The sequence below is a fragment of the Pseudomonas mosselii genome (assembly GCF_019823065.1).
Lineage (GTDB): Bacteria > Pseudomonadota > Gammaproteobacteria > Pseudomonadales > Pseudomonadaceae > Aquipseudomonas > Aquipseudomonas mosselii.
On sequence record NZ_CP081966.1, the window covers coordinates 2,190,842 to 2,247,442 of the forward strand.

General features: G+C 61.7%; 53 protein-coding genes and 1 tRNA gene (2 of these 54 only partly in view). 23 read left to right on the top strand and 31 right to left on the bottom strand.

Annotated features, from left to right (window positions below; translation table 11 throughout):
- Positions 1 to 232, bottom strand: the 5' end (the start) of a protein-coding gene (locus K5H97_RS10100) for a TetR/AcrR family transcriptional regulator (RefSeq protein ID WP_028692414.1). Its footprint begins 389 nt before the window's first position; 232 of the gene's 621 nt are visible here — the first part of the coding sequence; the start codon lies at positions 230 to 232; the stop codon falls past the left edge of the window.
- Between the two features lie 163 nt (positions 233 to 395).
- Here K5H97_RS10100 and K5H97_RS10105 point away from each other — a divergent pair, with 163 nt between their 5' ends.
- Positions 396 to 527, top strand: a complete 132-nt coding sequence (locus K5H97_RS10105) for an alpha/beta hydrolase (protein WP_139121070.1) — start codon at positions 396 to 398, stop codon at positions 525 to 527.
- On the opposite strand, the gene K5H97_RS10110 is transcribed toward K5H97_RS10105, so the two are convergent.
- From K5H97_RS10110 to K5H97_RS10120, 3 genes are all read right to left on the bottom strand, one after another.
- A complete protein-coding gene (locus K5H97_RS10110) occupies positions 517 to 759 on the bottom strand; it encodes a hypothetical protein (RefSeq protein ID WP_028692413.1) in 243 nt (80 codons plus the stop codon). The genes K5H97_RS10105 and K5H97_RS10110 overlap by 11 nt on opposite strands.
- A gap of 154 nt (positions 760 to 913) precedes the next feature.
- Positions 914 to 1,615 carry a YoaK family protein gene (locus tag K5H97_RS10115; RefSeq protein WP_028692412.1) on the bottom strand — a complete coding sequence of 234 codons (702 nt, stop codon included), beginning with the start codon at positions 1,613 to 1,615 and terminating at the stop codon, positions 914 to 916.
- Positions 1,616 to 1,647: 32 nt separating this feature from the next.
- Complete coding sequence (locus tag K5H97_RS10120; RefSeq protein ID WP_028692411.1) at positions 1,648 to 2,121, bottom strand: GNAT family N-acetyltransferase; 474 nt, start codon at positions 2,119 to 2,121, stop codon at positions 1,648 to 1,650.
- Between the two features lie 142 nt (positions 2,122 to 2,263).
- Here K5H97_RS10120 and K5H97_RS10125 point away from each other — a divergent pair, with 142 nt between their 5' ends.
- A complete protein-coding gene (locus K5H97_RS10125; protein ID WP_028692410.1) occupies positions 2,264 to 2,998 on the top strand; it encodes an alpha/beta fold hydrolase in 735 nt (244 codons plus the stop codon).
- 6 nt (positions 2,999 to 3,004) lie between these two features.
- Here K5H97_RS10125 and K5H97_RS10130 read toward each other — a convergent pair whose 3' ends face one another.
- On the bottom strand, positions 3,005 to 3,619 hold the full coding sequence (locus K5H97_RS10130) for a dihydrofolate reductase family protein (protein ID WP_028692409.1): 615 nt from the start codon (positions 3,617 to 3,619) through the stop codon (positions 3,005 to 3,007).
- Between the two features lie 173 nt (positions 3,620 to 3,792).
- Positions 3,793 to 5,295, bottom strand: coding sequence for a sodium/proton antiporter NhaB (nhaB, locus tag K5H97_RS10135; RefSeq protein ID WP_028692408.1), 1,503 nt, complete (start codon positions 5,293 to 5,295; stop codon positions 3,793 to 3,795).
- Positions 5,296 to 5,446: 151 nt separating this feature from the next.
- On the opposite strand from nhaB, the gene K5H97_RS10140 reads away from it, so the two are divergent.
- Positions 5,447 to 6,259, top strand: coding sequence for a crotonase/enoyl-CoA hydratase family protein (locus K5H97_RS10140; RefSeq protein WP_028692407.1), 813 nt, complete (start codon positions 5,447 to 5,449; stop codon positions 6,257 to 6,259).
- Positions 6,260 to 6,295: 36 nt separating this feature from the next.
- Positions 6,296 to 7,126 carry an NAD(+) diphosphatase gene (gene nudC, locus K5H97_RS10145; protein ID WP_028692406.1) on the top strand — a complete coding sequence of 277 codons (831 nt, stop codon included), beginning with the start codon at positions 6,296 to 6,298 and terminating at the stop codon, positions 7,124 to 7,126.
- Between the two features lie 906 nt (positions 7,127 to 8,032).
- Here nudC and K5H97_RS10150 read toward each other — a convergent pair.
- From K5H97_RS10150 to K5H97_RS10170, 5 genes are all read right to left on the bottom strand, one after another.
- Positions 8,033 to 8,806: a TSUP family transporter gene (locus tag K5H97_RS10150; RefSeq protein WP_028692405.1), complete on the bottom strand. Its 774-nt coding sequence runs from the start codon at positions 8,804 to 8,806 to the stop codon at positions 8,033 to 8,035.
- Positions 8,807 to 8,939: 133 nt separating this feature from the next.
- The gene (locus K5H97_RS10155) at positions 8,940 to 10,292 is read right to left on the bottom strand and encodes a glutamine synthetase family protein (RefSeq protein ID WP_028692404.1); all 1,353 of its coding nucleotides are present in this window, start codon (positions 10,290 to 10,292) and stop codon (positions 8,940 to 8,942) included.
- Between the two features lie 10 nt (positions 10,293 to 10,302).
- Entirely contained in the window at positions 10,303 to 10,863 is a 561-nt protein-coding gene (locus K5H97_RS10160; protein WP_028692403.1) for a helix-turn-helix domain-containing protein, read from the bottom strand.
- Positions 10,856 to 12,145, bottom strand: a complete 1,290-nt coding sequence (locus K5H97_RS10165) for an NAD(P)/FAD-dependent oxidoreductase (protein ID WP_028692402.1) — start codon at positions 12,143 to 12,145, stop codon at positions 10,856 to 10,858. Before K5H97_RS10165 ends, K5H97_RS10160 begins: the two co-directional genes overlap by 8 nt.
- Before the next feature lie 137 nt (positions 12,146 to 12,282).
- On the bottom strand, positions 12,283 to 14,229 hold the full coding sequence (locus tag K5H97_RS10170) for a DNA topoisomerase III (protein ID WP_028692401.1): 1,947 nt from the start codon (positions 14,227 to 14,229) through the stop codon (positions 12,283 to 12,285).
- Between the two features lie 236 nt (positions 14,230 to 14,465).
- On the opposite strand from K5H97_RS10170, the gene K5H97_RS10175 reads away from it, so the two are divergent.
- Positions 14,466 to 16,316 carry a polyurethane esterase gene (locus K5H97_RS10175; RefSeq protein ID WP_028692400.1) on the top strand — a complete coding sequence of 617 codons (1,851 nt, stop codon included), beginning with the start codon at positions 14,466 to 14,468 and terminating at the stop codon, positions 16,314 to 16,316.
- 82 nt (positions 16,317 to 16,398) lie between these two features.
- Here the strand turns inward: K5H97_RS10175 and K5H97_RS10180 are convergent, their stop codons facing one another.
- The 7 genes from K5H97_RS10180 to K5H97_RS10210 form a co-directional block, all read right to left on the bottom strand.
- Positions 16,399 to 16,833, bottom strand: a complete 435-nt coding sequence (locus K5H97_RS10180; protein WP_028692399.1) for a GNAT family N-acetyltransferase — start codon at positions 16,831 to 16,833, stop codon at positions 16,399 to 16,401.
- A complete protein-coding gene (locus K5H97_RS10185) occupies positions 16,826 to 17,992 on the bottom strand; it encodes a ribosomal protein uL16 3-hydroxylase (protein WP_028692398.1) in 1,167 nt (388 codons plus the stop codon). Before K5H97_RS10185 ends, K5H97_RS10180 begins: the two co-directional genes overlap by 8 nt.
- 81 nt (positions 17,993 to 18,073) lie before the next feature.
- Complete coding sequence (gene purB, locus K5H97_RS10190; RefSeq protein ID WP_028692397.1) at positions 18,074 to 19,444, bottom strand: adenylosuccinate lyase; 1,371 nt, start codon at positions 19,442 to 19,444, stop codon at positions 18,074 to 18,076.
- 237 nt (positions 19,445 to 19,681) lie between these two features.
- A complete protein-coding gene (gene hflD, locus K5H97_RS10195) occupies positions 19,682 to 20,308 on the bottom strand; it encodes a high frequency lysogenization protein HflD (RefSeq protein WP_028692396.1) in 627 nt (208 codons plus the stop codon).
- Positions 20,305 to 21,429, bottom strand: a complete 1,125-nt coding sequence (mnmA, locus tag K5H97_RS10200; RefSeq protein WP_028692395.1) for a tRNA 2-thiouridine(34) synthase MnmA — start codon at positions 21,427 to 21,429, stop codon at positions 20,305 to 20,307. Before mnmA ends, hflD begins: the two co-directional genes overlap by 4 nt.
- 59 nt (positions 21,430 to 21,488) lie before the next feature.
- Positions 21,489 to 21,929 carry an NUDIX hydrolase gene (locus tag K5H97_RS10205; protein ID WP_028692394.1) on the bottom strand — a complete coding sequence of 147 codons (441 nt, stop codon included), beginning with the start codon at positions 21,927 to 21,929 and terminating at the stop codon, positions 21,489 to 21,491.
- Positions 21,930 to 22,097: 168 nt separating this feature from the next.
- Positions 22,098 to 24,323 (bottom strand): NADP-dependent isocitrate dehydrogenase, encoded by a 2,226-nt coding sequence (locus K5H97_RS10210; protein WP_028692393.1) that lies wholly within the window; start codon positions 24,321 to 24,323, stop codon positions 22,098 to 22,100.
- A 461-nt stretch (positions 24,324 to 24,784) separates the two neighbouring features.
- Between K5H97_RS10210 and icd the strand changes: the two genes are divergently transcribed.
- Positions 24,785 to 26,041, top strand: a complete 1,257-nt coding sequence (gene icd / locus K5H97_RS10215) for an NADP-dependent isocitrate dehydrogenase (RefSeq protein WP_028692392.1) — start codon at positions 24,785 to 24,787, stop codon at positions 26,039 to 26,041.
- Between the two features lie 78 nt (positions 26,042 to 26,119).
- Here the strand turns inward: icd and cspD are convergent, their stop codons facing one another.
- On the bottom strand, positions 26,120 to 26,374 hold the full coding sequence (cspD, locus tag K5H97_RS10220; protein ID WP_036986657.1) for a cold shock domain-containing protein CspD: 255 nt from the start codon (positions 26,372 to 26,374) through the stop codon (positions 26,120 to 26,122).
- Between the two features lie 231 nt (positions 26,375 to 26,605).
- Between cspD and clpS the strand changes: the two genes are divergently transcribed.
- Both clpS and clpA read left to right on the top strand, forming a co-directional pair.
- Positions 26,606 to 26,980, top strand: coding sequence for an ATP-dependent Clp protease adapter ClpS (gene clpS, locus K5H97_RS10225; RefSeq protein WP_028692390.1), 375 nt, complete (start codon positions 26,606 to 26,608; stop codon positions 26,978 to 26,980).
- A 30-nt stretch (positions 26,981 to 27,010) separates the two neighbouring features.
- Entirely contained in the window at positions 27,011 to 29,281 is a 2,271-nt protein-coding gene (clpA, locus tag K5H97_RS10230) for an ATP-dependent Clp protease ATP-binding subunit ClpA (protein ID WP_028692389.1), read from the top strand.
- A gap of 83 nt (positions 29,282 to 29,364) precedes the next feature.
- Here clpA and infA read toward each other — a convergent pair whose 3' ends face one another.
- From infA to aat, 3 genes are all read right to left on the bottom strand, one after another.
- Positions 29,365 to 29,583 (bottom strand): translation initiation factor IF-1, encoded by a 219-nt coding sequence (gene infA / locus K5H97_RS10235; protein WP_002553999.1) that lies wholly within the window; start codon positions 29,581 to 29,583, stop codon positions 29,365 to 29,367.
- A 104-nt stretch (positions 29,584 to 29,687) separates the two neighbouring features.
- Complete coding sequence (locus K5H97_RS10240) at positions 29,688 to 30,395, bottom strand: arginyltransferase (RefSeq protein WP_028692388.1); 708 nt, start codon at positions 30,393 to 30,395, stop codon at positions 29,688 to 29,690.
- Between the two features lie 57 nt (positions 30,396 to 30,452).
- Positions 30,453 to 31,133, bottom strand: coding sequence for a leucyl/phenylalanyl-tRNA--protein transferase (aat, locus tag K5H97_RS10245; RefSeq protein WP_028692387.1), 681 nt, complete (start codon positions 31,131 to 31,133; stop codon positions 30,453 to 30,455).
- 338 nt (positions 31,134 to 31,471) lie between these two features.
- On the opposite strand from aat, the gene ftsK reads away from it, so the two are divergent.
- The 6 genes from ftsK to cysG all read left to right on the top strand — a co-directional run bounded on the left by ftsK (position 31,472) and on the right by cysG (position 38,990).
- Entirely contained in the window at positions 31,472 to 33,892 is a 2,421-nt protein-coding gene (gene ftsK / locus K5H97_RS10250) for a DNA translocase FtsK (RefSeq protein ID WP_081791634.1), read from the top strand.
- Between the two features lie 62 nt (positions 33,893 to 33,954).
- Positions 33,955 to 34,578, top strand: coding sequence for an outer membrane lipoprotein chaperone LolA (lolA, locus tag K5H97_RS10255; protein WP_028692385.1), 624 nt, complete (start codon positions 33,955 to 33,957; stop codon positions 34,576 to 34,578).
- 12 nt (positions 34,579 to 34,590) lie between these two features.
- Positions 34,591 to 35,916: a replication-associated recombination protein A gene (locus tag K5H97_RS10260; RefSeq protein WP_028692384.1), complete on the top strand. Its 1,326-nt coding sequence runs from the start codon at positions 34,591 to 34,593 to the stop codon at positions 35,914 to 35,916.
- Complete coding sequence (gene crcB, locus K5H97_RS10265; protein ID WP_028692383.1) at positions 35,913 to 36,287, top strand: fluoride efflux transporter CrcB; 375 nt, start codon at positions 35,913 to 35,915, stop codon at positions 36,285 to 36,287. The genes K5H97_RS10260 and crcB overlap by 4 nt, the downstream gene beginning before the upstream one ends.
- Before the next feature lie 30 nt (positions 36,288 to 36,317).
- A complete protein-coding gene (serS, locus tag K5H97_RS10270; RefSeq protein ID WP_028692382.1) occupies positions 36,318 to 37,598 on the top strand; it encodes a serine--tRNA ligase in 1,281 nt (426 codons plus the stop codon).
- Positions 37,599 to 38,990, top strand: coding sequence for a siroheme synthase CysG (gene cysG / locus K5H97_RS10275; protein WP_028692381.1), 1,392 nt, complete (start codon positions 37,599 to 37,601; stop codon positions 38,988 to 38,990). It begins immediately after the preceding gene.
- Positions 38,991 to 39,103: 113 nt separating this feature from the next.
- Here cysG and K5H97_RS10280 read toward each other — a convergent pair whose 3' ends face one another.
- From K5H97_RS10280 to K5H97_RS10315, 8 genes are all read right to left on the bottom strand, one after another.
- Complete coding sequence (locus K5H97_RS10280) at positions 39,104 to 40,066, bottom strand: glutathione S-transferase family protein (RefSeq protein WP_028692380.1); 963 nt, start codon at positions 40,064 to 40,066, stop codon at positions 39,104 to 39,106.
- 97 nt (positions 40,067 to 40,163) lie between these two features.
- The gene (locus K5H97_RS10285; protein WP_162175274.1) at positions 40,164 to 41,147 is read right to left on the bottom strand and encodes a glycosyl transferase family protein; all 984 of its coding nucleotides are present in this window, start codon (positions 41,145 to 41,147) and stop codon (positions 40,164 to 40,166) included.
- Positions 41,148 to 41,176: 29 nt separating this feature from the next.
- Positions 41,177 to 41,512 carry a TusE/DsrC/DsvC family sulfur relay protein gene (locus K5H97_RS10290; protein ID WP_028692378.1) on the bottom strand — a complete coding sequence of 112 codons (336 nt, stop codon included), beginning with the start codon at positions 41,510 to 41,512 and terminating at the stop codon, positions 41,177 to 41,179.
- Positions 41,509 to 41,805 carry a sulfurtransferase complex subunit TusB gene (gene tusB, locus K5H97_RS10295; protein ID WP_028692377.1) on the bottom strand — a complete coding sequence of 99 codons (297 nt, stop codon included), beginning with the start codon at positions 41,803 to 41,805 and terminating at the stop codon, positions 41,509 to 41,511. The genes K5H97_RS10290 and tusB overlap by 4 nt, the downstream gene beginning before the upstream one ends.
- On the bottom strand, positions 41,805 to 42,164 hold the full coding sequence (gene tusC, locus K5H97_RS10300; RefSeq protein WP_028692376.1) for a sulfurtransferase complex subunit TusC: 360 nt from the start codon (positions 42,162 to 42,164) through the stop codon (positions 41,805 to 41,807). Before tusC ends, tusB begins: the two co-directional genes overlap by 1 nt.
- Position 42,165: 1 nt before the next feature.
- Complete coding sequence (gene tusD, locus K5H97_RS10305) at positions 42,166 to 42,558, bottom strand: sulfurtransferase complex subunit TusD (RefSeq protein WP_028692375.1); 393 nt, start codon at positions 42,556 to 42,558, stop codon at positions 42,166 to 42,168.
- 86 nt (positions 42,559 to 42,644) lie between these two features.
- Positions 42,645 to 44,024 carry a nucleobase:cation symporter-2 family protein gene (locus K5H97_RS10310; protein WP_028692374.1) on the bottom strand — a complete coding sequence of 460 codons (1,380 nt, stop codon included), beginning with the start codon at positions 44,022 to 44,024 and terminating at the stop codon, positions 42,645 to 42,647.
- 213 nt (positions 44,025 to 44,237) lie between these two features.
- Positions 44,238 to 44,909, bottom strand: coding sequence for a Bax inhibitor-1/YccA family protein (locus K5H97_RS10315; RefSeq protein ID WP_028692373.1), 672 nt, complete (start codon positions 44,907 to 44,909; stop codon positions 44,238 to 44,240).
- Between the two features lie 269 nt (positions 44,910 to 45,178).
- Here K5H97_RS10315 and K5H97_RS10320 point away from each other — a divergent pair.
- The 6 genes from K5H97_RS10320 (at position 45,179) to K5H97_RS10345 (ending at position 54,611) form a co-directional block, all read left to right on the top strand.
- Positions 45,179 to 45,266: transfer RNA gene (locus K5H97_RS10320), tRNA-Ser, on the top strand.
- 1,071 nt (positions 45,267 to 46,337) lie between these two features.
- Positions 46,338 to 47,753, top strand: coding sequence for a tyrosine-type recombinase/integrase (locus K5H97_RS10325; RefSeq protein WP_028692372.1), 1,416 nt, complete (start codon positions 46,338 to 46,340; stop codon positions 47,751 to 47,753).
- Entirely contained in the window at positions 47,753 to 51,160 is a 3,408-nt protein-coding gene (locus tag K5H97_RS10330) for a hypothetical protein (RefSeq protein ID WP_155952723.1), read from the top strand. The genes K5H97_RS10325 and K5H97_RS10330 overlap by 1 nt, the downstream gene beginning before the upstream one ends.
- A gap of 150 nt (positions 51,161 to 51,310) precedes the next feature.
- Positions 51,311 to 51,976 carry a hypothetical protein gene (locus K5H97_RS10335; protein WP_028692370.1) on the top strand — a complete coding sequence of 222 codons (666 nt, stop codon included), beginning with the start codon at positions 51,311 to 51,313 and terminating at the stop codon, positions 51,974 to 51,976.
- Positions 51,977 to 52,899: 923 nt separating this feature from the next.
- Positions 52,900 to 54,021, top strand: a complete 1,122-nt coding sequence (locus tag K5H97_RS10340; RefSeq protein WP_155741798.1) for a hypothetical protein — start codon at positions 52,900 to 52,902, stop codon at positions 54,019 to 54,021.
- Positions 54,022 to 54,044: 23 nt separating this feature from the next.
- Positions 54,045 to 54,611: a hypothetical protein gene (locus K5H97_RS10345; RefSeq protein ID WP_028692367.1), complete on the top strand. Its 567-nt coding sequence runs from the start codon at positions 54,045 to 54,047 to the stop codon at positions 54,609 to 54,611.
- A gap of 136 nt (positions 54,612 to 54,747) precedes the next feature.
- Here the strand turns inward: K5H97_RS10345 and K5H97_RS10350 are convergent, their stop codons facing one another.
- A complete protein-coding gene (locus tag K5H97_RS10350) occupies positions 54,748 to 55,221 on the bottom strand; it encodes a helix-turn-helix domain-containing protein (protein ID WP_028692366.1) in 474 nt (157 codons plus the stop codon).
- Positions 55,222 to 55,387: 166 nt separating this feature from the next.
- Here K5H97_RS10350 and K5H97_RS10355 point away from each other — a divergent pair, with 166 nt between their 5' ends.
- The 3 genes in view from K5H97_RS10355 to K5H97_RS29575 are tightly spaced (at most 49 nt apart) and all read left to right on the top strand, a layout consistent with a single transcriptional unit that may run on beyond the window.
- Positions 55,388 to 55,780, top strand: a complete 393-nt coding sequence (locus K5H97_RS10355) for a DUF6957 family protein (RefSeq protein ID WP_036986723.1) — start codon at positions 55,388 to 55,390, stop codon at positions 55,778 to 55,780.
- A gap of 39 nt (positions 55,781 to 55,819) precedes the next feature.
- A complete protein-coding gene (locus K5H97_RS10360; RefSeq protein ID WP_028692364.1) occupies positions 55,820 to 56,254 on the top strand; it encodes a hypothetical protein in 435 nt (144 codons plus the stop codon).
- A 49-nt stretch (positions 56,255 to 56,303) separates the two neighbouring features.
- Positions 56,304 to 56,601, top strand: partial view of a hypothetical protein gene (locus tag K5H97_RS29575; RefSeq protein ID WP_081273217.1) — the 5' portion only. It continues 95 nt past the right edge of the window; the window shows 298 of its 393 coding nt (coding positions 1-298); it begins with the start codon at positions 56,304 to 56,306; the stop codon falls past the right edge of the window.

Sequence of the window (56,601 nt, forward strand, 5' to 3'; positions counted from 1 at the left end):
CGAAGCACAGGGCGTCCTGCTTCCACACATCCAGCAGGTCCTGCAGCACGGCGCGGTACAGCTCGTCCTTGGTGCTGAAGTAGTAGTGCAGGTTGGAGCGCGGCAGTTGCGCCAGCTCGGCGATATCGCCCATGGAGGTGGCGCCGTAGCCCTTGTCGGCGAACACCTGCTCGGCGGCTTGCAGGATCTTCTCGACGTTGCGCCGGCGGATCTCGATCTTGTGGTTGGCCATGGGCTGTCCGTGGTGACCTGAACAGGGCAAGGCTAACAGCTTTGCCAGGGCCAAGGTTAACGGCCTCGCGCTCCTGCAGAGAAACGTGTAAACCCTGGCTGCTCGGCAGCAGGGTCAATGCCTGGCGCAGGCGCTCGACGATCGACTCGGTGCGCTGCTGACGATGCGGGGGCACGCCGACGCGTTGCAGGGCGTAATCCTGCCGGGTTGCGGGCATTTCGTGGTGGAGGAAGGGCCGGTGTCGTTCAACGAGCACCTGCTGGCGCTCCTGGAGGAGGTCGAGGTCAACCGCTGATCGCGGTCCTGGCCCTGGCGGCGTCGGTCACCACCTGCGGGCGGCCGGCGCGCGACACCGCCAGTTTGCGCTGCTCGTACTCTTCCAGACTCAGGCCCTGACGTTGCAGCGCTTCGAGTTGCAACTGGCGAGTTTCCTCGGCGGTATAGGGGCGCTGCTCGGGATGACTGGCACAGCCGCTCAGCACGGCGATGGCCAGGGCAGCGAGGAGGTGGCGGGCGGTGGTGTTCATCGGGGCGGTTCCGTGAGCCTGGGGTTCGAGGGTGTCGAATCGATGAGCTCAGGTTATTGGCCACGGTGACGCTTTGGAAATTGCTGCGCTCGATAGTGACTATTGAAGGATAAGCATATCCTGCCGCTACGGGCTTGCGCTGTCTGGTCCGTCCTCAGCGCGGCATGTAGCCCAGTTGCCAGGCCCGTGGAATGAACACCGTCACCAGCGCCAGCAGGCAGGCCAGGGCGCAACTGGCCGCCAACGCCTGCAAGCCAAGCCGCTGTTGCAGCCAGGCGCCGAGCGCGGCGCCCAGCAGCATGCCGCTCCAGGGTACCAGTTGCACTCGCCAGCCATCGCGCCGCTCACCCAGCAGCCAACGTCCCAGGCCACGGCCGAAGCGCGACAACGCGCCGGTGACGTAGGTCAGGCCGATCGGCAGGCCGTTCACCTGTTCGACCACGGCATTGAGCATGCCCATGGCCAGGGTGGCTGCGATCAGCGCGGGGAAGGTGATCGACGCCGGCCAGGCCGCGGCGAAGGCCAACAGGGTGGCGACGATCAGCAGCAAGGGCGCGGCGCGCCGGTTTAGGCGCCGGGCCAGCAGGACACCCAGGGTATTGCCCAGCACGAAACCGAGGATCGCCAAGGCCAGACGCAGGATCAGCGCCAGGTCCGCCTGGCTGATGGCCACCGCCAGGCGCGTGGTGTTGCCGCTCATGAACGAGACGAAGTCGCCCAACGCCAGCAGGCCGATGGCATCGGTCATGCCGGCCAGCACCGAAAGCCCGGCCACCAGCCCCAGGCCGACCCGCCCGCGCAAGGCCTGCAGGCGGACGCGGCGTGCACTGTGCAGGGAGGGGGCGGTGGGCAGCATGGGACGGGTCTCCGGGGCAGGGGGCTCTGATCTTATACCCGGACCATGGCCTTGCGCATGGGGATGCAGGACAGTTCGAGGCCAAAGGGCGACTGGTAGGTCGATTGTGCCTCGCCGACGTAGCCGCAGCGGCGATAGAACGCGGCGGCGTTGAGGGTGGCATCCAGATGGACCGTTTCCAGGCCCTCGGCCCGGGCGATGCCTTCGAGGTGTTCGACCATCCTGCGGGCGATGCCCTGGCCCATGAACGACGGCAGTACGAACAGTGCGCCCAGTTCGCCGCTGTGCAGGTCGAGCATGCCGGTGGCGGCGATCGTGCCGTCCACGCAGGCAAGGTGGAAATGGTCGGCGACCAGGGCTGCGTAGCCCTCGGTGAACGGTACGTCGGCCCAGGCCTGGGCCAGCGTGTCGCCGTAAGCCTCGGCGCACTGGTGCAGGATTGCCTGGCGGCGGATGGTGTAGGTTTCCAGTGCGTCGTGGCGGCTGGCACGGCGAATGTCGAGCATCGGTTCCCTCCCGGTTGAACCTGGATGATAACAAGGGCATGCGGGAAAACGCTCATTGGCGCGGCGCAATGGAATTGTGCTGTTCAATCACCGTGGCAGGTCGCATGCTGCGGGTCCCGCAAGCACAGTGTCGAGGCAGGCTATGGATACGCCCGTGGTAATGCTCAATGGCCTGATCGGCTGCTTGGATCACCCGACGTTTCAGCCCACCCTGCGACCCAGGAAGGTGTTCGCCCCGGACCTGCTCGGCTATGGCAGCTTGGACGACACGCCATCGACGCTGGTCGACATCGACGCCCAGGTCGAGCACCTGCGGCAGATCCTGCTGGCGCGCAACTTGCCCTATGTGCACCTGCTCGGCCACTCCGTGGGTGGCGTGGTGGCGATGCTGTTCGCCCGGCGCTATCCAGCCAGCGTGGCGAGCGTGATCAGTGTCGAGGGCAACTTCACCTTGAAGGATGCATTCTGGTCGGCATCGGTGGCGCGCATGGCCCCAGTCGAGGCTGAGGCATTGCTGCTAGGTTATCGTGACGATGCCTCTACCTGGCTGGCCCGCTCCGGCATCGTGGCCAATCCTGGGCGCCTGGCCCTGGCGGACCAGTGGCTGGCCCACCAGGGCGCGGGTACGCTGCAGGCCATGGCGCGCTCGGTGGTCGCGGTGACCGGCTTACCAGGTTATCTGGTGGAGCTGCGCACGTTGTTCGCCACGAAACCGGTGCACCTGGTCGCCGGCGAACACTCACGGGCTGGCTGGGATGTACCGCACTGGGCCGAGGAGCAGGCGGCCAGTTTTACCGTGCTGCCGCGTGCGGGGCACCTGATGATGCTCGAAGACCCGCAAGGCTTCGCCAACGCCATCGCCCGCCTGCTCGACTGACCGAGCTCAGAACGATCCTGTCTGTACCTCGCCGCTGCGCACGTAATGCGCCAGCAGTACCCCGTTGGGGGTGCTGCTCGATTCCACCAGCTTGAAGGCTGCAGCCTGTGCATCGTCACCGAACAGGCGCTTGCCGCGCCCCAGCAGCAGGGGATGGATCAACAGGCGCAGTTCGTCCACCAGCCCGGCCGCCAGCAGCTGGCGTACCAGTTCACCGCTGCCTTGGGTCAGCAGCGCCGGGCCGTCCTGTTGCTTGAGCGCGCGCACCGCGCCTGTCACATCGGCACCCAACGTGTGGCTGTTTTGCCACTCGATGGATGCGGGGTGGTGGGTGGCGACATGCTTGGCCACGCCATTGAACAGGTCGGCCAACGGACGATCCGGCGCCTCGGGCCCGACTTCTGGCCAGAACCCGGCGAAGATGTCGTAGGTGCGCCGCCCCAGCAGCAGTTCGAACGGTTGGCTGAACAGGGTCTGCATGGCCTGGCCGAAGGCCTCGTCGGCCAACGGCGGGATCCAGCCGCCATGGGTGAAGCCGCCGCTGGTGTCCTCCTGCGGACCGCCGGGGGCCTGCATGACGCCGTCGAGGGTGATGAAGGCGGCGACGATGAGCTTGCGCATGGGATGAATCTCCTCGGGTGGGTGTGCTGGATAGTCGAACGGGGTTGGCGAGAATCGACAGCAGTGCTGAACGATAGTCAGGGCTCGACGGATGGGGGCGCGGGAGGAGAGAAAACGGGAAAAGGCGCGGTCGCCTGCAGGAGCGGCTAAAGCCACTCCTGCAGAGGGTTCGGCTACAGCCAGTAGGTCACCGCCCACCAGCCCAGGCCACCCATGACCACGGTGTAGGGCAAGGCCATCCACACCATGCGTCCATAGGACAGTCGAACCAGCGGCGCGATCGCCGAGGTCAGCAAGAACAGGAATGCCGCCTGGCCATTGGGCGTGGCCACGCTGGGCAGGTTGGTGCCGGTGTTGATCGCCACCGCCAGGGTTTCGAAGTGCTCGCGGCTCATTGCGCCATTGACGAACGCCTGCTTGACCTCGGTGATGTAGATGGTGGCGACGAACACGTTGTCGCTGATCGCCGACAGCAGGCCGTTGGCCAGGTACAGCATGCCTGGCTGCTGCTCGCTGGGCAGGGCCAGCACCCAGGCGATCAGTGGGCTGAACAGTTGCTGCTGGTGGATCACCGCGACCACGGCGAAGAACACCACCAGCAGCGCGGTGAACGGCATGGCGTCCTGGAACGCGCGGCCCAGGCGGTGCTCGTCGGTGATGCCGGTGAAGGCGGTGATCAGCACGATGACCATCAGGCCGATCAAGCCGACCTCGGCGATGTGCAGGCCCAGGCAGACGATCAGGATCAACGCGGCCAAGCCTTGCACCACCAGGGCGATGCGCTGGGCCGGAGTGCGCGCGGCGTCGTCCTCGGCGGCGTAGGCGGCCAGTACCTGGCGCACACGCTCGGGCATCAGCGTGCCGTAGCCGAACAGGCGCAGCTTCTCCAGCAGCACGCAGGTCGCCAGGCCTGCCGCCAGTACCGGCATCGACACCGGCGCGACCTTGAGAAAGAAGTCGGCGAAGTGCCAACCCATTTCATGGCCGATCAGCAGGTTCTGCGGCTCGCCTACCAGGGTGCACACGCCACCCAGCGCCGTGCCCACCGCGCCGTGCATCAGCAGGCTGCGCAGGAAGGCGCGGAACTGGTCGAGGTCGTCGCGGTGCAGTTGTTCGACCTGGTGGTCGCTGTCCAGCGCCGACTCCTCCCGTGGGTTGGTGCCCGAGGCGACCCGGTGGTACACCGCATAGAATCCCACCGCGGCGCTGATGATCACCGCGGTCACGGTCAGGGCGTCGAGGAACGCCGAGAGAAACGCCGAGAGCACGCAGAACAGCAGGCTCAGTATCGCCTTGGAACGCACTCCCAGCAGGATCCGCGAGAACAGATACAGCAGCAGCTCCTTCATGAAGTGAATGCCGGCGACCATGAACATCAGCAGCAGGATTACCGGGAAGTTGTGCTGCAGCTCTTCGTACAGGGCCTCGGGCGTGGTCATGCGCAGCAGCAGCGCCTCGACCAGCAGCAGGCCGCCGGGCATTAGCGGGTAGCACTTGAGCGCCATCCCCAGGGTGAAGATGAACTGGATCACCAGCACCCAGCCGGTAACCACCGGGCCAAGGGTCGCCAGCAGCAACGGGTTGAGCACCAGGAACAGGCAGATGATGGCCTTGTACCAACGCGGCGACTGGCCCAGGAAACCATGGGCGAGGGTGCCGGTCAGGGAACGGGACATGAATTTGTATCCTTTTGATTCAGCAGTGGCGCAAGGTGCCGTATAGCGCCTTGGGGTGCAAGTCATCCAGTCCGGCTTTTGGCACATGTGCAGCCTTGCGGGTACGCTAAGATCCGGCGTTGTGAACCCTTTTCCCACAGGAGTGCCGCTCGTGACCGAATACACCGCGTTCAAGGTCGAACTGACTGACAACATCGCCCACGTGCAGATCAACCGCCCGGACAAGATCAACGCGATGAACGCCGCCTTCTGGGAAGAACTGGTCGAGATCTTCCAATGGATCGACGACACCGACGCGGTGCGCGTGGTGGTCATCAGCGGCGCTGGCAAGCACTTCTCCTCCGGTATCGACCTGACGATGCTGGCCACCCTGGCGCAGCAACTGGGCAAGGACGTCGGCCGCAACGCCCGGGTGATGCGCCGCACCATCCTGCGCCTGCAAGGCTCGTTCAACGCCGTGGACAACTGCCGCAAGCCGGTGCTGGCGGCGATCCAGGGCTACTGCATCGGTGGCGCCATCGATATGGTTTCGGCCTGCGACATGCGCTACTGCGCCGCTGACGCGCAGTTCTCGATCAAGGAGATCGACATGGGCATGGCCGCCGATGTCGGCACCTTGCAACGTTTGCCGCGTATCATCGGCGACGGCATCATGCGCGAGCTGGCCTACACCGGCCGCCGGGTCGACGCCCAGGAGGCGCTGCGCATCGGCCTGGTCAACCGCGTCTATGATGACCAGGCGGCGCTGCTCGACGGGGTCTTTGCCATCGCCCGCGAGATTGCCGCAAAATCGCCGATCGCCGTGGCCGGCACCAAGGAGATGATCAGCTACATGCGTGACCATCGCATCGACGATGGCCTGGAGTACATCGCCACCTGGAACGCCGCCATGCTGCAGTCCGAAGACCTGCGTGTGGCCATGGCCGCGCACATGAGCAAACAGCAACCGACGTTCGCCGACTGACTGGACAGTGGCGGGCGCCATCAAGGGACCCGAACCATGTCAGCACGCTGGACAACCGCAGTACTCGACCCGCAGATCACCGGGGGGCTGGCCGTCGCCCGCAGCCCGGAAGGGTTCCTGGTGGACGCCAACGGCGCGCTGTTCCCCCGCGACTGGCTCAAGCGCCAGGACCTGGACGTGCTGTGCGAGCATGGTATCGGCCATTTCGATGGCCAGCCGGTGTTCCTGTTGGAACTGCGCGGGGCCGGTGAGGTGCCGGGTTGCCACTGGCAGGGGCTACGCCGGTTCATGCTCGAGGGCGACTTCGATACCTACAAGGTGCTCGGTTACGCCGCGCAGATCGGTACCTGGGCTCGCGAGCACCGTTTCTGCGGCAGTTGCGGGCAGGCCATGACGCAGATTCGCTGGGAGCGGGCGATGTATTGCCAGCCCTGCGACTTGCGCAGCTATCCGCGGATTTCACCGAGCATGATCGTGCTGATTACTCGCGGGGACGAGGTGCTTCTGGCCCGTTCGCCGCGCTTCGTCACCGGGGTCTACAGCACCCTGGCGGGGTTCGCGGAGCCTGGGGAGTCGGCCGAGGACTGCCTGGTGCGCGAGGTACGCGAGGAGGTGGCGGTGGAGGTGAAAAACATCCAGTACGTTGGCAGCCAGTGCTGGCCGTTTCCGCATTCGATGATGCTGGGGTTTCATGCCGAGTATGCTGGGGGGGAGATTGTCATGCAGGCGGATGAGATCGAGGATGCGCGGTGGTTCAATGTGCATGAGTTGCCGCCTTTGCCGGCGGGGCGGTCGATTGCTCGGTATCTGATAGATCTGTATGTTGCTCGGCGGTTGGGGTTGCCTGAGCCGGTTTTGCCTGCCTGAGTTGGTTTTAGTTGGTTTTAGTTGGGTTGGATGGTTTTGTAAGTTGTAGGCGCATTCATTTGCGATGTCGACGCTTATTCACCTTTCCGCCCTTACGGCGGGTCACTTTTTGTCAAACTCCCGGAGCGCCGGCCGGACAAAAGTAACCAAAAAACGCTGCGCTCCATTCATCCGGCCCTCCGCTTCGCTCCGGGTCCCCTCACTCCGGCCTTGCTCCCGGGAGGGCCGCGCTGCAGGGCCCATCCTGGGCCCCAGCGCTTGACGGGCATCCATGCCCGTCACCTCCCTGCGCAAGACCTCCGTTCGGCCTCCTGAAGTCGCGAAGTTACGAGCGGCGCCTGGACTGGCGCAGCTGTCGCTAGTTGAAATTTAATTGATCTCTCGATTGTATCGCGGGGCAAGCCCGCTCCCACGCAATATTCGTCGTTATATATAACCCTGTAGGAGCGGGCTTGCCCCGCGAAAGGGCCGGAACAGCCAATACATAACTAATGGTCAAACAAATAACTTCGCATTTCTTGCTCTTGCTCTTGCTCTTGCTCTTGCTCTTGCTCTTGCTTCTAAGCGCGCGATAGTTCAGGCAACGCCAATTGCGACTTCAGGAGGCCGAGCGGAGTTCTTGCGTAGGGAGGTGACGGGCATGGATGCCCGTCAAGCGCTGCGCCCCAGGATGGGGCGTTCAGCGCGGTCCTCCCGGGAGCAAGAACGGAGCGAGGGAACCCCGGAGCGAAGCGCAGGGGCCGGATGAACGGAGCGGGACGGTTTTGCCTACTTTTCCCACGAGAAAAGTAGGCCGCCGTAAGGGCGGAAAGGTGACTAAATGTCGTTATCTTCTACGAATGCGCATACAAAAATCAAAACAATCGCCCCCAAGCCCAAGCCCAAGCCCAAGCCCAAGCCCAAGCCCTACCCAAACCAATGCTGCCAAGCCAACCGCACAGTCAACGCCAACACCACGGCAATAAACACCGGCCGAATAAACCTGCTCCCCCCACTGATCGCAGTACGCGCCCCGAAGAACGCCCCGATCATCACCGACACCCCCATGCACAGGCCAACGATGTAATCCACCTGTCCGGAAATGATGAACACCGTCAGCGCCGCGATGTTGCTGACGAAGTTCATGCTACGCGCCACGCCACTGGCGCGAACCAGGTCGATGGGATAGAGCAGCAACGTGCTAACGGTCCAGAAGGCACCGGTGCCGGGCCCGGCGACGCCGTCATAGAAGCCCAGGGTGAAACCTTGCGGGAACTGCCACTTCTTCCTGATCGGCGCCTCGGCGTCCAGAGGCGCCTTGGGCGTGCCGCCGAACAGCAGGTAGACGCCACAGGCAAAGACGACCACCGGCAGCATCTTGTTCAACCATTCGGCAGGCATGTAGTGGGCCACCACCGCGCCGATCAGCGCGCCTGCCAGGGTGCCGACGATCGCCAGGCGCCACTGCGCCGGGTGGAACAGCTTGCGCCGGTAGTAGGTGATGCTGGCGGTGGCAGCGCCGAAGGTCGAGCTGAGCTTGTTGGTGCCCAGCACCAGGTGCGGCGGCATGCCGGCAGTGAGCAGCGCCGGGGTCGTCAGCAGCCCGCCGCCGCCGGCAATGGCGTCGATGAAGCCGGCGACGAAGGCGACCAGGGCGAGGATCAGCAGGGTGAGCGGTTCTACGGTGAGTTCGAAGGGCATGGGGTGTGCGCAGGCTGGAAGGCGGGGTGCGGCAAAAGGCCGCGCTAGAGGTGGTGCATGGTAATCCTGGGCGGCGCGTGATTCCAGTGCCAGCCTCTTCGCGGGTAAACCCGCGAAGAGGCAGCAACAGGGCCTACAGGAACCAGCGATACTCCCGCGCACTGACCTCCTGCAGAAACGCCAGATGGTCCTGGCGCTTGTTCTCGCAATAGACCATCACGAACTCTGCGCCCAGCCCTTCGTTGACTGCCGGGTGTCCGCGCATGGCCGCCACCGCGCCGAGCATGTCCTTGGGGAAATCGATCCCGCTGCCTCGATCTTCGTTCAGCGGCGCGATCGGCTCCTGCGCGGCATCCAGCCCATGCTCCATGCCGCAGAGTATCGCCGCCAGCACCAGATATGGATTGGCATCCGCCCCGGCCAGCCGGTGTTCGATCCGCAGGTTGCGCGGATCCGATTCGGGGATACGAATGCAGGCGTCGCGGTCCTCGAAGCCCCAGCTTGCACGGCTGGCGGCGTTGACCATGGCGCCATAGCGACGAAACGCGTTGTGGTTGGCCGCGAACACCGGCATACAGTGCGGCAGCAGCGCCAGGCAGCCGGCCACGGCGTGGCGCAGCGGGCGCTGGGCGTCGGCGGCGAGCAGGTTGTTGCCGGCCGCGTCGTAGAGGCTGACATGCACATGCATGCCGCTGCCCGGCGCGTGTAGGTAGGGCTTGCTCATGAACGACGCACGCAGCCCATGCTTGAGCGCCACGCCACGGGTGCTGCGACAGAACAGCGCCGCCCAGTCGGCGGCGCGCAGACCGTCGTCGCAGTGAGCGAAATTGATCTCGAACTGGCCAGGGCCCAGCTCGGCGGTGATGACATTGGCGTCCACGCCCTGGGCATTGGCGGTCTCGACCATCTCGCGTAACACATCGGAAAACCGCGAAAGACGCTCGATATGCATGTTCGGCTGGTCGTCGGCATCGCCACTGGCCGGATCGCGGGGGAACTGCGGCAGACCGTCCTTCAGCGCCCGGTCGAACAGGTAGAACTCCAGTTCGAACGCCACCACCGGGCGGATGCCCCGGCGTTCGAGGCGCCGCAGGACGCGGGCCAGCACCTCGCGGGGCTCGAACTCGATGGGCGCCGCGGTGCCGTCCGAAGTGATCAGCATCTGTCCCAGCGGCTCGCGCTCCCAATTAACCGGCTTCAGCGTATCAGGCACCAGGCGGCGCGGGGCGTCCGGGTCACCGTCGTTGAAGCAGTAGTCGCCGATGGGGAACAGCCCGCCCTGCACGCCAAGCAGCACGCAGTTCTGCGGCAGCTTGAGCGGGCTGCCGGCGGCCACCTTTTCCAGCATGTCGATCGGGTAACGCTTGCCGTAGAAGTGCCCGGGGATGTCCAGGCTGATCAGGTCGACGTAGCGCACCTCGGGGTGTCGTGTACGGAAGGCGCGTACTTCGCTGAGCAGATCGGGGAAGCCTGTTGTACTTGTCATGGGCATGCTCTCAACGGAAGACCCAGAGAACCCGGGTCGTTCGGGTGGTCAGATTGGCGTAGCGGAACTGGCTGTGGGGCGGCAGCTGGAAGCTGTCGTTGGGGTACAGGGTGACGGCATCTTCCTGGCCTTCGAGCCACAGGGTCAGTTCGCCCTCGAGTACGAAACCACCCTGTTCCGAGCTGTCATCCAGATGCCCTTCGCCACTGCTGGCGCCGGGCGCCAGATGGCTTTCGAGCATGGCGAAGCGGCCGGTGAGGGTCGGTGATACCAGCACATCGGTGACCCCGGCGGCGTAGTACAGGGTACGTCGCTCGCCGGGACGGGTGACCCAGTCGAGCGCCCGGGGCGGCACGGCCTGGTAGAAGTAGGTGGTGGGGACCTGCAGCGCCTCGCTGATGGCGGTGAGGTCGGCCACCGTGGGGCGTGAGAGGCCGCGCTCGACCTGGGAGAGAAAGCCCAGCGAGCGCTTGACCCGGCCGGCCAGCTCGTCAAGGGTCAGCCCACGGTGCTTGCGCAGGTCGCGCACCAGTCGCGCCAGGCCTTGGTTGTCGTCGATCGGTTCAGACATGGTCGCGCATCCTGTACCAGGCTTTGGCGGCTGCTTCCAGGGGCGCGGCCAGCAGGTCGCCGCCAGGGAAGCGGCCATTGTCGATACTCTGGTAAAGCGCGAGCAGATCGTCGTCACCTAGAATCGCGTCACTGACGGCGCGTGCGCCGGCCAGGGTTGGCAGCACCCCGTGCCCGGAGAATCCTTGCAGCCAGTAGCGTTGGCCCTGACGGCCGATATCCGGGGCGCGCTGGATGCTGCAGTCGATATGGCCGCCCCAGGCATGTTCGATGGCCACCCCACGCAACTGCGGGAACACCCGTTCCAGGTAGGGCCGTGTGGCGCTGGCGACGTCCTTGGGGATGCCGCCCAGGTAGGTGCAGCCGCCCCCGAAAAGCAGGCGATGGTCGGGTGTCAGGCGGAAGTAGTCGGGAACGAACTGGTTGTCGATCACGCAGCTGTTGCGTGGCAGCAGCGAGGCGGCGAACTCGGCGTCCAGCGGCGCCGTGGCCACCTGGTAGGAGCCCACCGGCAACAGGCGCCGTGACAGGGCACGGTCGAGCCGGTCGATATAGGCGTTGCAGGCCAGCACCAGTACGCGACTGCGCACCTCGCCCTGATCGGTGCGGACGACGAAGCCATCGGCGTGTTCGTGGTAGTCGAGTACCTGGCTCTGCTCGTAGATCTGCCCGCCGTTCGCCTCGATCACACCGGCCAGGCCCTGGGCCAGTTTCAGTGGGTTGAGGTGGGCGCCATTGGGGTCGTACAGCGCGGCCTGATAACGGGTGCTGTCGATCCACTCGGGCAATTCCTCGCGGCCGATCAGGCGCAGGCAGTCGTAGTCGAACTTCTCCTGTGCTTCACGTCGGGCCTCCTCCAGCAGTTTTACCCGACGTGGCAGTACGGCGGTCCACAGGCTGCCCAGGCGATTGTCGACGTCAAAGCCATGGCGCTGGGGCAGTTCACGCAGCTCGCGGGCGGCCCAGCACATGCTGTCCCACAGGCGTCGGCTGCGTTCCAGGCCTAGGGCTCGCTCCAGCGGGGGCATGTCGCACGACCAGCCCAGCAAGGCCTGGCCACCGTTGCGGCCCGACGCGGCCCAGGCCACCCGGCTGGCTTCCAGCAGGGTCACGCGCTGGCCGGCCAGTGTCAGGCGCAGGGCCGTGTGCAGGCCGCTGAAGCCGGCACCGACGATCAGGATGTCGGTGTCGTGGGTGCCCTGCAGGGTAGGGCGCAGGGGGATGGTGGCGGGGTAGGTGCGGGCGTAATAGCTGGCGACGTGCTGGGCGGATTGCTTGAACATGCCGGGGCCTCGTGAAATTTTTTCTGATCATTTTCATGAAAAAATAGCAGAGGGTTTTCATAGCGCCAGTCTTCCTAAGATGAGGTGCCTAGCATGACGGTCGGTATTTACGCGTTTTCTGTGGGAGCTCGTCTACCTTAAGTAGATGCCTTGCGCCGCGGCTGTCGGGGCTTGCTGGCTGCTGTCTTGCCCTTGGCGGCACCCTTGCGCTTCTTCTTCCACGGCGCCGCCGCCTTGCCCGCTGCCGGCCCGCTGATGGTCAGGCGCAGGCCGCTGCACCGTTGCACCAGCTTGCCCATCCAGGCCGACTGGCGGGTGACGAACTCGTCCAGGCTCATCTCGCCGCTCTGCACCATGTCCAGCGCCTGTTCCCAGATTGCGGTGGTGCCGGGGTCGGCGATGGCCCGGGGCACGGCGTCGATCAGGCTGAAGGCGGCGGGCGTGGCCGACAGCGCCTTGCCGTTCTTGACCAGGTAGCCACGGTCGAGCAGGCCCTGGATGATGCTGGCCCGGGTGGCCTCGGTGCCGATGCCAGTGGTTTCCTTGAGCTTCTGTTTCAGCCGAGGGTCGTCGACCAGCTTGGCGACGTTCTTCATCGCCTTGATCAGGTCGCCTTCGGTAAAGGGCTTGGGCGGCTGGGTCCACAGGTCCTTCAACTGCAGGTCTCGCACTGCGCAGTCCTGGCCTTCGCGCAGCGCCGGCAGCACCTGGGCCGGTGGCGCCTCGCGACCCTTGGTTGGGGTCAGTGCCTCGGGCAGCGCCCGGCGCCAACCCGGCTCGACGATCTGCTTGCCCACCGCCCGCAGCGCATGACCGACGCAATCGAACTCGGCCTGGGTGCGGTCGTACTCGTGGTTGGGCAGGAACTGCGCCAGGTAACGGGCGCGGATCAGGGTATACACCGCCTTGTACTTGGGCGGCAGGCGCGCCGGGTCGCTGGCGGCGGCGGTGGGGATGATGCCGTGGTGGGCGCTGACCTTCTGGTCGTTCCATGCCCGTGAGCGGCGACCCGGGTCCAGGTGCGGCCGCAGCGGCGCGAGGCTGTCGTCTGCGCGCTGAAGGGCGGCGAGGATGCCGGCGGCCTCGCCGTGCTGGCTGAGAGGCAGGTAGCCGCTGTCGCTGCGCGGGTAGGTGATGAGTTTGTGGGTCTCGTACAGGGCCTGGGCGATGTCCAGGGTCTCCTGGGCGCCGAGGCCGAGCTTCTTCGAGCACACCTCCTGCAGGGTGCCGAGGTCGAAAGGCAGGGGAGCCGCCTCGCGCACGCGTTCGGTGGCGATCTTGCGCACCCGGGCGCTGGCGGCCGCCTGCATGTCGGCGGCCGCCAGCTGGGCAAGGTCCTGCCTCAGGCAGCGACCCTGGTCGTCGCAGGCGTCCTCCGGCGCGCGCCACTGGGCGTTGAACACGCTGCCGGTGCTTTCCAGTTGCACCTCGATGGCCCAGAAAGGCACCGGCACGAAGTCGGCGATGCTGCGGTCGCGGTCCACCACCAGGCGCAGCGTCGGTGTCTGCACCCGGCCTACCGGCAGCACGCCCTGATAGCCGGACTGGCGGCCGAGCAGGGTGAACAGGCGGCTCATGTTCATGCCGATCAGCCAGTCGGCCCGCGAGCGGCCGAGGGCCGAATGGTACAGGCTGAAGGTCTCCTGGCCCGGCAGCAGGCGGCCCAGCGCCTTGCGGATCGAGGCATCGTCCAGCGCCGACAGCCACAGACGCTGGATCGGCCCCCGGTAGCGACAATGCTCGACCAGTTCACGAGCGATCATCTCGCCCTCGCGGTCGGCGTCGGTGGCGATCACCAGTTCGCGGGCCTCGCCGAGCAGGCGCTTGACCGCCTTGTACTGGCTGGCGGTCTTGGGCTTGACGGTCATCTTCCACTTTTGCGGGATGATCGGCAGGTCCTCGAGGACCCAGCGCTTGTAGCGCTCGTCGTAGCTGTCCGGCGGGGCGGTCTCGAGCAGGTGGCCGATGCACCAGGTCACGCAGACATCGGTGCCTTGCCAGCAGCCGTCGCCACGACGCTGGGCGCCGAGGACCTTGGCGATGTCTTTTGCCTGGGAGGGTTTTTCGCAGAGGAAGAGGCGCATGGCCGGAACGCTTGATCGCGGAAGATGGGCACTAGGATGCGCAAGCCAGGGCGTGCAGGCAAGCTTTATCTGTATGCATGTACAGGTTTTTCGCCCGCATGTTTGGCAGGGTAGTCACCCCTTGGGGTTGGACGACTCGGCAAATGCGTGCCAGCTTTGCCTTTCGCCCGCCAGTTGTGTCACTGGACGATGTCGCTGGGGTGTCCTTCCTACAAGAACAACAGGGATGTAAACCAATGCCCGTTTTCGATTACCGACAGCTCGACAGCACTGCCTCCTCCTCGCTCTATAAAGATGCCATGGCCCTGGCCACCTATGCCTACCATGGCATCGACGATGGCTTCAGCGCCGGCTACCAGAAGTACGGTTTTGGCCTGGGCCTGCCGGCCACCCTGGTCAAGGCGCTGATCGGCGGCACCGACAGTCAGGGCGTCATTCCCGGCATCCCCTGGAACCCTGACTCCGAAGCCCGGGCCCTGGCGCAGGTCAAGGCCGCCGGCTGGACGCCGATCAGCGCGGCGCAGCTGGGCTATCAGGGCAAGACCGACGCCCGCGGCACATTCCATGGCGAAGCGCCGGGCTACACCTCGGCACAGGTGGAAATCCTTGGGCGCTACGATGCCGCCGGCCAGCTCAGCGGCATCGGCATCGCCTTCCGCGGCACCAGCGGCCCGCGTGAGAACCTGCTGGGTGACACCATCGGTGACGCCATCAACGACCTGCTGGCGGCGATCGGCCCGGCCGGTTATGCCCGTGACTACGCCGGTAACGCATTCGGGCAACTGCTCGCCGATGTGGCGGCCTTCGCCAAGGCCAACGGCCTGAGCGGCGCCGATGTCACCGTCAGTGGTCACAGCCTAGGCGGCCTGGCGGTCAACAGCCTGGCCGATCTCAGCGGCTCGCGCTGGGGCGGTTTCTACCAGGATGCGCGTTACGTCGCCTTCGCCTCGCCGACCCAGGCCGCCGACGCCAGCAAGGTGCTCAATATCGGCTATGAGAACGACCCGGTGTTCCGCGTGCTCGACGGCACCTCGGCAACCTGGGGCACCCTGGGCGTGCACGACGGCGCCAAGGCCTCGGCCACCAACAACATTGTCAACTTCAACGACCACTACGCCTCCGACGCCTGGAACCTGCTGCCGTTCTCCATCGGCAACATCGCCACTTGGTTGTCGCACCTGCCGACGGCCTACGCCGATGGCCTTGGTCGGGTGCTGGGGTCGTCGTTCTATCAATGGACCAGCCGCGACTCGACCATCGTGGTCAGCAACCTGTCCGATGTCACCCGTGGCTCGACCTGGGTCGAGGACCTCAACCGCAATGCCGAGCCGCACAAAGGCAGCACCTTCATCATCGGCTCCGACCAGGATGACCTGATCCACGGCGGGCGTGGCAACGACTACCTTGAGGGGCGGGCCGGCAATGACACCTTCCGCGACGACGGCGGCTTCAACCTGATCGACGGCGGCGCCGGCCATGACACCCTGAAGCTGCAGGACGCCCTGGCCAACCTGAGCATCGCCCGGGACGGCGAGGGCACGCTGTACGTGCGCGACGCCCAGGGCGGCATCAGCCTGGTGCGCAATGTCGAGAACCTGGTGAGCAAGGAGTCGAGCCTGCTGATCTTCAGCAAGGAGGTCAGCCATGGGGTCGCGGCGCAGGGGCTGTTCGAGAGCGGCAAGGTCACGCCCTACGCGTCTTCGCTCAACGGCACCCAGGCTGGCGACCAACTGGTGGCGGGCAACCAGGGTCAGTGGTTGTTTGGCCTGGGCGGTGACGATCGGCTGCAGGGCGGTGCTGGCAATGACGTGCTGGTCGGCGGCGCGGGCAACGATGTGCTCATTGGCGGCGGCGGGCGCGACACCTTCCTGTTCAGCGAGCATTTTGGCCAGGATCGGGTGCTGGACTTCTCCGGGCAGGACCGGCTGGTGTTCATTGGCGTGGACAGAGGTACGGCGGCGCCGGACTGGCGTGCCCATGCCAGCCAGGTTGGCAATGACCTGGTGCTGAAGTTCGGGGGGGATAGCGTGACGCTGGTGGGGATCTCGGCCCAGGGGGTGGGGGATGGGCAGATTGTGATTGCCTGAGGGGTAGGGCGTAACCCTCTAGGAGCGGCCTTGCCGACGCCTCGGCAAGGCCGCTCCTAAAAGAGCAGGCCAACGTGATGGCTCAGGCCATCTCGCGCGAGTCGCGAACCATGTCCACGTGCGGAATGCCAGCCTCGAGGAACTCCTCGCTGACCACGCGGAACCCCAGGCGCTCATAGAATGGCGTGGCGTGCACCTGGGCGCTGAGCATCTGCTGCTTGAGGTCGCGGTTCTGCGCCTCGACGATCACCGCGCGCATCAGTGCGTCGCCCACATGCAGGCCGCGCCAGTCCTTGAGCACCGAGACCCGGCCGATGGTGCCGTCGGGCAGCAGGCGGGCGGTACCGATCGGGTAGTCGCCCTCCATGGCCAGGAAGTGCACGGCGGTCGGGTCTTCTGCGTCGAATTCCAGCTCCGGCGGCACGTGCTGCTCGGCGACGAACACGGCGCTGCGGATACGGTGGATGTCGGCGTTGTCCTTGTGCCAGTCGGCCAGTCGAACACTGATCTTATTCATCGGCGAATCCCAGGCTGCCTTGCATGACCAGCTGTTGTACCAGCATCAGGCCGTCTTCGTCTTCCAGCCACTGCCCAAGGTTCTCGCTGTGCAGGGCATCGGCGGAGCAGATCAGCTTCAGCAGCTCGCGCAGTTTGCCCGGCAGCGGGCAGCTGCGACCGCTGGCGAACAGCAACAGGTCGTCGCCGAACTCCGACCAGGCCAGGCGTGCGCTCGGGTTGCGGATCAGGATGGCGCCCTGGCCGAGGTAGTCGAGCAGCTCCTGCTCGCTCAGCTCTTCACCCACCACCTGCTCGGGATAACGCGGCTCGGTCATGAACTGGCCGAACCAGGTCAGCAGCAGGTCCTTGTCGGCCATGTGCTTGTCGATCAGCGCCTTGAGGCGGTCGAGGGCGTCGTGCTGGATCTGGTGCGGGTCGCTGACCGGCTGGGCGTCGGCGTCGCTGTAGCGCTCTTCCTCCGGCAGGAACTGGCCGAGGAAGTCGGTGAAGTGGGTCAGCACTTCGGCGGCGCTCGGGGCGCGGAAGCCCACCGAGTAGGTCAGGCACTCGCTCTCGGCAACGCCGTAGTGGGCCAGGCGCGGCGGCAGGTAGAGCATGTCACCCGGCTCCAGGGTCCACTCTTCGCTCTGCTCGAAGTCGGCCAGGATGCGCAGGTCGGCGTGGTCGATCAGCGCGCTGTCGCTGTTGCACATCTGTCCGACTTTCCAGTTGCGCGTGCCGTCGCCCTGCAGCAGGAATACGTCGTAGTTGTCGAAGTGCGGGCCGACGCTGCCGCCGGGCGCCGCATAGCTGATCATCACATCGTCGATGCGCCAGCTCGGCAGGAAGCGGAACGCTTCGAGCAGCTCGGCCACTTCCGGCACGAACTGGTCAACCGCCTGCACCAGCAGGGTCCAGTCGCGCTCGGGCAGGTCGGCGAAAGCGTCCTCGGCGAACGGGCCGCGGCGCAGCTCCCACGGGCGCTCGCCGTGTTCGAGTACCAGGCGCGACTCGACTTCTTCTTCCAGGGCCAGGCCGGCCAGCTCGTCGGCGTCGATGGGGCTGACGAAGTCGGGGAAGGCCTGACGCACCAGCAGCGGCTTTTTCTGCCAGTAGTCGCGCAGGAATTCACGGGCCGTGAGGCCGCCCAACAGTTGCAGTGGAGTATCAGAATTCATGTTCAACCTATTGAAAAAACTTAGTTTTCGTACGGGAATAAAAACGCCCGGCCAGGCCGGGCGTTGTACGCGACGCTCAGCTTAGATGCGTTTGGCCTGGGCCACGGCGTTGCCGATGTAGGTCGCCGGGGTCAGTTGCTTGAGCTCGGCCTTGGCTTCGGCCGGCATGTCCAGGCCGTCGATGAAGGTCAGCAGCGCTTCAGGGGTGATGCCCTTGCCACGGGTCAGCTCCTTGAGCTTCTCGTAGGGGTTCTCGATGTTGAAGCGGCGCATCACGGTCTGGATCGGCTCGGCCAGCACTTCCCAGCAGGCGTCCAGGTCGGCGGCGATGCGGGCGGCGTTGACTTCCAGCTTGCCGATGCCTTTCAGGCTGGCTTCGTAGGCGATGACGCTGTGGGCGAAGCCCACGCCCAGGTTGCGCAGCACGGTGGAGTCAGTCAGGTCGCGCTGCCAGCGCGAGATCGGCAGCTTGCTGGCCAGGTGCTGGAACAGTGCGTTGGCGATGCCCAGGTTGCCTTCGGAGTTTTCGAAGTCGATCGGGTTGACCTTGTGCGGCATGGTCGAGGAGCCGATTTCGCCGGCGACGGTCTTCTGCTTGAAGTAGCCCAGCGAGATGTAGCCCCAGACGTCGCGGTCGAAGTCGATGAGGATGGTGTTGAAGCGGGCGATGGCGTCGAACAGCTCGGCGATGTAGTCGTGCGGCTCGATCTGGGTGGTGTAGGGGTTGAACACCAGGCCCAGCTCGTCCTCGATGAAGGCGCGGGCGTTGGCTTCCCAGTCGATCTGCGAGTAGGCCGACAGGTGGGCGTTGTAGTTGCCCACGGCGCCGTTGATCTTGCCCAGCAGCGGCACGGCTGACACCTGGGCGATCTGGCGCTCCATGCGGTAGACGACGTTGGCCAGCTCTTTACCCAGGGTGGTCGGCGAGGCCGGCTGGCCGTGGGTGCGCGACAGCATCGGCACATCGGCGTGGGCGTGGGCCAGGGCACGGATGGATTCGGCGATCTGGCGCATCAGCGGCAGCAGCACGTCGTCACGGCCGGCGCGCAGCATCAGGGCGTGGGACAGGTTATTGATGTCCTCGCTGGTGCAGGCGAAGTGGATGAACTCGCTGACCTTGGCCAGCTCAGGCAGTTGAGCCGCTTGCTCTTTGAGCAGGTACTCGATGGCCTTGACGTCGTGGTTGGTGGTGCGCTCGATTTCCTTGACGCGTTCGGCGTGCTCAAGTTTGAAATCGGTGGCCAGGCTGTCCAGCACGGCGTTGGCTTCGGCGGAGAACGCCGGCACTTCGCCGATCTGCGGGTGGGCGGCCAGGCGCTGCAGCCAGCGTACTTCGACCAAGGCGCGGAAACGGATCAGGCCGAATTCGCTGAAGATGGGGCGCAAGGCCTGGGTTTTGCCGGCATAACGGCCGTCTACAGGGGAAACCGCAGTGAGCGAGGAGAGCTGCATGGGGTGTTCTCGGACAGTCAGGCTTTTGGAAGGGCGCATATCATACATGAAAAACGCGCCCGAGTCGGGTGGCTGACCAAAGGTCGGGCCTATCAAAACTGTTGCGATCCCCTGTAGGAGCGGCCTTGTGTCGCGAAAGGGCTGCGCAGCAGCCCCGGCAATCTTGAGTCAGCCTCGAGATCCTGGGGCCGCGCTGCGGCCCTTTCGCGACACAAGGCCGCTCCTACAGGTACTGCGTCAATCGTTGGTACGCATCATCCCGTACAGTTCATTGAGCAACTTGCGCCGGCTGAACACCAGCTGCCAGCGGTGCCCGCCCAGCTGGCGCCACAGGCGCGCCGCGCGGATGCCGGCCAGCAGCAGGGCGCGGATCTTCGAGGCGTTGCTGGCCTGCTGCAGGAAACGCATGTCGCCGTGCACCTGGATGCGCTGGCGCAGGGTGCTCAGGGTGTCCTGGTACAAGGCTCCACTGGAAGCAATAACGTTTTCGTGAACCAGGCCGAAATGCTCGGCCTGGGACTGGATCTGCGGCAGGCGGTTGCCGATGGTGTCGAGCATGTCGCCACGCTTGTTCAGCTGGCGCTCAAGGCCCAGCATCGACAGGGCGTAGCGCAGCGGCTCGCGCTGCAGGCTGCTGGGGTCGCGCTCCAGGGCGCCGACCAGCGCGCGGTAGCCGTCGCGCAGGTTGAGGTCGTCGCCGCCGAACACCTCCAGGGTATCCTTCGGGTCGCGCACCAGCAGGCTGCCGAGCATGCAACCGATGTTGGCTTCGCTGGCCTGGCCGGTGCGGGCGATGCGGTCGACCAGCACCGCGGCCTGGAACACACCACCCAGGGCGACCAACTGCTCCTGAAGGTTGTTCATCGGCGCGGGCTCCACGGCTCGGCGATCTCGATCACGCCGCCGCCCAGGCACACCTCGCCGTCATAGAACACCACCGACTGGCCCGGGGTGACGGCGCGCTGCGGCTCGTCGAACACGGCGCGGTAGCCGCTCTCGGTGCGTTCCAGGGTGCACTGCTGGTCGCCCTGGCGGTAGCGCACCTTGGCGGTCAGGCGGCGCGGGCTGGACAGGTCGATCGGGTTGACCCAGAAAATTTCCGAGGCCAGCAGGGCGCGGGAGAACAGCCACGGGTGCTCGTTGCCCTGGCCGACCACCAGCACATTGCGCGCGAGGTCTTTTTCCAGCACGTACCACGGCTCGTCGCCGGCGTCCTTCAGGCCGCCGATGCCCAGGCCCTGGCGCTGGCCGATGGTGTGGTACATCAGGCCATGGTGCTGGCCGATCACTTCACCCTCGGTGGTCTGGATCTCGCCGGGCTGGGCCGGCAGGTACTGCTTGAGAAAATCGCTGAAGCGGCGCTCGCCGATGAAGCAGATGCCGGTGGAGTCCTTCTTCTTGGCGGTGGCCAGGCCGTGTTTTTCGGCGATGGCGCGTACCTCGGGCTTTTCCAGCTCGCCGACCGGGAACAGGGTGCGGGCGATTTCCTTGCCGCCGACGGCATGCAGGAAATAGCTCTGGTCCTTGTTCGGGTCCAGGCCCTTGAGCAGCTCGGTCAGCGCGCCAGTGTCGCGGCGGCGCACGTAGTGGCCAGTGGCGATCAGGTCGGCGCCCAGGGACAGGGCGTAGTCGAGGAACGCCTTGAACTTGATCTCGCGGTTGCAGAGGATGTCCGGGTTGGGCGTACGGCCGGCCTTGTACTCCTCGAGGAAGTGCTCGAACACGTTGTCCCAGTATTCGGCGGCGAAGTTGGCAGTGTGCAGCTTGATGCCGATGCGGTCGCACACGGCCTGGGCGTCGGCCAGGTCTTCGCGGGCGGTGCAGTATTCGGTGCCGTCGTCTTCTTCCCAGTTCTTCATGAACAGACCTTCCACCTGGTAGCCCTGCTCGATGAGCAGAAGGGCGGAGACGGAAGAGTCCACGCCGCCGGACATGCCGACGATGACGCGGGTCTTGGCGGGGTCTTTGAGTGCTGGGCTGGTCATGGCTACCGGTGTGTATCAGAGGGGAAAAACGCCGATTCTATCAAACCCGTGGGCTGGCGTCAGTCGCGCAGCAGGTCGAGGCTGTGCAGCGGGCCTTTGAGATAGTCGTCGAGGCAGCGCGGTACCAGCTCGCTACGCCAGCGTGACGGCTCGGCCAGCAGTTCGTCGCGGGTCAGCCACACGGCACGGACGATGTCGCTGTCCAGCGCCAGGTCGGCATGATGGTGCACGGGGCGGGCGGCGAAGCAGATGCGCTGGTAGGTGACGCCGTTGCTCGGGGCGGTATAGAGGTAGATGCCGACCACGCCGGTGAGTTCGACTTCCCAGGCGGTTTCCTCGAGGGTTTCGCGCAGGGCGGCCTGGGCGATGGTCTCGTTGGCCTCGAGGTGGCCGGCGGGCTGATTGAATACATGTTGGCCGGCCTTGAACTCCTCGACGAAGAGGAACTTACCGTCGTGTTCGACGATGGTGGCGACGGTGATGTGGGGTTGCCAGGTCATACAGTGGGCTCCATGGCGGGGCGTGGGAGCGGGCTTGCCCCGCGATTGCGCCCATACAGGTTCAGCGCAATCGCGGGGCAAGCCCGCTCCCACGGGAGATTTCACAAACTTCAAAAAGCACAAACCCCGGTGCGTGGCCGGGGTCTGTGCTGTTACGTCAAGCGAACCTTACAGGGCGGCGATGGCGCTGTTCAGGGTCTGGCTTGGGCGCATCACCTTGGCGGTCAGCTCGGCATCCGGGGCGTAGTAGCCACCGATGTCGGCCGGCTTGCCCTGGACGGCGTTGAGCTCGGCGACGATGGTCGCCTCGTTATCGCTCAGGGTCTTGGCCAGCGGGGCGAAGCGCGCCTGCAGGGCGGTGTCGTCGGTCTGGGCGGCCAGTGCCTCTGCCCAGTACAGGGTCAGGTAGAAGTGGCTGCCACGGTTGTCGATACCGCCGACCTTGCGCGAAGGCGACTTGTTGGTGTCGAGGAACTTGCCGGTAGCCTGGTCCAGGGTGTTGGCCAGGACCTTGGCGCGCGGGTTGTCGTAGGTGTTGCCCAGGTGCTCCAGGGAGGCGGCCAGGGCCAGGAACTCACCCAGCGAGTCCCAGCGCAGGAAGTTCTCTTCAACCAGCTGCTGCACGTGCTTCGGTGCCGAACCACCGGCGCCGGTCTCGAACAGGCCACCGCCGTTCATCAGCGGAACGATCGACAGCATCTTGGCGCTGGTGCCCAGTTCCATGATCGGGAACAGGTCGGTCAGGTAGTCACGCAGCACGTTGCCGGTCACCGAGATGGTGTCCTTGCCTTCGCGGATGCGGGCCAGGGAGAACTTGATGGCGTCGACCGGGGCCAGGATGCGGATGTCCAGGCCGGAGGTGTCGTGATCCTTCAGGTACTGCTGCACCTTCTCGATCATCACGCCGTCGTGGGCGCGGGCCGGGTCCAGCCAGAACACCGCCGGGGTGTTGCTCAGGCGGGCGCGGTTGACGGCCAGCTTGACCCAGTCCTGGATCGGCGCGTCCTTGGTCTGGCACATACGGAAGATGTCACCGGCTTCGACGTCCTGCTCCAGCACGACCTTGCCCTTGCCATCGACCACGCGCACGACGCCGTCGGCCTTGATCTGGAAGGTCTTGTCGTGGGAGCCGTACTCTTCGGCTTTTTGCGCCATCAGGCCGACGTTCGGCACGCTGCCCATGGTGGTCGGGTCGAAGGCGCCGTTGGCCTTGCAGTCTTCGATGGTGGCCTGGTAGATGCCGGCGTAGCAGCGGTCAGGGATGATCGCCTTGGCGTCCTGCAGTTCGCCGGCGGTGTTCCACATCTTGCCCGAGTCGCGGATCATCGCAGGCATCGAGGCGTCGACGATGACGTCGCTCGGTACGTGCAGGTTGGTGATGCCCTTGTCCGAGTTGACCATGGCCAGGGCCGGGCGAACGGCGTACAGGGCCTGGATGTCGGCTTCGATCTCGGCTTGCTTCTCGGCAGGCAGATCCTTGATGCGGGCGTACAGGTCGCCGATGCCGTTGTTGGCGTTGAAGCCCACCTGGCTGAGTGCGGCTGCGTGCTTGGCCAGTACGTCGCCGTAGAACTCTTCGACGATCACGCCGAACATGATCGGGTCGGAGACCTTCATCATGGTAGCTTTCAGGTGCACCGACAGCAGCACGCCAGAGGCCTTGGCATCGGCGATCTGCTCGGCGATGAAGGCTTTCAGGGCCTTGCGGCTCAGGGTGGCGCAGTCGATGACTTCGGCGGCCTTGACGGCGGTTTTTTCTTTCAGGACGGTGGTGGCGCCGTCCTTGCCGACCAGCTCGATGCGCAGGCTGTCGTCAGCCTCGATCAGCGCGGCTTTTTCGCTGCCGTAGAAGTCGCCCTGGGTCATGTGGGCAACGTGCGACTTGGAGTCGGCGGCCCAGGCGCCCATCTTGTGCGGGTGCTTGCGGGCGTAGTTCTTGACCGACAGCGGGGCGCGGCGGTCGGAGTTGCCTTCGCGCAGGACCGGGTTCACGGCGCTGCCCTTGATGCGGTCATAGCGGGCGCGGGATTCTTTTTCCTCGGCGCTGGCCGGCTCGTCGGCGTAGTCGGGGATGTTGAAGCCCTTGGCTTGCAGCTCCTTGATCGCGGCCTTCAGCTGTGGAACCGACGCGGAGATGTTCGGCAGCTTGATGATGTTGGCTTCAGGGGTGGTGGCCAGCTGGCCCAGTTCCGCCAGGTGATCGCCTACCTGCTTCTCGGCACCCAGTTGCTCCGGGAAGGCGGCGAGGATACGGCCGGCCAGGGAGATGTCACGGGTTTCGACGGCGATATCGGCCGAAGCGGTGAAGGCCTCGACGATCGGCAGCAGCGAGTAGGTGGCGAGGGCGGGGGCTTCGTCGGTGAAGGTGTAGATGATCTTGGAACGGGTGGGCATGCGGGTTAACTCTCTATGTGCTGAGCGTACTCGAGTCTCGAGGTGCGCAGGGTAGGCGCTTCGCCCTGGCGACGCCATGAGCGGAAAGTCGAGAGGCTGCGAGCGGTGATGGTGGATGCATCAGTCGAGCGTCAAGTGCTGGGCCGCGGTAACAACCCAGGCTTTGCGGTCATTCATGACCAAGGGCGAGCCGCATTTTCCTAGGGTTCGCCCCGATGACCCTATGGTCGCGCCGGAGTATATCAAACCCTTTGGGCTATTCAGCAAGGTGAACTGGTATCAGCGCATTTATAAGACCAAAGACGTAGGAGCAATGTGGCGTGTTGCCGCAGGCTGCCAGGGGGGATTTTCCAATCCTTTTTCGACTGTCGTGGCAGCGAGCTTGCAGGTCGGCAGATGTGGTTTAGGCTCAGTGGATCGCACGATTTCCAATCACACCAGGAAAAGCGGAGTAGTGCAGCATGGGATACCAGAAAATCAAGGTTCCGTCTGATGGTGCCAAGATCACTGTCAATGCAGACCATTCGCTCAACGTTCCCGATAACCCCATCATTCCCTACATCGAAGGTGACGGCATTGGCGTGGACGTCTCGCCGGTGATGATCAAGGTGGTCGACGCCGCCGTGCAGAAAGCCTACGGCGGCAAGCGCAAGATCGCCTGGATGGAGGTGTACGCCGGCGAGAAGGCCACCCAGGTCTACGACCAGGATACCTGGCTGCCCCAGGAAACCCTGGATGCGGTGCGCGACTACGTGGTGTCGATCAAGGGGCCGCTGACCACCCCGGTTGGCGGCGGCATCCGCTCGCTCAACGTGGCCCTGCGCCAGCAGCTCGACCTCTATGTGTGCCTGCGCCCGGTGGTCTGGTTCCAGGGCGTGCCGAGCCCGGTGAAAAAGCCGGGTGACGTCGACATGGTGATCTTCCGCGAGAATTCCGAGGACATCTATGCCGGCATCGAGTGGAAGGCCGGTTCGCCCGAGGCGAACAAGGTGATCAAGTTCCTCAAGGAAGAAATGGGCGTCACCAAGATCCGCTTCGACCAGGACTGCGGTATTGGCGTCAAGCCAGTCTCGAAGGAGGGCACCAAGCGCCTGGTGCGCAAGGCCCTGCAGTATGTGGTGGACAACGACCGCAAGTCGCTGACCCTGGTGCACAAGGGCAACATCATGAAGTTCACCGAAGGGGCCTTCAAGGACTGGGGCTACGAGGTGGCACGCGACGAGTTCGGCGCCGAGCTGCTCGATGGCGGCCCGTGGATGAAGTTCAGGAATCCGAAGACAGGCCGCGAGGTGATCGTCAAGGATGCCATCGCCGACGCCATGCTCCAGCAGATCCTGCTGCGTCCGGCCGAGTACGATGTGATTGCCACCCTCAACCTCAACGGCGACTACCTGTCCGATGCCCTGGCGGCGGAAGTGGGTGGTATCGGCATCGCGCCAGGCGCCAACCTGTCGGATACCGTGGCCATGTTCGAGGCCACACATGGCACCGCGCCGAAGTACGCCGGCAAGGACCAGGTCAACCCGGGCTCGGTGATCCTCTCGGCGGAAATGATGCTGCGGCACATGGGCTGGACCGAGGCGGCCGACCTGATCATCAAGGGCACCAATGGCGCCATTGCGGCCAAGACCGTGACCTATGACTTCGAGCGCCTGATGGACGGCGCGACCCTGGTCGGTAGTTCGGGCTTTGGCGAGGCGCTGATCAAGCACATGTAAGCGGGGCAAAAAAACCGGTCGCCTCTTTATATTAAAGGGGCGACCGGCTTTTTCGTTTACCGGCAGACAGATTGGGAATCAGACTTCGACGGTATTGTTTGGGTTCGTCGCGCTGGCCTGGACGTTGCTGGTCGCGCTTCTGATGTCGGTCGCGTGCAGCCCTTTGGGGCCCTGGATGATCTCGAAGTTCACGGCCTGGCCGGCTTTCAGCGTCTTGTAACCGTCCATCTGGATCGCTGAATAGTGGGCGAACAGATCATCGGTCTTGCCATCCTCGTTGATGAATCCGTAGCCCTTGGCATTGTTGAACCACTTGACTTTACCGCTTGCCATCCCTATGTCCCTCTGCAAAGGACTCCATCACTGGAGTATCATCCACTTCATCCGCATACGAACCTTGCGAGAAAATCTGGTTGACTGCGCGGATCTTTATCGACCACGGTGGGTTCTTATTGGTTGTAACACCGTTTTGCCGATAGTCAAGGTCAGCCGGCGCCTGCGCCGGGAGCGGCCTGCGCGGTCAAGCCACAACCTTAACCTGTCGATCATGATGAAATTCTTTCCATGCATGTACCCAGTGAGATTCGACTAACATTCAATCAGGATCGCCCCCAGTCGCATGAGGACGGGCATGAGGACGATGGCGCGGGCCTTGCCGTCCAGGAGGCCAAGCCGATCCTGCAGGCGCCGCCGATGTACAAGGTGGTTTTGTTCAACGATGACTACACGCCGATGGATTTCGTCGTCGAAGTGCTCGAGACGTTCTTCAATTTGAACCGCGAGCTGGCAACGAAGATCATGCTGACCGTCCATACCGAAGGGCGGGCAGTATGCGGATTGTTTACCCGTGACATCGCCGAGACAAAGGCCATGCAGGTCAACCAATACGCCAGGGAAAGCCAGCATCCGCTACTCTGTGAAATCGAGAAGGACGGTTAATCGCCGACCACTTGGGTATGAGGTGAAGCTATGTTAAACCGCGAGCTCGAAGTCACCCTCAATCTGGCCTTCAAGGAGGCCCGTTCGAAGCGTCATGAGTTCATGACCGTCGAACACCTGCTGCTGGCACTCCTTGACAATGAGGCTGCAGCGACCGTTCTGCGCGCCTGTGGCGCCAATCTCGACAAACTCAAGCACGACCTGCAGGAGTTCATCGATTCGACCACCCCGCTGATCCCTGTGCATGACGAGGACCGCGAGACGCAACCGACCCTGGGCTTCCAGCGTGTGCTGCAGCGTGCCGTGTTCCACGTGCAGAGCTCCGGCAAGCGCGAAGTGACCGGCGCCAATGTGCTGGTGGCGATCTTCAGCGAACAGGAAAGCCAGGCAGTGTTCCTGCTCAAGCAGCAGAGCGTGGCGCGCATCGACGTTGTCAACTACATCGCCCACGGCATCAGCAAGGTGCCGGGCCACGGTTCGCACAACGAAAGCGAGCAGGACATGCAGGACGAGGAGGGCGGCGAAGCGTCGTCGTCCAGCAACCCGCTGGACGCCTATGCCAGCAACCTGAATGAACTGGCCCGGGCTGGGCGCATCGACCCGCTGGTCGGGCGCGAGCAGGAGGTCGAGCGCGTGGCGCAGATCCTCGCCCGCCGGCGCAAGAACAACCCGCTGCTGGTCGGCGAGGCCGGCGTGGGCAAGACCGCCATCGCCGAAGGCTTGGCCAAGCGCATCGTCGACGGGCAGGTGCCCGACCTGCTGGCGCAGAGCGTGGTCTACTCCCTCGATCTCGGCGCGCTGCTGGCCGGTACCAAGTACCGCGGCGATTTCGAGAAGCGCTTCAAGGCGCTGCTCGGCGAGCTGCGCAAGCGCCCGCAGGCGATCCTGTTCATCGACGAGATCCACACCATCATCGGCGCCGGTGCGGCCTCCGGTGGCGTGATGGATGCGTCCAACCTGCTCAAGCCGCTGCTGTCGTCCGGTGAGATCCGTTGCATCGGCTCGACCACCTTCCAGGAGTTCCGTGGCATCTTCGAGAAGGATCGCGCCCTGGCGCGGCGCTTCCAGAAAGTCGACGTCACCGAGCCGTCGGTGGAGGACACCGTGGGCATCCTGCGCGGGCTCAAGGGCCGCTTCGAGAGCCACCACAACATCGAGTACAGCGACGAGGCCCTGCGCGCCGCCGCCGAACTGGCCTCGCGCTACATCAACGACCGGCATATGCCCGACAAGGCCATCGACGTGATCGACGAGGCCGGCGCCTACCAGCGCCTGCAGCCGGAAGCCAATCGGGTCAAGCGCATCGACGTGCCGCAGGTCGAGGATATCGTCGCCAAGATCGCGCGGATTCCGCCGAAGCACGTCACCAGCTCCGACAAGGAGCTGCTGCGCAACCTCGAGCGTGACCTGAAACTGACCGTGTTCGGCCAGGATGCGGCGATCGACTCGCTGGCCACCGCCATCAAGCTGTCCCGTGCCGGCCTCAAGGCGCCGGACAAGCCAGTCGGCTCGTTCCTGTTCGCCGGCCCCACCGGCGTGGGCAAGACCGAGGCCGCCCGTCAGCTGGCCAAGGCCCTGGGCGTGGAACTGGTGCGCTTCGACATGTCCGAGTACATGGAGCGGCATACCGTGTCGCGCCTGATCGGTGCGCCGCCCGGCTATGTCGGGTTCGACCAGGGCGGTCTGCTGACCGAGGCCATCACCAAGCAACCGCACTGCGTGCTGCTGCTCGACGAGATCGAGAAGGCCCACCCGGAAGTCTTCAACCTGCTGCTGCAGGTAATGGATCACGGGACCCTGACCGACAACAACGGGCGCAAGGCGGACTTCCGCAACGTGATCCTGATCATGACCACCAACGCCGGCGCCGAAACCGCCGCGCGGGCCTCGATCGGCTTCACCCACCAGGACCACTCGTCCGACGCGATGGAGGTCATCCGCAAGAGCTTCACGCCGGAGTTCCGCAACCGCCTGGATACCATCATCCAGTTCGGCCGCCTGTCTCACGAGACGATCAAGAGCATCGTCGACAAGTTCCTCATCGAACTGCAGGCGCAGCTGGAAGACAAGCGTGTGCTGCTGGAGGTCACCGACGCCGCCCGCGGCTGGCTGGCGGCCTCGGGCTACGACGTGCAGATGGGCGCACGGCCGATGGCGCGGCTGATCCAGGACAAGATCAAGCGGCCGCTGGCCGAGGAGATCCTGTTTGGCGAGCTGGCCGAGCACGGTGGTGTGGTGCATATCGACCTGCGCGATGGCGAGCTGGTGTTCGATTACGAGACCACGGCTGAAGTAGCGTAAGGCTGGGGCTGCACAGCAGCCCCGTTTTATGGAAGCCCACAAAAAAGCCCGGCACATTGGCCGGGCTTTTTCATGGCTGGAGCTTAGCGCGCACGGTAGGTGATGCGGCCCTTGCTCAGGTCATACGGCGTCAGTTCGACGCGGACCTTGTCGCCAGTGAGAATACGGATGTAGTTCTTGCGCATTTTGCCAGAGATATGCGCGGTAACGACGTGCCCGTTTTCCAACTCCACGCGGAACATGGTGTTGGGCAGGGTGTCGACGACAGTGCCTTCCATTTCGAAGCTGTCTTCTTTCGACATGCAGTAAAGCCCTCGGTATCCAGTGATGGCCCGACGCACGACTGCACCGGGCAAAAAAAGTGGCGTGGATTATGCCCGAAATTTGTGTTTCAAGCCAATGCCTTTCAGTTGAGGGTGACCCAGCGCTGGTTGATCAGCAGTTCGATGGGGCGATACTGGGTTTTGTAATTCATTTTCTTGCAGTTCTTGATCCAGTAACCGAGGTACACCGCCTCGAGGTCCTGGCGCAGGGCCTCGGTGATCTGCCAGAGGATGGCATAGCGCCCCAGGCTGCGGCGCTCCTCGTCGGGCTCGTAGAAGGTGTACACCGCTGACAGCCCATTGGGCAGCAGGTCGCACACCGCCACGGCCAGCAGCCGGCCCTCCAGGCGGAACTCGTAGAACCAGCAGAACGGCAGGTCGCGGACCAGGAAGGTGGAGAACTGGTCGCGGCTGGGCGGGTACATGTCGCCGTCGGCGTGGCGCTGCTCGATATAGCGCCGGTACAGGTCGAAGTATTCTTCCTTGAAGGACGGGCGGGCGGCGGTGACGGTCAGGTCGGCGTTGCGCTTGAGGATTCGGCGCTGCTGGCGGTTGGGAATGAAGCGCGCCGCCGGGATGCGCGCCGGCACGCAGGCGTTGCATTGCTGGCAATGCGGGCGATAGAGGTGATCGCCGCTGCGGCGAAAGCCCATCTCCGACAGGTCGGCATAGACGTGCACGTCCATCGGCTGGCTCGGGTCGAGAAACAGCGTGGTCGCCTGCTCATCCGGCAGGTAGCTGCAGGAGTGGGGTTGAGTGGCATAGAACTTCAACCGCGCCAGCTCTGTCATGATCAACCCCTTAGGTGAGACGTTGTCTCTAAGTGTAAGCCAGCTCCGGGAACTCGCCTAGGCAACCCAGTTGGCGCTGCTGGGCTGATCCAGGTACCGCGCCAGGTGGTTGGCGAACTCGACCCGGCTGATGGCGCGGGCGCCCAGGCTGTGCAGGTGGTCGGTGGGCATCTGGCAGTCGATCAGCACGAAGCCGGCCTGCCTGAGGTGTTCGACCAAGGTCACGAAGCCCACCTTGGAGGCGTTGTCGGCGCGGCTGAACATCGATTCGCCGAAGAACAGCCGACCCATGGCCAGGCCGTAGAGGCCGCCGACCAGCTCGCCGTCGCGACGCACCTCCACCGAATGGGCGATGCCGCGGCGGTGCAGCTCGCAGTAGGCGGCGCGCATGTTGTCGGTGATCCAGGTGCCGTCGGCATAGTTCCGCGGCGCGGCGCAGGCGGCGATCACCGCCGCGAAATCGCTGTCGAAGCTCACCTGGTAGCGGCCCTGGCGGATCAGCTTGGCCAGCGAGCGCGAGACGTGCAGCTCGTCCGGGAACAACACGGTGCGCGGGTCGGGCGACCACCAGAGGATCGGCTGGCCGTCCTGGTACCAGGGGAAGCAGCCGTGGCGATAGGCCGCGACAAGGCGGTCCGGGGTCAGGTCGCCGCCGGCGGCAAGCAGGCCGTTGGGGTCGTGCAGGGCCTTTTCCAGGGGTGGGAAGGTCAGCGAGTCGCGGGTCAGCCAGGTGAGCATGGGGTTCTTGAGCGGCGGGGGAGGGGAGAGGGCAGCATGGCGTGGGTTAAGAATGAGGTCAACGCCTTGCCAGATCGACAAATTGCCTTCGGCTTCGGCAGCGCCAGGCACCATCTGGCGCTTTTGCTGTCATACCTGTGCAAAAACACAGCATAAGCCTTTGTCACAAAAGAAAATGCATGCTCAAATTGCAACTATATGAAAGTAGCCCCCGTTCGCGCCCCACACGGCGTGCCGCCATGGCGGCTGGCGGGCAGTAATGTTAAAAGTAGTGGTTCATTGGCCAGTGACCGGCCAATCACTATTGGACGCGCAGCACGCGCAGGAATAGACGCGTTTTGAAGAAATCCACCGCAACTCCAGCCCCCTTGCCAGTGCCCCTGTGGCGGCAACAGCTGCACTATCGCCTGAAGGAAGGTGCGCTGATCGCCGTCGGCGCCCTGTGCCTGTACCTGTGGATGGCACTGGTCACCTACGACACCGCCGATCCGGGCTTCAGCCACACCAGCAACGCCGAGCAGGTGCAGAACGCCGCCGGCCGCGCCGGGGCCTACTTCGCCGATATCCTGTTCATGGTGCTCGGCTACTTCGCCTATATCTTCCCGCTGCTGCTGGCGATCAAGACCTGGCAGATCTTTCGCGAGCGTCACCAGCCCTGGCAGTGGAGCGGCTGGCTGTTCTCCTGGCGCCTGATCGGCCTGGTGTTCCTGGTGTTGTCGGGCGCGGCATTGGCGCATATCCACTTCCACCCACCGGCGAGCATGCCGTTCTCCGCCGGTGGTGCCCTGGGCGAGAGCCTCGGCGATCTGGCGCGCAACCTGCTCAACGTGCAGGGTAGCACGCTGATGTTCATCGCCCTGTTCCTGTTCGGCCTGACCGTGTTTACCGACCTTTCCTGGTTCAAGGTGATGGACATCACCGGCAAGATCACCCTCGACCTGTTCGAGCTGGTGCAGGGCGCCGCCAACCGCTGGTGGGAGGCGCGCAACGAGCGCAAGCGCCTGGTGGCGCAGCTGCGCGAGGTGGACGAGCAGGTCGACGAAGTGGTCGCCCCGGTGGTCGCCGACAAGCGCGAGCAGGTCAAGGCCCGCGAACGCATCATCGAGCGCGACGAGGCGCTGACCAAGCACATCGCCCAGCGTGAACAGCAACCAGCCCCGGTGATCAACCTGCCGACTCCGTCGGTCAAGGCGCCGGAGCCGAGCAAGCGGGTGATGAAGGAGAAGCAGGCGCCGTTGTTCGTCGACAGCGCCGTCGAAGGCACGCTGCCGTCGATCTCCATCCTCGACCCGGCCGAACAGAAGAAGGTCGAGTACTCGCCCGAATCCCTGGCCGCTGTCGGCCACCTGCTGGAAATCAAGCTGAAGGAATTCGGCGTGGAGGTCTCGGTCGACTCGATCCACCCGGGCCCGGTGATCACCCGCTATGAGATCCAGCCGGCCGCGGGCGTCAAGGTCAGCCGTATCGCCAACCTGGCCAAGGACCTGGCGCGTTCCCTGGCGGTGACCAGCGTGCGCGTGGTCGAGGTTATTCCCGGCAAGACCACCGTGGGTATCGAGATTCCCAACGAAAACCGCCAGATGGTGCGCTTCTCCGAGGTGCTGTCGTCGGCGCAATTCGACGAGAACAAGTCGCCGGTCACCCTGGCCCTGGGCCACGATATTGGCGGCAAGCCGGTGATCACCGACCTTGCCAAGATGCCGCACCTGCTGGTGGCCGGTACTACCGGTTCTGGTAAGTCGGTGGGCGTGAACGCGATGATCCTGTCGATCCTGTTCAAGTCGGGCCCGGAAGACGCGCGGCTGATCATGATCGACCCGAAAATGCTCGAGCTGTCGATCTACGAAGGCATTCCGCACCTGTTGTGCCCAGTGGTCACCGACATGAAGGACGCCGCCAACGCCCTGCGCTGGAGCGTCGCCGAGATGGAGCGCCGCTACAAGCTGATGGCGGCCATGGGCGTGCGTAACCTGGCCGGCTTCAACCGCAAGATCAAGGATGCCCAGGAGGCCGGCGAGATCATCCACGACCCGCTGTACCGTCGCGAAAGCATGGATGACGAGCCGCCGGCGCTGAAAACCCTGCCGACCATCGTGGTGGTGGTCGACGAATTCGCCGACATGATGATGATCGTCGGCAAGAAGGTCGAAGAGCTGATCGCACGTATCGCCCAAAAGGCCCGTGCAGCCGGTATCCACTTGATCCTGGCCACCCAGCGCCCGTCGGTGGACGTGATCACCGGCCTGATCAAGGCCAATATCCCGACCCGCATGGCATTTCAGGTATCGAGCAAGATCGACTCGCGGACCATCATCGACCAGGGTGGCGCCGAACAGCTGCTCGGCCACGGTGACATGCTCTACATGCCGCCGGGCACCAGCCTGCCGATTCGCGTGCATGGCGCGTTCGTTTCCGACGACGAGGTGCATCGCACGGTCGAGGCCTGGAAGCTGCGCGGCGCGCCGGACTACAACGATGACATCCTCAACGGCGTCGAGGAGGCCGGCAGCGGCTTCGACGGCGGCGGTGGCGGTGGCGGCGATGGCGACGACCCGGAAGCCGACGCGCTCTACGACGAAGCCGTGCAGTTCGTGCTGGAAAGCCGCCGGGCGTCGATCTCGGCGGTGCAGCGCAAGCTCAAGATCGGTTACAACCGCGCCGCGCGGATGATCGAGTCGATGGAGATGGCCGGCGTGGTCACGCCGATGAACAGCAACGGCTCGCGGGAAGTGATTGCCCCGGGCGGCCCGCGCGACTGATGAACAACCTGCCGGGCGCCATTGATGACGCCCGGCCCCTCCACTGTGCAATGAGGATTTCCATGCGCGCGATTCGCATGCTGTTGGTTTCTGCCCTGGCTACGGCCAGCCTGTCGGCCCAGGCCGGCGAACAGGACGTCCAGCGCCTGACGCAATTGCTGGAAAAGTCGCAGACCATCGAAGCCAATTTCTCCCAGCTGACCCTGGATGCCGGTGGCACCAGCCTGCAGGAGACCAACGGCAAGATGACCGTCAAGCGCCCGGGCCTGTTCTACTGGCACACCGATGCGCCGCAGGAGCAGGTAGTGGTGTCTGACGGCAAGAACGTCACCCTGTGGGACCCGGACCTCGAGCAGGCGACTATCAAGAAGCTCGACGTGCGCCTGAACCAGACCCCGGCGCTGCTGCTGTCCGGCGATGTGTCGAAGATCAGCCAGAGCTTCGACATCACCTCCAAGGAGCAGGGCGAAGTGATGGACTTCACCTTGAAACCCAAGACCAAGGACACCCTGTTCGACTCGCTGCGCGTGTCGTTCCGCAGGGGCCTGATCAATGACATGCAGCTGATCGACAGCGTCGGCCAGCGCACCAATATCCTGTTCAATGGCGTCAAGGCCAACCAGGCGGTGCCGGACAGCAAGTTCCAGTTCGACATCCCCAAGGGCGCTGACGTCATCAAGGAGTAAGCGGAGCCTGTGATGGACCTGTTTCGAAGCGAACCCGTCGCCCAGCCCTTGGCCGCCCGCCTGCGTCCGTCCAACCTGGACGAGTACGTCGGCCAGGAGCACTTGCTGGCGCGCGGCAAGCCGCTGCGCGAGGCGCTGGAGCAGGGTGCGTTGCACTCGATGATCTTCTGGGGGCCGCCGGGGGTGGGCAAGACCACCCTGGCGCGGCTGCTGGCGCAGTTCTGCGACGCCCACTTCGAAACGGTGTCGGCGGTGCTGGCCGGTGTCAAGGAGATCCGCCAGGCGGTCGAGGTGGCGAAGCAGCAGGCCGGCCAGTATGGCCGGCGCACCATCCTGTTCGTCGACGAGGTGCACCGCTTCAACAAGTCGCAACAGGATGCCTTCCTGCCCTACGTGGAGGACGGCACGCTGATCTTCATCGGCGCCACCACCGAGAACCCGTCGTTCGAGCTGAACAACGCGCTGCTGTCGCGGGCGCGGGTCTACGTGCTCAAGAGCCTGGACGAGGCGGCGCTGCGCAAGCTGGTCGATCGCGCCCTGAGCGAGGAGCGCGGCCTGGGCAAGCGCAACCTGCGGGTGGGTGATGAGGCGTTCAAGATGCTCATGGCCGCCGCCGACGGCGATGGCCGGCGCATGCTCAATTTCCTCGAGAATGCCTCGGACCTGGCCGAAGACGGCGGCGAGATCGGCGTCGAGCTGCTGCAGAGCCTGCTCGGCGACAGCCGTCGGCGTTTCGACAAGGGCGGTGAAGCGTTCTACGACCAGATTTCCGCGCTGCACAAATCGGTGCGCGGCTCCAATCCGGACGGTGCGTTGTACTGGTACGCGCGCATGCTCGACGGCGGCTGCGACCCACTGTACATCGCCCGCCGCGTGGTGCGCATGGCCAGCGAGGACATCGGCAATGCCGACCCCCGCGCCCTGAGCCTGTGCTTGGCGGCGTGGGACGTGCAGGAGCGCCTGGGCAGCCCCGAAGGCGAGCTGGCGGTGGCCCAGGCCATCACCTACATCGCCTGCGCGCCGAAGAGCAACGCGGTGTACGTGGGCTTCAAGGCGGCCATGCGCGAGGCCGCCGAGCACGGTTCGCTGGAAGTACCGCTGCACCTGCGCAACGCGCCGACCAAGCTGATGAAGCAACTGGGCTATGGCGAGGAGTACCGCTATGCCCACGACGAGCCGGACGCCTACGCCGCCGGCGAGGACTATTTCCCCGAACAGCTCGAGCCGCGCCAGTACTATCAACCGGTGCCGAGGGGGCTTGAGCTGAAGATCGGCGAGAAGCTCAAGCACCTGGCCGAGCTGGACCGCAACAGCCCTCGTCAGCGGAGAAAACCGTGATCGCACTCATCGCTGCCGTCAGCGCTGGCGGGATTGCCGGCACGCTGCTGCGCTTCGCCACCGCCAACTGGGTCGCGGCCCACTGGCCACGGCACTTCTATGCCGGTACGCTGGCGGTCAACCTGGTCGGCTGCCTGCTGATCGGCCTGCTCTACGGGCTGTTCCTGCACAAGCCGCTGGCGCCGGTCGAACTGCGCGCCGGGCTGATCGTCGGCTTTCTCGGCGGTTTGACCACTTTTTCCTCCTTCTCGCTCGATACCGTGCGCCTGATGGAAAGCGGGCAGGTCCCGTTGGCCTTGGGCTATACCATTATCAGCGTGGTGGGCGGCCTGCTCGCGACCTGGGCCGGCCTGTCCCTGACCCGATTCTGAACCAACATCTACACATAACGAGAGAACGACATGCTCGATTCCAAACAGTTACGCACTGAACTTCAGGCAGTGGCGGACCGCCTGGCCACCCGTGGCTTCAGCCTGGATGTCGCGCGCATCGAATCGCTGGAAGAGCGCCGCAAATCGGTGCAGACCCGCACCGAGCAACTGCAGGCCGAGCGTAACGCCCGTTCCAAATCGATCGGCCAGGCCAAGGCCAAGGGCGAGGACATCGCACCGCTGATGGCTGACGTCGAGCGCATGGCCAATGAGCTGGCCGCCGGCAAGACTGAACTGGACGGTATCCAGGCCGAGCTGGACGGCATCCTGCTGACCATCCCCAACCTGCCGGACGCCAGCGTGCCGGTCGGCGCCAGCGAAGACGACAACGTCGAAGTGCGCCGCTGGGGGACCCCGACCACCTTCGACTTCGAGATCAAGGACCACGTCGCCCTGGGCGAAGTCAGCGGTGGCCTGGACTTCGAGGCCGCGGCCAAGCTCTCCGGCGCCCGCTTCGCCGTGCTGCGCGGCCCGATCGCCCGCCTGCACCGCGCCCTGGCGCAGTTCATGATCAACCTGCACACCGGCGAGCACGGCTACGAGGAACACTACACCCCGTACCTGGTGCAGGCTCCGGCCCTACAAGGCACCGGCCAGCTGCCGAAGTTCGAGGAAGACCTGTTCAAGATCAGCCGCGAAGGCGAGGCCGACTTCTACCTGATCCCGACTGCCGAAGTGTCGCTGACCAACCTGGTGGCCGGCGAGATCCTCGACGCCAAGCAGCTGCCGCTGAAATTGGTCGCCCACACCCCGTGCTTCCGCAGCGAGGCCGGTGCCTCGGGCCGTGACACCCGCGGCATGATCCGTCAGCACCAGTTCGACAAGGTCGAGATGGTGCAGGTGGTCGAACCGTCCAAGTCGATGGAGGCGCTTGAAGGCCTGACCGCCAACGCCGAGCGCGTGCTGCAACTGCTGGAGCTGCCGTACCGCGTGCTGGCGCTGTGCACCGGCGACATGGGCTTCGGCGCGGTGAAGACCTACGACCTGGAAGTGTGGGTGCCGAGCCAGGACAAGTACCGCGAGATCAGCTCGTGCTCGAACTGCGGTGATTTCCAGGCGCGCCGCATGCAGGCCCGCTGGCGCAACCCGGAAACCGGCAAGCCGGAGCTGGTGCACACCCTCAACGGTTCGGGCCTGGCCGTCGGGCGTACCCTGGTGGCGGTGCTGGAGAACTACCAGCAGGCCGACGGCTCGATCCGTGTGCCGGAGGTGCTCAAGCCGTACATGGGTGGCGTCGAGGTCATTCGCTGAATGGACTACCTGCCGCTTTTCCATAAGCTGCAGGGCGGCCGTGTGCTGGTCGTCGGCGGCGGCGAGATCGCCTTGCGCAAGGCGCGCCTGCTGGCCGATGCCGGCGCCGCGCTGCGGGTGGTGGCGCCGGAGGTCGACGGCCAGTTGGCCGCGCTGGCCCGCGAGGGCGGTGGCGAGGTGCTGGTGCGTGGCTACCAGGCGAGCGACCTGGAGGGCTGCCGCCTGGTGATCGCGGCCACCGACGACTCCGCGCTCAACGCCCAGGTCTCGGCCGAGGCCCAGGCGCGCAGCCTGCCGGTCAACGTGGTGGATGCCCCGGCCCTGTGCACGGTGATCTTCCCGGCCATCGTCGACCGTTCTCCCCTGGTGGTGGCGATCTCCAGCGGTGGCGACGCTCCGGTGCTGGCGCGCTTGATCCGCGCCAAGCTGGAAGCCTGGATCCCGTCCGCCTACGGCGAACTGGCCGGGCTGGCGGCGCGTTTCCGGCACAAGGTCAAGGCCTTGTACCCGGACGTCAACCAGCGGCGTGGCTTCTGGGAGAGCGTGTTCCAGGGCCCGGTTGCCGAGCGCCAGCTGGCCGGGCAGGGCGCCGAGGCCGAGCGGCTGTTGCAGGCGATGGTCGACGGCGCGCCGGTGCAGCAGGGTGGCGAGGTGTACCTGGTGGGCGCGGGGCCGGGCGATCCGGACCTGCTGACCTTCCGTGCCCTGCGCCTGATGCAGCAGGCCGACGTGGTGCTGTATGACCGCCTGGTGGCCCCGGCCATCATCGAGATGTGCCGGCGTGATGCCGAGCGCATCTATGTTGGCAAGCGCCGCGCCGACCACGCCGTGCCCCAGGACAAGATCAACCGCCTGCTGGTCGACTTGGCCCGCCAGGGCAAGCGCGTGCTGCGGCTCAAGGGTGGCGATCCGTTCATCTTTGGCCGTGGTGGCGAGGAGATCGAGGAGCTGGCCGACGAGGGGATTCCGTTTCAGGTGGTGCCGGGTATCACGGCGGCCAGCGGCTGTTCCGCCTATGGCGGGATTCCGCTGACTCATCGCGACTATGCCCAGTCGGTGCGTTTCGTCACCGGCCACCTGAAGGATGGCACCAGCAACCTGCCGTGGGATGACCTGGTGGCGCCGTCCCAGACCCTGGTGTTCTACATGGGGCTGGTCGGGTTGCCGACCATCTGTGCCGAGCTGATCCGTCATGGGCGCGCGGCGAGCACGCCGGCGGCTTTGGTGCAGCAGGGGACCACGCGCAACCAGCGGGTGTTCACCGGCACCCTGGCTGACCTGCCGGAGCTGGTGGCGCGGCATGAAGTGCATGCGCCAACCCTGGTGATCGTCGGGGAGGTGGTGCAGTTGCGCGAGAAGCTCGCGTGGTTTGAAGGGGCGCAGGACGCCTGAGCACGTTGTAGATCCACGTGGGAGCGGGCTTGCCCCGCGATAGCGTCAGAGGCGGCAACATTGTTGCCTGATCCGGCGCCATCGCGGGGCAAGCCCGCTCCCACGTGGGGTCTTCATCTTCTCTGCCAGATCCCTCTGCCCGACAACCGCTCCCGGTCATGCGGCAAGCCAAAGTCCTGCAACGGCCCCTTGGGCACGATCCCGTTCGGGTTGATGGTCTTGTGGCTCATGTAATAGTGCTTCTGGATATGTTCCATGTTCACCGTGCCCGCCACCCCCGGCCACTGGTACAGCTCGCGCAGCCAGTTGGACAGGTTCGGGTAGTCGCTCAGGCGACGCAGGTTGCACTTGAAGTGCCCGTGGTACACCGCATCGAAACGCACCAGCGTGGTGAACAGGCGCACATCGGCCTCGGTCAGGTACTCGCCGGCCAGGTAGCGCTGGTGGCCCAGCAGCCCTTCCAGATGATCCAGTTCGTTGAATACTTCGTCGAAGGCGGCCTCGTAGGCGTCTTGCGAGGTGGCGAAGCCGGCGCGGTACACGCCGTTGTTCACGGCCGGGTAGATACGCTCGTTGAGCGCATCGATGGTCGCCCGCAGCGGCTCGGGGTAGAGGTCCAGGGTATTGCCGGTCAACCCGTCGAAGGCGCTGTTGAAGATACGGATGATCTCGGCCGACTCGTTGTTGACGATGCGCTTCTCCTGCTTGTCCCACAGCACCGGCACGGTCACGCGCCCGGTGTAGTGCGGATCGTCCTGGGTGTAGCGCTGGTGCAGGTACTGCAGCGCATCCAGTTGATCGCCGCTGGAGCCTTGCGGCTGGTCGAAGGTCCAGCCATGCTCGCCCATCAGCCAACTGACCACCGAGACATCGATCAACGGCTCCAGGCCCTTGAGGGCACGGAAGATCAGGGTGCGGTGCGCCCACGGGCAGGCCAGCGACACGTACAGGTGATAGCGGCCGGCCTCGGCGGCGGGCAGCGGGTTGCGCCGCTGGGCGTTCTCGCGCTGGAAGGCGCCGTCCTTGCTGCTCTGGTACCACTGGTCATGCCAGTGGCCATCGATCAAAAGGCCCATCTCGGAGCTCCTCGAAACACAATCGTTTGTCGTTGGAGCTCAGTCTAGGGCAAAGCGTTCGAAGAAATAGCGCAAAGACTGCCCTATTCCTATCGACTTATTCGATGTCTATGCGGGCGGCCCAGTAGGCGCGGGCATTGCTGAACGCTTGCTCGCGCTTTTGGCCGAGCCCGCGCAGGGCCAGGGCCATGGTTGCGACCACGGCCAGTTCGCCGTAGCTGTCCTGCGCCTCGCCGCGCCACACCGCTAGCAGGTGCTCGGGCTGCAGGCTGGCCGGTTTCACATGGCGCTGGGCGCTGAGCGCCGGCCACTCTTCGTCCCAGGCCTCGCCGGCCGAGGTGCCGTACAGGTGGCTGATGACATCCGGGTTGACCTCGATCTCGCCACCGTCGCCCTTGATGACCACGGCATGATCGCCGAGCAGGCGGCTGGCTTCGCGGTGCACCGCCTGGTAACCGGGGTGGAAGATGCTCTGCAGGCCGCAGCGGGCGGCAAGCGGGTTGAGCACCCTGGCCAGCGAGTGGATGGGCGAGCGCAGGCCCAGGGTGTTGCGCAAGTCGATCATGCGTTGCAGCTGCGGCGCCCAGTCCTGCAAGGGAAAGAAGGCCAGTCGGTGGCGGTCCAGGGTCTGCTCCACGGCCGTCCAGTCACGGCTGAGCGGGATCTCCAGCAGGTCGAGCAATTGCTCGGTGTACAGTCGCCCGGCCGTATGGGCGCCACCACCGTGCATCAGGATGCGCACGCCATTGCCTGCCAGGCATTTGGCCGCCAGCAGGTACCAGGGCAGGTGGCGCTTCTTGCCGGCGTAGCTCGGCCAGTCCAGGTCAACGGCGATGCGCGGCGCCTGCAGGTGGGCGCGCAGGGCCTCGGTGAAGCCGGCCAACTCCTCGGCGCTTTCTTCCTTGTGCCGCAGCAGCATCAGGAAGGCGCCCAGCTGGGTGTCCTCGACCTTGCCTTCGAGCAGCAGGGTCATGGCGGTGCGGGCTTCCTCGCGGGTCAGGCCGCGGGCGCCGCGTTTGCCCTTGCCGAGGATGCGCACGAACTCGGCGAACGGGTGTTCGGCCGGGGTTTCCAGGGTCAGCGGGCGTGTGTCGTTCAGCTGTGGCTCGGTCATATGCAGTTGGTCGGCTTGGGCAGGCCCGCCAGCTTGGCGGCGAGTTTGGCGGGGGTGCCATTGAACAGGCGGTTCAGGTGCGGGCTGTTGCCTTTTTCCGCACCGAGCTTGAGCGCGGTGTACTTGATCAGCGGGCGGGTGGCTGGCGACAGCTGGTACTCCTGGTAGAACTGGCGCAGCAGCTCGAGGATTTCCCAGTGGTCCGCGGTCAGGGCGATGCTTTCGCGCGTGGCGAGGGCCTCGGCGACTTCGTGGGACCAGTCCTGCAGCTCGACCAGGAAGCCGTCCTTGTCCAGGGCGATGTGGCGATCGCCGACAGTCAGGGTACTCATAACCAGCTGTTGACCTTGTCGTGGTGCAGGGTGAGTTCGACGAAGGCGGCATAGTCCACGGCCTCGGCCAGCTGGCTGTCGAGGCCACGGGCCTGCAGGTCTTCGGCAAGAGCGAACAGCCGCCCGCCGAGGTTGGCGGCCTGCAGGATGGCGAACGGCTCGCTGCCGGCCTTGAGCGCGTAGGTGGCGTCGCCGCACAGCAGCAGCCCGTCTTGCGGGCCCAGCAGGCGCAGGCAGCTGGCCAGGCGCTCGTCGCCGAAGGGCGAGTGGGCGATTACATGCAGGGTCGTCATCAGAGCGTCACCACCTGGTCGAAACGGGCAATCAGCGCGGTCAGCGCACTATCGTCGAGCACCTCGACCGGCAGCGCCAGGGCGTCACCGTCCAGCCCCCGGCGGGCCAGGCTGTGGCCGCAGGCGAACAGCTCCTCGACCCCGAACATCGGCAGGGCCTGGAGGTTGGCGGTCAGGTTCTTCTGCTGCAGGGCGTCGGGTTGCTGCGCGGCGGCGAGCTGGAACACGCCGTCGTCGATGAACAGCATGCCCAGCGGCAGGTCGAAGGCGCCACCGGCCAGGGCGATGTCCAGCGCCTCGCGGGCGGACGGGCCGCTCCACGGCGCCTGGCGGCTAATGATCAACAAGGACTTGGCCATCTCAATCACCTCCGAAGCAGACCAGACGGTCGGCCAGTTGCGCGGCTTCGTGCAGTTGGCCCAGGCCGGACAGCTCCCACGGCATCGGCAGGTTCACCGCCGGGCGCTGGTAGCGATTGGCCTCGGTGTCATCGAGCACGCCCCGGCGCAGGGCCGCGGCGATGCACACCACGGCGTCCAGGCGGTGGTCGCTGACGAAGGCGCGCCACTGCGCAGCCACGTCCAGCTCGTCCTGGGGCGTGACGATATTGGCCGAGGCGCTGTGCACCCCATCCTGGTAGAAGAACAATCGGGCTATTTCATGCCCGCCGGCCAGCACCGCCTCGGCAAAGCGCAAGGCGCGGCGCGAGGAGGGCGCATGGGCCGGGGAAAAGACCGCGATGGCGAATTTCATGGAAGGCTCGTGCAAATGAATGCGGCCATGATAAAGCAAAAAGCCCGCGCTGGTGGGCGCGGGCTTTTTGCTCTGGCTGGCGCGGCTCAGGCCTGTTCCTTGCCCTCGGGCAGGAACCAGTTGAGCAGCAGGGCGCAGATGCCGCCGGTGGCGACGCCCGACTCCAGCACGTTGCGCAGCGCCGCCGGCATGTGCGAGAGGAACTCCGGCACCTGGGCCACGCCCAGGCCCAGCGACAGCGACACGGCGATGATCAGCAGGGCGCGGCGGTCGAGGCGGGTGCTGGCAAGAATGTTGATGCCCGAGGCCGCCACGGCGCCGAACATCACCATGGCCGCGCCACCGAGCACCGGCTCCGGCACTGCCTGGATTACCCCGGCGACGCTGGGGAACAGGCCCAGCAGGATCAGCATGGCGGCGATCCAGATACCGATATGGCGGCTGGCGATGCCGGTCAGCTGAATCACGCCGTTGTTCTGGGCGAAGATCGAGCTGGGGAAGGTGTTGAACAGCCCGGCCAGCAGCGAGTTGGCGCCGTTGACCAGCACTCCGCCCTTGATCCGTTGCATCCACACCGGGCCTTCCACCGGCTGGCGCGAGACCTTGCTGGTGGCGGTCACGTCACCGATGGCTTCCAGCGAGGTGACCAGGTAGATCACCAGCATCGGGATGAACAGCGACCAGGAGAAGCCCAGGCCGAAGTGCAGCGGCGTCGGCACCTGGAACAGCGCGGCCTGGTGCATGCCGGTGAAGTCCAGGCGGCCCAGGTAGCCGGCCAGGGCATAGCCCACGGCCAGGGCGATGACGATGGCGCAGCTGCGCATCCACACCACCGGAATACGGTTGAGGATGACGATGATCGCCAGTACCACGCCCGACAGCAGCAGGTTCTCGCCATCGGCGAAGGTGCCATTGGCCATGGCGCCGAAGCCGCCGCCCATGCTGATCAGGCCGACCTTGATCAGGGTCAGGCCGATCATCAGCACGACGATGCCGGTCACCAGCGGGGTGATCAGGCGCTTGACGAAGGGCAGGATGCGCGACACGCCCATTTCCACGAACGAGCCGGCGATGACCACGCCGAAGATCGCCGCCATCACGCTTTCTACCGGCGTGCCCTGCTTGACCATCAGCGCACCGCCGGCAATCAGCGGGCCGACGAAGTTGAAGCTGGTGCCCTGGACGATCAGCAGCCCGGCGCCGAACGGCCCGAAGCGCTTGCACTGGACGAAGGTGGCAATACCCGAGATCACCAGCGACATCGACACGATCAGGTTGGTGTCACGCGCCGACACGCCCAGCGCCTGGCAGATCAGCAGGCCCGGCGTGACGATCGGCACGATGATCGCCAGCAGGTGCTGCAATGCCGCCAGCAGGCCGATCAGTAGGCGAGGCTTGTCCTCGAGGCCAAGGACCAGTTCATTGGCAGGCGCCGCCGCGCCTGGGCCGTGTTCGTGTGAACTCATGGGAAAATGCCGCCCCGGAAGAAAAAAGGAGCGCATTCTACGGGCAGAAAGCCCATAGGGGTAGAGGCAAGCACGATGGCCGCACAATCGAAGGGGAATGGGGCAATAAGCTGACTTTTAAGTCAATCTTCGCTGGCTTTGCTACCGCTGTTCAGCAGGCACGAAAAAGCCCGCCGAAGCGGGCTTTTTGTGAGGCGCTGTCAACCGATTCGATCAGTCGTCGCGGCCCATGATGCCGAACAGCTGCAGCAGGCTGACGAACAGGTTGTAGATCGACACGTACAGGCTGATGGTGGCCATGATGTAGTTGCGCTCGCCGCCATGGATGATGGCGCTGGTCTGGAACAGGATGCAGACCGACGAGAACAGTACGAAGCCAGCGCTGATCGCCAGTTGCAGGCCGCTGATCTGGAAGAAGAAGCTGGCCACCACGGCACCCAGCAGGACGAAGAAGCCGGCGGTGATGAAGCCGCTGAGGAAGCTCATGTCCTTGCGGGTGATCAGCACGTAGGCCGACAGGCCGCCGAACACCAGGGCAGTCATGGCGAAGGCCGAGCTGACCACTTCGGCGCCACCGGCCATGCCCAGGTAGCGGTTGAGGATCGGGCCGAGGATGAAGCCCATGAAGCCGGTGAGGGCAAAGGTGGACACCAGGCCCCAGGCCGAATCACGCAGCTTGTTGGTGAGGAAGAACAGGCCGTAGAAGCCGATCAGCACCACGAAGATGTTCGGGTAGCCGACACGCATCTGCTGGGCGACGAAGGCCATGATGCCGCTGAAGGCGAGGGTAAGGGCCAGCAGGCTGTACGTGTTGCGCAGGACCTTGCTGACCTCCTGCTGCTCGACCTGCTGGCCGTGTTGGACGGCGTAATCCTGTTCGCGCATGGCGCACTCCTTTGGGGTGAGACCGCGGTCCGGGACCGACGGTAGTGGAACGTATGAGGCAGAGCATATCAGAGCTGTCGCAGGGCGCGACACAGAGAGTTTGACAGCTTGTTACATTACGGTATGATTGCCGCCGCAAAACAAGCTGGAAGCGTGGCCGAGTGGTTTAAGGCAACGGTCTTGAAAACCGTCGATGGGCAACTATCCTAGGGTTCTTATCTAAGGTTCCTTCCAGTTGCAGCTTGTTGTATCGCGTCATCGGAACAAACGGGGAATTGGCAGAGTGGTTGAATGCACCGGTCTTGAAAACCGGCGAACGTTAATCGCGTTTCCAGGGTTCGAATCCCTGGTTCCCCGCCGCGAATTCAGTAAAATCAAGGGTTTAGATGAAAATCTAGACCCTTTTTTTGTGCGTTTTGCTTTTGAAAAACGCCCATTTTTCTATCAAATCCGTGCCTGATCACCCTCCGCTTAAAGGTGCAATCATCCAGTTGCACGTTGTTGCGTTCTATTGCATCTTGCGCATGTCCTTTGACCTCTCGGATGCCATGGAGCCAGGGTATTGGTCGGTTATGTTGAGTGACTAAAACGCTCAGCGCTGGTCGACGTCCCCAACAAAAAGCAAGCGTGATTCGGCCCTATGCATTGCCTTGGTGAGGGAGGGGCGTGAGTTAAGGTCTACCCCTCAACCTTGAGATTGCACCAGCCTGAGGCGGTCGGAGCTGTCGCAGTCCGGCAGGATGCTTTCAGCTTTACCTCGCTGTGGGTTATGTCGCTCCTAGGAGGAGAGGCCAAAGGGTTGATCCAGTTTTGGCTGAAAGATCCCAGGCGAAATCCTGGAGAAGTCCAGCCTTCCCTCGAATCCGCTGCAAGTGGCTCACACTCGCCCAGCTGGCCTGCAGTGGTCTATTGAAAGGCTTGTGTCCGTTCGCAAAACCCTCCCAGCCGTCTAATCCACCCCAAAGGCCACCTTACCTGCGTGACTGGTACTCGTACTGGTGGCTGGCGTGGTTAATCCATCAGTCCCAATCAAATGAATTGCGTCAGGCTTCCTTTGTTGGCAAGCGATGCTAGGGGGATGCGTTGTCCCAATAACCGGTCAATCTCCATCACCTCACAGCTAAAGATTAATAATTATCATTATATGTTTAGGCAGCAGAATCCTGTTGCCTGCACGGCTATCTGCTCTCAGTCCCGTAGACAACGTTTTTATGCGGTTTCTGGAAAATGCGTATCCCTCCAGTATCCGTCCTTTCTCGTGATTAAAAAGCGGTAAAGAACGCGTATTAAAAACGATATACTTTTGGCATACCCTAAGTTGCAATTAAATAATTGCATCTTGTTGATTTGTGAAAATTCCTGTGGAAGGATGCGCCGAAATTCGGAGCGATACGGTGCCGAATTATCTCCATAGGTGATAATCAGTTTATGAAACACGTTGAGCTATATGAGACCGTGCGCAATGGAACTCCTACGTTTAGGATTCTCTCGCCGGACTCAATGTTGTGTGAGTTTTTTGATAGCTGGGCATATCAGCTGGCAAAAGCGAAAAAATGGTTGACCGTTAAGGCGTACTGCTATGCGGTTGCGGAAAAACTTAATTACATCCATCAAGTTGGTTTAAATAATGGTGGCCTGACGCCGTTGTTGCTTAATGAGGCACTGGATTGCTACGAAAGCTACTTGGTGTTTGGGGGTGATAGCGATTCTGAAATTGCACGGGATGCAGCAAGGGTTCTCGGGTCTCGTAATTTGAGCGGGTCTTCGGTTGCTGTGAGTTTGGCCGGCTGTAATAACTTCATTGCATCAAGCGAGGCGATGCGAGATGGATTGTTGCAAATGCAGGAGAGTGGATACATTACAGGTGTGGCACTTTCTATGTTGCCGCTTACTGTAGCGAAGTATGCCGATGCGCCTAGAAATATTAGCGCCGCTATTAAGGCGAATAGCTGGTTTGCAGGCTGTTTGGCCGGAGGTGCTAAAAAGATAAAAAGACAAAGGCTTGCGGCAACATCAAAGCCACAATTGATGGCGCGCACTGACGAATTCGGAGGTGACCAGACTGCGTTCCCTATCGACAAATGTGTCGAGTTGATCGAAAGCGCAGAGTGCTTGCGGGATAAAGTGCTTTGGTCTTTCCTAGCTGCAGCAGGGTGTCGAATTTCTGAAGCGCTGACCATCATCATGGATGATATTGTGGTGAACCCAGAAAGCCCACAGAACAATCGGGTTCACATTGTCGATCCCGACACTCGGCGAGAAATTCTGATCAAGTACATCCCTGAGGCAAAGCTGAACAAGCTTGAGCACAAAGGGCGAGACAAACCAGATACTTTCCTGATTGAACCGTTTGCATCCATTTTTTGGGCAAATCTTGGCCTTTATCATGAAGAAGAGATTGCAAAGGAAAAGGCGAGGCATAGACCTGTCGTCCATCCCTTTTTGTTCCGCAATATGCGCGACGGCGGAGCAATGCCGTCATCCTACCAGGCAGTGTGGGAGCGTTTTAATAAAGCAGCATTCAATTTGACGGGTACTAGCTACGGGTTTCACTCACTTCGTCATATGTATGCTTACTACTTGGTAAATCACTGCCCAAACCCGAGAGATCCAAATCGGTTTGGACTTGACTTGAAAATGGTACAGCTTTTGATGGGCCATAAGTCGATCAAGTCCACAGAGCGTTACGCCCGGAAGGATGCAAAGATGCTTGAGGCGACTTTTGCTGCTATGAACATGATTCGTATGTCGGCTTCAAATTTCAGTGTTGTAAAAGTACAGCTTCAGCACTTTGAAAATGAGGTTGAGCAAATCAAAAAGCATCTTGAAGGGGGCGCCCAGTGATGATCAACCTCAGTAAGAATAAGGCAGTCTGGTTGGTGCCTGAAGGCGAAGTGATCGCAGCGTTCAAGAAGGCAGTCTCTTTTGTTCGACAGATATATCGGAGATCTTTGGGAAGTAGGGGTGGTTCAACAGAGAAAATTGATAGTCTATTCAATAGTCATGGTCTTGATTTTAGTCATTGGGAGTTGGCTCATGTTGAACGGTTGCTTGAGTCGACATATCGTGGGTCAACTACCCGGATTGGGGATATTGATCGCTCATATCATGCGTTGCCGGAGAGTTATGATTCGTCATTGTCTCAATTCATTCGTATGGTCTTCGTCACCTTGTGGGCGCGCAAGGTTTTCATTGCTCCATTGTCTATGCAGACGATTAATCATCAGGTAGAAATTTTCGACGACCTATGCCGTAATCTTGATGTCGAGTGCCTTACTATCATTCGTGGTGTTCATCCTGATTCGGAAATCGAGAGCATTTTCAAACGTGGTGAGTTTAACGACGGAAGCAGTCGAGTAAGCTTTTGGTTGAGACTTTTGCTGAGTACCGACTTCTATACCGTTGATGACATTACTGAGGAAGGTTGTAAGGTGCTCTTTGATGGCGCTAATGGTTCGGGTACGTTGCCGCTTCGAAGATATTATGTAAATGATTTTTTGTTGACTATCACCCACCCCCGTCCATCTAGTAAAAAAATGGTAGAAGATATCATTAGCGGGTATCAGGTCGTTAAGCGAGAGAGTCGGTCTGAGAGGGTGTACAAAGGGCGCAGAATCGGGACGAAGAAAAAGCACATTAAAAGCCCTGCGCAACAGGCTCATGAGGCGGCGCTTGGAATGGCTCGCTCTCTGGCCAATGGTGAGCTTGAATTCAATTTCGAAGTGATGTTCAAGACACATTTTCCTACGCACCGTATCAAGGGGCTATTCAGCTTGGGTGAGGAAAATGATCGACTGCCTTTCATCGAGGAGTCGCATCCTAAAGTGAAGAATTTTGCCATTTATATAAATCAGGTGTTTGGCTCATTTATGAAGTCAAAGCGCCTGCAGCGCTCAAGTGGTTATGGGTTCTTGAGAAACCTATTTATGAGCTATCTCACGGCTTATTTGCCGAACTTTTACATGCGACGGGATGGCTCGCTTGAGAACTACCCGGGAACTCTCAATGAGTTTAACTGTAGCTTGTACTTTACTCATGAGTCGGTTTTTTTGGATGGTGTGATCAAGTTTGAAAGGGAGCCACCGAGGACTTTTTTGGGGTACATGGAAGAGTTCGCCAGTGCGCACGGTTGGGTTAACGAAACGCATTATGCGCGAGTGTTGGTGGTTGATCATTTTTGTCGGTACATTGAAAGTAATAAGCTTGTGCTGCCGGATGCGGATAAGTTCAAATGCAATTTTACTAATGCTTGCTATCCAGCTATTGAAAAGAAGTCGGGTACGAAAAAAAGGCCGATCCCAAGGCCTTATTTTGCAACATTCTTGAGTATGTTATACAGTCTAGAGTACCTGATGGATCACATCAATAAAATGCCATTCTATGAAGGTCAGCTTGAAGAAGATGTAAACTACGGTGTCCTGAATGGTCAGCTTTGCCAGCCCAGTCTGACAGACTTGTTGAACAGCCACGCCTGGGCTGGGCTTTTTTCAAAGGAAGTGCGGGGGTTTGGGGAGGTGAACCAATCACTGCTTAACTACACGCCAATTTTCTACCATGAGGGGAAAATTCATCGGTTTGAGGTGCTTCCTAGATTTTATAAAATTGTTGATTTTGAGTTTATGGGTAATGTGGTTCAACGCATTTCGCCAAACTCAGTTCGCTTGACCATCCTAATGTGTGAAACAGGGCTTCGCCAACAACACCTGATCTGGCTTAATAAAGAAAAGTATGACTGCGTGTTGGATAGGTACTGGAAAAGTCCGCTGGCGCCTCTTTTTGTTAGCTCGGATAAATCGCATGGGGAGTGGACGGCGATTGTTTCGCGCCATGTGATCGATGTTTTGGATCGACAAAGGGCCTGGTATGACTCCTGCAGCTCTGAGTCTTACAACGAGGATCTCTGGTATGGACTCACCAAAGGCTCAAAATTTGGTCAGTTCAAGCCGCTCTTCAGAGAAATGGGAGTTGGTGATAGCCAGTGGGCTAATTATCGACATTATCCTGTTTACCTACTGATGCTCCAACATTTCATCAGAGAGGTCATGCAAGACGATACTGGTGATGACATCGTGTTTCTGAAGGGGGAAGACGGTAAGCGTGACCCGGTTAAGGGCTATGATCATGCCTATCTGAGCACACTTTCTGCCGATAGCTTCACCAGTCCTCATACCCCGCACGGATTGAGGGCTGGGTTTGTGTCCGAAGCTATGCGTTTTCTGCCGCCATCGTTGATCGGGCAGTTCATGACAGGCCAGACTGAAGAGCTGGTTTGGTACTACACCTTGTTTGACGGCGAGAACATGCCAGATCATCAAAAGCTGCTGGCTGATTACATGTTGAAGAATATGGATAAGCTGAGCGGCGGCGAGGCTCCAGAGCTAGCAGAGGCTGCATTGCGGCTGAATGCAAGGCTGGGAGCAAGCATTCATAAAGACCCTGTGAAAGCTATTGATATGCATGGCCTGATTAGCTTGACGGGGGTCAGGGAAGGTCAGAGCGGCTTAGAGGTATTGCGTGCCAAGCGGTACACCAAGCTAGCCTATAACTTGTGCCATATCTGCCCGTTCGATAACCATTGCCCTGAAGAAGTGGTAAAACAACTCGGAGTAGGTCGACCTTGCGCGCTTTGTCCATACGCCATCCGTGGGGTAGACCATCTGCCAGCTATCTGCGCAGAGAAAGATAAATCTAAGGAGATTATGAAGGAAATCCTGGATAAATTACGCGAGTACCGGGCGCTGAAAGCTTCCGCACGCAATCCTCAGGTTCTTGAAAACCTGAACATGGAATATGATCATCATGCTAGAGAGGCGTATGCTCTCGAGGCGATTGAACAGCAGCTTTATCTCATGGCCAAACGCGGTGAATACAAAAGTTATTTTATTCCTGAGAAGGAGGGGGTCGTTGCGCACCTTGAGAGGGTTAATGTTTCGGGGGCTGAACACATTCTGAAGCGTTTAGTTGATGTCCAAAACTTCCCAGATGCGACAAGTGAGAGCCTGAACAAAAAATTTGCCTATATGCGTATGGCTATGCTGGTGCAGCAGGGTAAGTTTGATGAGCTTCTCCGCGTTGATCCAAGGCCGCCGTGCCATCAACTAACCTCTCAAATCTCCAGTATGATGACTGCCGGGGTGCTTGATGTGCGGGATGTGATTAAGATCGGCCATACAGTTGCTAAGCCGTCAGTGGAAGCTAAGCCTGTTCGTTTGATCGCTTCAACTCTGGGTGTTGCTGAAGTTGAAGACTGATGGCTGTGGCTTTGAACGCAAGACTGGACTGACCTGGTAACACGCTCGCCCCACTACTATATATTTCTGTAACGGGGCTCGCTATATCAGCATTATTTTGGTTGCCCGCAACAAATGTTGATGGGGCTGTAATTGTCACAGAGCTATCGCATGGGGCTCGATTTTATGCAGCGTAAAGACACTTTTCAGGAACACAGGAATTCGCATAGGGCAGCACGTATTGCCCATATTAATAGTGCTCTAAAGGTACTATCTAGAGCTAATTACAAGAACATTACCAGCCTTGCTAGGGGGGTGGCTGAGATTGTTACGGAATATGAGCTTAGCCAAAATCTTAGCTTGCCGGAGCATGATAGAGATAGTGAGTTAAGGCCAGTAAGTCACGTTACGCTGCTTAGGAACTCTGACTATCGAAAAATACTGGAGAAGACTCTTGAGTCGGAGGAGGTTTCAGCTCTACCGACATCGATTAGCTCTTCTGATTATGAGGCGTTGAAGATACGGAATGCAGGGCTTGAAGGGCAGATCGCTCAGCTGAAGCATACTATAATAAATCTAGACTCTGGTGGATTAATGGTGTCTGGTGATTCGGAGCAGTTTAAGGAAGAGATTGTCAAACTTAGCGACGACATAAGATTTTTGATGGCATTTATCGATGGTATGCAGAGCGAAGCTATGGATGTATTTGTAATTATTAAGCCGGGTGAGGAAAATTTTGAGTATAGTGAGGCTGGGTATCATGGGGTTATGAATATGGTCGCAACTTACGATGATCTTATACGTCTTGAAGTGCTGCGGCGGAAGTTCGATGTATAAAAATTAGGGTTTAATAAACTTTCCAACGATGGCGCCAAACACCGCCATTGCAACCGTCATCTTGCCAGCGTCCGCAATGCCGCTGGTGCACTGCGGGCACAGCTCATCGTCGTAGTATTCCCCACCCTTAGCGTAATTGTTGCACCCTGGGCTGCGGCAGACGTAGACGCCTTCACCGCAAGCCGTACAGGCACATTTGTCACGTCTGACCAGGTTCTCCTCCGTGACGGAAGGGGTGACCATCTCAGCGCAGAAAGGACAGATACCCTTCGACTTTGTGCTCATAATGCTTCCCTACAGAGGACGCACAGCGATTCGAGTGGAACGGCACTTAGGGCAGTAGTTAGGTGTGCCGAAGCCTGCGCGGCTCTTCCATTTGTTGCCACAGACGGGCTTTTTGGGATCCAGGCATTCAGCCCAGTAGACCTGATCTTTTTTCGCGATAGCCATGGAAACGTCTCCTGTTCGGTTTCTCTAATGTGTCTGAGCATAGGAAACGCATTGTGAGATGTACACTGACAAAATGATCACAAAAAACCTTATAGAGTCAAAAGCTTAGCAGGCTGTTTAAATGTACAGTAAAGTATCCTACTGATTTATATGGATAAATTTAGAGAGTTGTGTATTTGAGTTATGGCTTCAAAATGCCATTATGTGAAGTGGGTCACATTTTTCTGTCCTTGGCCAGTAACGCGGTAGCCGTCGGCCCACAGCACACGAGCAGGGCCCTAATTTTTTCCTCAGCCTCTCCTGCCCACTCCAGCTCCTCCCTGGCAGCACAGCTCGAATTTTGGAGCGGGCATTGAGGGCATGGATACCGCCTGCAAGCTGGAATTGCTCACCTGGATCACCGTCGGATTTGGTCACTGCCCACGACGTGGTGTTAAAATGCCACCAATCTTGGGTTGGAAGGGATTTCTCGCGTGAAGCTTGATTTAGGCTGGTGGAAAGAGCGCTGGGTATGGATCGCTATGATCTTGCTCATTGTGGTGTTGGGCTACGTCCTGTTTTCTACCTACGCTGAAAAGCTGCCTTACGTATCAAACAATCATTCTGCGTGGGCGAGTTTTGGTTCCTTGCTCGCTGGCTTTTTCACACTCACGAGTACCCTTGCCACTGTCGCCACTCTCTTGTTCCTGGCCCGTCAGAACAAGGGGATGCAGAAGGTTACTCAGGCCCAGCTCGAGGCGATGACGTTCGACCGATATATCAGTCATCGAAAGCTCTTCATTGAGTTGCTTAATGAGCAAGAGGAGAGCCTGCAGAGGAGCTTTAGATTCCGCGACCCTACGCTCCTGTACAATGCTGTGTTCCCAAGTAATTCGCTACATAACTGTGATCTTATTATTAATCCAGAGTTTGATGAAAATGGCGACGGTACTAATCACCTAGGAAAGGTTTCAGCTAAGCTAGAGCGAGTAAAGAAAGCCTTGGCTAATTCAACTGCCAACGAATCGGAGCATCTAGCGTTTGTTCTTGATCTTATTAGCCTGCGGCAAGATTTGCTCATGATCGAACAGTGTCGCGACTCGCGTGAAGGGGATATTATATTCCACGGTAGGGCTCAGGGTATCAATGTCTTCATGCTCGATAGCTTTGTTCGAGATGCGGTAAAGCTGGCCAATATAATTTTCACATTCACCAAAAGCCCTATGGTCGATGAGGCGGGATTCCTCGGCTGTTCCTTGGATCTGAAGGCCTGGATTGTGAGTGAATTTTACACTCCACGGAGGCAAGCTGAGTTAACTGTCTTCAGTAGTAATTCTCTCCTTCCCGATTTAGTATGGATAAGGCGCTCTCTTTCGGAGGTTCTAGAGGTTGATGAAGCGTTTGTCAGTGCTAAGCGGCGGCTAGATAAGGTCTTTTCTACGATTCAAAGCGTGGAGCGGTTGAGGGATAAGTCTGTTCTCAAGAGACTCGTTGAGGAATGTATTACTGATGTCAGGTCGAAGTTTGACAAGATGAGTGGTGGCGAGCATTTCAAGCTTATAGGTGAGATTTCATCGCGTCTTCATCGGATAAAAAATAATTTTGACTTAAATTAAGGCTATTTCAAAAGGAGTTGCGTATGACTACGCTTGTGGATCAAGGTGATACGAATTTCGGCTATCTGCCATTGAAGACGCTAGGGTTGGCGTTTGCTGCAGCTCTATTTTTTAGAGTCATTGGGGTGGGGAGTGAGTTTCTGGCGAGTAATGCGTCATGGCCTAATGTTGCAATGGCCATAATGATGACCTCTGTACTGCTGGTTATATACTTTTTTACTTCCGTGCATCCTTATGATGATAGTGCCCTCCTGCAGGGGGCGCGCAAAGTCCTCGTTGAGTACATTAAGTTTAGCTTCGAGCTAGGGTTTTTTGCAGTTGGCTTTATCATGGTGGTCGAGTTCGGGGATCCGGGTTACTGGATATCTCTGGCGTTTTGGTTTCCCGCCTACCTGCTTATATTTGTTCTGTTTAATCATGTGTTGTTGCTGGTGCATGGTGGGTCGGGCTCTACTGTGCGCCTGGCAAATTGGGTGGACAAGAAGATGGGGTGGGAAACGAACATCACAATTGTAGGTAATCGCAGTGCATGTATGCTCCTAGGAGCATTTTTTGCGATTGTGATCGGCGCTTTGTTTATCTATATCTGACACCATTAAAGATCATCACATATGGCCGGAGTGTTCCGGCCATTCAATCACCCACCTAGCAGCAATCGGATAACATGCCTCGGTAGCGACGGCCATGACAAGTGCTTTGCTCCAGCTTTCCTTGCACCCCAAATCGTCAAGACTTCTTCCAGTAATCCCTGACACTCGTCAACGCCAGGCCAAGCTGTTCAGCCACCTGCTGCTGCTTCATGCCAGCGGCTTTGAGGGCCAAGACAGCTGCTTCGTTGTCAGCGTTGAGTGGCTTGCCGCGCTTCCGCTTGATGAGATTCCCGCCATCGTCGAATTGTTCGGCGAGGGCCTTCATCCCTCCCTCTGCTTCAAACGCAGCGACGTGAGTCAGTGCCCGGCCCACTACTGTGAGAGCTGGCTCACCCTGTTTTTGGGCTATCGACATCGCGAGCATGGCGATCGGGTCGACGCCCAGGCTGTCCGCAATCTGCTCGAGCTGCTCAATGGTGATGCTTGTCTTGGCGTTCTCGAGTGCGCTGATTTTCGTGCGATCTGTAGCCTCTGAAAGATCGGCGTACCGAGCGCCCCGGACGAGACGAAAAGCACGTAGTACCCCCGCGAATGCGATCCTGAGCTGCATAGTCCATCCAAAAATCAGGATATAGCCACAGCTTCGCTTTGCGGATAAACGGTAAATCACTGTATTATCCGTTTTGTGTGGATGGCCTTGGACGGCACATCGTGGAGAGAGGCAAGTGGTCGGATGCCACAAGAGTTCTCTCAAGCTCCCCCTGCGAGGTGAGGAATTGGACAACGCAGATATCGAGCTCTTCAGCGAGCCTTCAGAGCCCCGCGAGGGCGCCCATGCTGAGGAGGGACAGTTGATCGAGCTGGTCGCCCATCGCTATCCAGGGAAAGCGTACTGTCTCGTCCGGGATTGGACGTTGTTCCGTGCGGAGCTCACTGAAGCTGAGCTAGCGAAGGTGGCGGCTGCTGGCAACATCCCCTTGTTTCTCCTTGCTCACAATGTGCGGGCGGATAGCGCTGGCCGCTTTCAGCCTGGCAGTTGGGTGCGGTCGAGCATCGGGGTTGCGCTCGTGGACGGGTATTTTTTTGAGACTCGAAACACCGTGTATGTGCTCGTCGGGAAAGGGGCTGAGCAGAAGGCCTCGCTCAAGACGATTTTTTCATTTTATTGACGTTGACGAGCCTAGGCTCGCGGTTGAGTTATCCTACTGATGTTTAGAACCAGCACCACTGACCTTGCAGGTGTTCCAGGTATGTTCGGTGACGGACTTGCTCATTGGCATGGCGTGTCGAGAGCGCTTTCGACGCATTGGTATCACGTAAGCGTGAAGCGTTGGATTGAGGGTAGGTTCGTGCGAGGCGAAGAGATGCTCAACGACGAGCCACGGCTGCACGAGATGCTCCAGGCCCAGGATGATCAGTTCATCGTTGAAGATGTCCAGGTCGTTACACCGGCGCGGCTTAACGGCGGTGAGCATTGGCGGATGGAACGGTTAGCCTCTCTCGCACTCGGGTATGACAAGAATGACTGCCCTGTGTGCTTGCTCGAAGTAGAGAGCGGGAGCGTTTACAACGACTCATGTGATACCGACTTCGATCCAGCCAACCTGAGTAAAGTCAGGGAGCTGTACCGAGCGTCGGCTTAGTTTGTCTCTGACTCCTACCAAATACATAGCCTGAGCGAGGAGTTTTTCTTTGGCAGTCTCAAATGTCTACGCCGTTGACCTTCACAGCCGGCGGTACACAGATTTCGATCTCTTGCGCATAGGTCGTGCCGCTGGCCAGGGCTATGCACAACCTGTGACCGCGTTTCTGGTAAATGTCCAGATCATCGCCTGCAGCGCTGTGGGTGTGGTCTTCGGGCATGTCCGTGCAGCAAATCCGATCGGACGATTTGCTGATGGGCACTACCTACGCACATCCGACATCCAGAGCGTTCAGAAAGAAGGCCGCTTTTGGGTCGTTACTACGCTGAATTCACGGTATGTCCTAG

Coding starts and splice junctions, on each gene's coding strand:
- K5H97_RS10180 (WP_028692399.1), bottom strand. CDS start 16,833: ATGAATAAGATCAGTGTTCGACTGGCCGACTGGCACAAGGACAACGCC.
- K5H97_RS10125 (WP_028692410.1), top strand. CDS start 2,264: ATGGATACGCCCGTGGTAATGCTCAATGGCCTGATCGGCTGCTTGGAT.
- K5H97_RS10315 (WP_028692373.1), bottom strand. CDS start 44,909: ATGCGCGAACAGGATTACGCCGTCCAACACGGCCAGCAGGTCGAGCAG.
- K5H97_RS10150 (WP_028692405.1), bottom strand. CDS start 8,806: ATGCCCTTCGAACTCACCGTAGAACCGCTCACCCTGCTGATCCTCGCC.
- K5H97_RS10280 (WP_028692380.1), bottom strand. CDS start 40,066: ATGGGCCTTTTGATCGATGGCCACTGGCATGACCAGTGGTACCAGAGC.
- K5H97_RS10240 (WP_028692388.1), bottom strand. CDS start 30,395: ATGACAGAGCTGGCGCGGTTGAAGTTCTATGCCACTCAACCCCACTCC.
- K5H97_RS10330 (WP_155952723.1), top strand. CDS start 47,753: ATGATCAACCTCAGTAAGAATAAGGCAGTCTGGTTGGTGCCTGAAGGC.
- K5H97_RS10115 (WP_028692412.1), bottom strand. CDS start 1,615: ATGCTGCCCACCGCCCCCTCCCTGCACAGTGCACGCCGCGTCCGCCTG.
- aat (WP_028692387.1), bottom strand. CDS start 31,133: ATGCTCACCTGGCTGACCCGCGACTCGCTGACCTTCCCACCCCTGGAA.
- K5H97_RS10345 (WP_028692367.1), top strand. CDS start 54,045: ATGACTACGCTTGTGGATCAAGGTGATACGAATTTCGGCTATCTGCCA.
- K5H97_RS10105 (WP_139121070.1), top strand. CDS start 396: ATGCGGGGGCACGCCGACGCGTTGCAGGGCGTAATCCTGCCGGGTTGC.
- K5H97_RS10185 (WP_028692398.1), bottom strand. CDS start 17,992: ATGAATTCTGATACTCCACTGCAACTGTTGGGCGGCCTCACGGCCCGT.
- K5H97_RS10110 (WP_028692413.1), bottom strand. CDS start 759: ATGAACACCACCGCCCGCCACCTCCTCGCTGCCCTGGCCATCGCCGTG.
- K5H97_RS10310 (WP_028692374.1), bottom strand. CDS start 44,024: ATGAGTTCACACGAACACGGCCCAGGCGCGGCGGCGCCTGCCAATGAA.
- K5H97_RS10335 (WP_028692370.1), top strand. CDS start 51,311: ATGGGGCTCGATTTTATGCAGCGTAAAGACACTTTTCAGGAACACAGG.
- tusC (WP_028692376.1), bottom strand. CDS start 42,164: ATGGCCAAGTCCTTGTTGATCATTAGCCGCCAGGCGCCGTGGAGCGGC.
- infA (WP_002553999.1), bottom strand. CDS start 29,583: ATGTCGAAAGAAGACAGCTTCGAAATGGAAGGCACTGTCGTCGACACC.
- K5H97_RS10170 (WP_028692401.1), bottom strand. CDS start 14,229: ATGCGCCTCTTCCTCTGCGAAAAACCCTCCCAGGCAAAAGACATCGCC.
- K5H97_RS10130 (WP_028692409.1), bottom strand. CDS start 3,619: ATGCGCAAGCTCATCGTCGCCGCCTTCATCACCCTCGACGGCGTCATG.
- K5H97_RS10350 (WP_028692366.1), bottom strand. CDS start 55,221: ATGCAGCTCAGGATCGCATTCGCGGGGGTACTACGTGCTTTTCGTCTC.
- mnmA (WP_028692395.1), bottom strand. CDS start 21,429: ATGACCAGCCCAGCACTCAAAGACCCCGCCAAGACCCGCGTCATCGTC.
- K5H97_RS10120 (WP_028692411.1), bottom strand. CDS start 2,121: ATGCTCGACATTCGCCGTGCCAGCCGCCACGACGCACTGGAAACCTAC.
- K5H97_RS10290 (WP_028692378.1), bottom strand. CDS start 41,512: ATGAGTACCCTGACTGTCGGCGATCGCCACATCGCCCTGGACAAGGAC.
- tusD (WP_028692375.1), bottom strand. CDS start 42,558: ATGAAATTCGCCATCGCGGTCTTTTCCCCGGCCCATGCGCCCTCCTCG.
- K5H97_RS10160 (WP_028692403.1), bottom strand. CDS start 10,863: ATGTCTGAACCGATCGACGACAACCAAGGCCTGGCGCGACTGGTGCGC.
- nudC (WP_028692406.1), top strand. CDS start 6,296: ATGTCAGCACGCTGGACAACCGCAGTACTCGACCCGCAGATCACCGGG.
- K5H97_RS10175 (WP_028692400.1), top strand. CDS start 14,466: ATGCCCGTTTTCGATTACCGACAGCTCGACAGCACTGCCTCCTCCTCG.
- clpS (WP_028692390.1), top strand. CDS start 26,606: ATGCATGTACCCAGTGAGATTCGACTAACATTCAATCAGGATCGCCCC.
- serS (WP_028692382.1), top strand. CDS start 36,318: ATGCTCGATTCCAAACAGTTACGCACTGAACTTCAGGCAGTGGCGGAC.
- K5H97_RS10205 (WP_028692394.1), bottom strand. CDS start 21,929: ATGACCTGGCAACCCCACATCACCGTCGCCACCATCGTCGAACACGAC.
- cysG (WP_028692381.1), top strand. CDS start 37,599: ATGGACTACCTGCCGCTTTTCCATAAGCTGCAGGGCGGCCGTGTGCTG.
- lolA (WP_028692385.1), top strand. CDS start 33,955: ATGCGCGCGATTCGCATGCTGTTGGTTTCTGCCCTGGCTACGGCCAGC.
- hflD (WP_028692396.1), bottom strand. CDS start 20,308: ATGAACAACCTTCAGGAGCAGTTGGTCGCCCTGGGTGGTGTGTTCCAG.
- tusB (WP_028692377.1), bottom strand. CDS start 41,805: ATGACGACCCTGCATGTAATCGCCCACTCGCCCTTCGGCGACGAGCGC.
- cspD (WP_036986657.1), bottom strand. CDS start 26,374: ATGGCAAGCGGTAAAGTCAAGTGGTTCAACAATGCCAAGGGCTACGGA.
- K5H97_RS10360 (WP_028692364.1), top strand. CDS start 55,820: ATGTTTAGAACCAGCACCACTGACCTTGCAGGTGTTCCAGGTATGTTC.
- K5H97_RS10260 (WP_028692384.1), top strand. CDS start 34,591: ATGGACCTGTTTCGAAGCGAACCCGTCGCCCAGCCCTTGGCCGCCCGC.
- nhaB (WP_028692408.1), bottom strand. CDS start 5,295: ATGTCCCGTTCCCTGACCGGCACCCTCGCCCATGGTTTCCTGGGCCAG.
- K5H97_RS10155 (WP_028692404.1), bottom strand. CDS start 10,292: ATGACAAGTACAACAGGCTTCCCCGATCTGCTCAGCGAAGTACGCGCC.
- K5H97_RS10210 (WP_028692393.1), bottom strand. CDS start 24,323: ATGCCCACCCGTTCCAAGATCATCTACACCTTCACCGACGAAGCCCCC.
- icd (WP_028692392.1), top strand. CDS start 24,785: ATGGGATACCAGAAAATCAAGGTTCCGTCTGATGGTGCCAAGATCACT.
- clpA (WP_028692389.1), top strand. CDS start 27,011: ATGTTAAACCGCGAGCTCGAAGTCACCCTCAATCTGGCCTTCAAGGAG.
- K5H97_RS10165 (WP_028692402.1), bottom strand. CDS start 12,145: ATGTTCAAGCAATCCGCCCAGCACGTCGCCAGCTATTACGCCCGCACC.
- purB (WP_028692397.1), bottom strand. CDS start 19,444: ATGCAGCTCTCCTCGCTCACTGCGGTTTCCCCTGTAGACGGCCGTTAT.
- K5H97_RS10325 (WP_028692372.1), top strand. CDS start 46,338: ATGAAACACGTTGAGCTATATGAGACCGTGCGCAATGGAACTCCTACG.